We start from the raw sequence: 57,671 nt of genomic DNA, 5'->3' as shown, positions 1-57,671 counted from the left end.
AGACATCAAAGGAATTGCAGTTTCAAGAGGAAGTGCTTGTCAGAGTGGAAGTGTAAAGCCTTCTCATGTATTAGCTGAAATTTTAGCTGATGAAGATATTAAAAAACCTTCTTTGCGAATTTCTTTTTGTCATGATAATGTGAAAGAAGATATTGATGCTTTGGTTGATGGGTTGAAAGGGGTTTAAGTTTTGGTTTCAGGTTGTTTCAGGTTGTTTCAGTTTGTTTTTTAAGACGACTTCTCGATACAATTTTGTTTCCTTTACATTCCAACAAAATCACTCGAAGTGACGGTAAGAATTGTATTTTATATTAAATTAAATCATCTAGGTATAAAGTCAGTTTGAGTGATTTTTAAAAAATAAAACTTTAGTTTTAGTTGTTAAAAATAGTATCGAGAACTGTGTTACAATAAAAAAAGCACAGTGAATTTTTACTTTCTCTGTGCTTTTTCATATACATTCAGATATTATGGCTAAAAGGTTACTGAATGCTTTTTAAAATGTTTGTTGCAATTTCGTTTTGACCTGCTTCACTTGTTAGATAGTTTCTGTCGTTTTCGTCAGATAAAAAACCTAGTTCTAAAAGTACTATTGGGCAATTTGATTTTCTTAAAATTAAGAAATTGGCTTGTTTTACACCTCTTGATTTTAGGTTTTCATTTGAAACAGCTTCAAGAAGTTTTCTGGCTTCTTCTGTTGATTGCTGATGGTGTGAGTTGTTTTCTGACACATAAGCTTCAATGCCTGACTGGTTTTTATTAGAAGAATTAAAGTTTGCGTGTAATGAAACTACTAAATCTGGGTTTAATTCGTTTATTCTTTTGATTCTATCTGTTAATTCAATGTTGTTGTCTGTGTCTCTTAATAAAACAATTTCTACTTTTGAAGGATCGTGTTTTTCAAAAATCTTTTTTGAGATTTGCTCTACAACATCTTTTTCATATAGTTCATCTACTTTAGCACCGTGGTCAACACCACCATGACCAGCATCGATGACTATTAACTTTTTATTATTTAGTGATGTGAAAGATAGTAATACAACTACTGCACATAGGCTCAAAAGAGAAAGGATTTTTTTCATGTGGTTTGGTTTTTAGATTTGTGGTTTTATAGAATAACGAAAGATAGGGAAAAATATTTTATTTATTGTTTTTTCAAAGGTTTGGGGTTGTTAAATTTTGATATGCATTGTGATTGTTTAACGTTTCGCGGCTTTAAGAAGTGGCGATAAACCAAGACCAAGCCTTCACAAATATAAACAATACTTTAAATTAATTAACTTTTCCATTTTGGATTTTCCAGACACTTGCCATATTTTTAAACCGCTGTTAGCAACTGTTATTTTCTTTTCTCTATAGGTCTGAAATTAATAAATCTATCAAAAGCATCTGGAGAATCTTTAATGGTTTCAATTTCTTTCCATTTTCCATTCACATCAACAACTTCCGCAATAATTTTACCATCCCTTTGTTCAACACTAGCAAATTCTTTTAGACTATCATTTTCAATTTTTAAAAAGTATGTTGTTTGTCCTCCAGTTAGTACACAAGCGTCAATACAATTTAGTTTTTCATTAAACATTAAGTTTGGAAAACGTTCTGAATTTTTTATCCAATTTAATGATTTGTTTTTAGGAGAATATAGAATTAGAGTTTGGACAACGTTTCCACCTCTTGCTGCCATTCCAGTTGTAAAGATTATATCTTTGAAGCCATCATTGTTAAAATCTTTGATTTCGGTATCTAAATCATTAATTCTCTCAGCTTCTAAAATTAAGCTGTCTTTTAATTTCCAATATAATTGGTCTTTTTCATAAAGATAAACTTTGGCAATAGTATTTTCTCGCGTTCCAATTTTATAAACTTCTATTTTATTATTGTGTTTTTGACCAAAGCTTTTTGAATCAGAAAAAACTTCAAGTGTGTCAACAACTATTAATTCTTCAGTTTTATTTTCGGTAACAGTTTTTGGTTCTCCCTTTTTAGAACAACTAATAATTAAAAATATGGTTATTATGTAGATTAGGTTTTTCATAATAGTTGCTAACCGTTGGTATAAGAATAGTTGCGGGTTTACGTGCGAGGATTTTCCGAAGGAAAATTAGAAGCTAGCAAACGAGCAACTGACATTGGTTTAGGATAAAACTAGCAATTTTTTATATACTGTGTTGTGTGCTGGCTTTAATTTATTTTTTTATTCCAAATTGCTTCCATTCTCGATTTAACTTTAATGTCGTTGAAGAAAGCATTAATTCTTTTAATTCCTTTTGTGTCGATTGTGCCACTTAAATATTCTCCGTTTTCTATTTTAAATTTGGCATCTATTGTTCTGTCCCTAGATTTTACGTGAAAATGGGGTGGATTGTGGTCGTTAGAATAAATCATTATTTGCATATTTCCCAAGGTTCCAATCCGTTCTCTAGTTTCAATTCCCTGTAAAATATTTGGGTCGTCACTAAAATATCGTTCTAATATTGGAGTCAAAATTATTTCCTCAATGCTCGGTTTCACAATTAGATTTTTTTTGTTTTTAATAGTTTTTTTCTAAAAATAAAAAGTACGATAATTGCCAGTCCGCAAAGAATTGCTAAAATGTGAAAAGTTCTAATTGCGTTGCATAAGTCAATTCCGGAAACGATTGAGATGCAATCAGTCGGATTATTTGTTTCGTATTTTAAACTGACCATTGAATTTAATACCATAAATTCAAAAAATGGAATTCCGATTATTAGTAAAATCAGAGTAATTATGTAAGTCGTTTTTCTCAATTATTCTCGGTTTTCAGCTTGCACACAACGTTTCGCGGCTTCGAGAAGTGGCGATGAACCAAGACCAAGCCATCACAAATATAAACAAAACTTTAAATTAAAAACCTTTCCAATTTCAAATAAATCCCATGCCACGCCATTTCTTGAAACCGCTGTTAGGCAACGTTTATTATTGTATTTGTAACTTCTCTATAAAATTTATCAAATGATTTAGACTTTTCTCTAGCCACTATTGGATCAATACTTTTATATATTTTGACTCTATTTCTTCTGTTTTTTATATCAATATCTGTAGTCAGTTTTGATGTTAACCATTGGCTAGGATTCGGAATTTCAATGTCAACATTTTGAAATTCTTCGGTTATTAATTCTGAATTAAAATTTTCATTATTTTTTAAAGATATAAAATCGGCACATACCCATGATTCAAATGTTTTGTCTGCTATAACTACAACAATATTATTTGGCATATTTAAACTACCATTTAATTGACTCTCAACAAACTCTTGACATTTTTGAGTGACCATATTTTTCAATTCTATGCAATCTTGTACTAAATTTTCTTTTAGAGCATCTCTATAATCAAGTGTAATCACAATCTTTCTTGGAGAATGAATTTTTATCATTGCTAATAATTGCTCGTGAACATTTTTCATAATATTACCAATACCACCCGCATTAATAATGGGCACATAATGTGGAGTATTTGGAATTTTGCTTATTATTGAAGGAAAGGAGTCATACTCACAATGCCCTTCAACTATTAGTGCTAAATCAACCATTTAAATAGTTTTTGGTACTCCGTTTAACAATCCTTTTGTCCAAAGAGAACCAATTTCACCCATTGAAATATTTTCTACATTTATTATGTCACCGATTGTCATATAATGAGTACCATTTTCGTTTCTTTCTGTAATCAATAATTCTTCAGGTTTTAAACATTCTAGTACTTGTTGAGAATGTGTTGTAAGAATTACTTGTATGTTTTTTATTTCAATCGTTTTTCTGATATGACTCATCAGATCCTTAACTGCCCATGGATGTAAGCCGTGTTCAGGTTCCTCAATCAATACAGTTGAACCTTCAGAGTGTGATTCCAAACATAATAATATTGCCAATGCACGTAATGTACCATCAGAAGCTTCCCAAGACTCTATCGGTCTACCATCAAAAATTTCTTCAAAAACTAAATACTCTTTTCCAGCTCTTAGTGTTTCACAATATGCTTTAGTAAAGTAAGGGGATATATTAGACATTGTGTCAACAATTCTATTCCAAGCAGTTTTATTGTTTTTTATAAATTTTTTTACAACTGTAGGAATATTATCACCAGATGTTGAAACTTTATTTGAATTTGATATAGATTGTTCTTGTCTTAATTCATTGATAAACAAATCATATCTAGATATAGACTGTAATTCATTCACAATTTTTTTAAGATGTTGACTAAAATTAAATATAAGTCTGTCTGAAGAAAGAAAAACTTTTGAATTGTTATTTTTTACATTATTTAGAAGATTGTCAAATAAACTTTTTAAATTTTCGGAATCTAGATTATTACCTAATATTCCTCCAAGACCTATCCAATTCAACAATAATTGAATATTCTCTTTATTTAGTTGAAAATTTGTTTTATATGCAAATTTACCTTCAGAATCTCTATAAAAATTTATTGAAGAATCTCTATACTTTTTTAATGTCTTAATATCTAACTTTACAGGATTTTTGTTGTCGTTTACTTTTTTTATATGATTAGCTAATAAAAAAACAGAATCTATAAATAATTCTTCTTCTTCAATTTTTATTACATTGTTAGTGGCTTTCTTGAACGTTAAAGAATAAACTACTTTTAATTCTCCATACTCTTCAAACCAATTTTCTGGAGGGTCTATTTTGAATTCAACTTTAAACTTTATTTTTTTATTTAAGTCTTTATATTGTTTTGGCAATATTTCATTAATTCCACCACGATTATATATTGCATCTACTAATCCAAATTGAGTAACATCTGAAATAAAGTCAATTCCTTTGATTAAATTACTTTTCCCTGTTGAATTAGCTCCAACAATGACTGTCAAAGGGTTGAGTTTAACTTCACATCTTTGAATGCTTCTAAAATTTTCTATTTCAATTGAATTTATCATTTGTGAATTATTTATGTTTAAATGTTGCCTAACGTTTCGCGGCTTCAAGAAGTGGCGATGAACCAAGACCAAGCCTTTACAAATATAAATAAAACTTTAAATTAAAAACCTTTTCCATTTCAAATAAATCCCGTGCCTCGCCATTTCTTGAAACCGCTGTTAGTGGCAGTTTTTTATTTTTTCGTATTCTTCTGCTTTAATAACTTGTGTTTTTATTTTCAACTTCTCAAAAGTTTTTTCTGCTTTATATTTACAACGATCGTCATTTGTTATAAAAAAATCGCAATGAGAAGCATAAAATGTATGCAATGCATCATCAAACATATTATTAAAGTTACTATCTGTTTTGTAACCTTGCAAGTCATATTTATAAAACGTTTCAATAATTTTTGAGTATGCATTATTCTCACTTGTTTTTGATTTTGGCTCGTACAATTCAGAGATTTCGAATATATCTAAATGTTTAGGTAAGCCTTCAAAGTTTGATTTTATAGATTTAAGCATTTCTGGGTTATTTCTATGCTTAGTTAAACTTTGAACTAAATATGATTTAAAAGATTTATACAAACTATAATCAGATTTTAATCTACTTTGGAAATCAAAAACGTCTTCCATTAAAGCGAGTTGATTGTTTTCTATTCTTGATTTTGGATACATTATTCCAAACATTGGGTCAACTGAAAATGCTTTTTTAAATTCAGGAGGAAGTGGAATTAATTTATATAATTCCGCAAAATTTGGTGCGTTTGGTATTTCTTCAAATTTTAAAACTTCAAGAAATGAAGTTGGTTCAAATTCCCATTCATTTTTTTTCTCTTCAAAGAATTCTTCTATTTTTCTGAAATGCCAAGTTGTTTCGTTTTTCCCCCAATATTGACAGATGCACAAATCGTTTGTTAGTTTTTTTATATAGTTTAAGTGTCCATCAATATAATCTGGATTTTTTTGAAAACCTCTGAACAAATCGTTAAGATGAGCGTTGGAATAGGGAACAACAATTTTATTTTCAAGAATTAAGTTTTCTATTTCTGTATATATAGTTTTTTCAGAAATTTCTAATTTTTCTTTTTTTTCTATCCTGTCAAATATGTTTAAATCTATATATACATTCATTTTTATAAACTTATGTTATTCTTCTTTTGATAATATGAAAATATAACTGCTATAAGGATCTCTTGAATTAAATCCTTCGTGAGATTCAAAAAGTGTTTGTTCTAAATTCCAACCAAGTTTTATACAATAATTAAGAGCATCAACTTGAGAAATAAATTGAATAATTTTTCCTTCTTCATTTCGTATTAAATCAGCAACTGTATTGTCACTTTTTTTATGTGAAGAATTAAATTGACCTTCATTTAATCTTGCAGGTCCATTTTCGTCTGGAGCAGTTCCATTTGACATTCCTTTTGCCCAATATGTCAAGATTGCATATTTTTTCATAATTGTTTGGTGTTTTTAATTTTTTCTTGTTTTGTAAGATTCTGCGTCAAAATTGCCACTAACTTGTTTATACTCGCTACTTTATTACTAGTTTTATACCAAATTGGCAGGATAGTCGCAAGTTTTTGTGGTTGGTTTTTCAAATATAGCTAAAAACTGCATTGGTTTATTGTGGTCTTTTCTAATTTATTAAAATTTCTAAAAAAAAATCCTCAACAGCTAATGTTGAGGATTTTTAAAATTTTGTTTAAATGTACTTATTGTTTGTGTTTACTTTTGTTCTAGTACAATTTCTCCACATCCAATTCGGTCTCCAGCATTGCCACTAGGTTGTGATTTCATGTCGTCAGCATCTTTATGCACAACAATTGATTTTCCTATTATGTTTTTGGTTTCATCTTCACAACTGATACACCATAAATCGGTTTCTTTAGTAATGGTAGCAATTCCGTTTTCATCAGCGGTTAAGTTTCCAATATCTCCTTTATGAAACATTTTGTGTTCCCATTCTCCGTGTTCTTCTTTGGTTGGGTTCCAGTGTCCACCAGCCGATGAACCATCTTCTGCACTACAATCTCCGTTTTCATGAATATGAATAGCATGTTCTCCTGGTGTTAATCCCGTAAAATCAGCTTTCATATATACTTTTCCGTCATTTTCTGTGAAAGTAACGGTTCCAGAAACTGTACTATTGCTTTTAGCGGCAATTTGAGCAGTTGCTGTTGCTGTTTTTTCTACAACTTCTACTGTTTCTTCCTTATTTTCTTCTTCTTTTACTGTTTCTTTGCATCCTACAAGCGTAACACCAATTAGTGCTATAATTAAGTAATTTTTCATGATTAGTCTTTTTAGTTAATTATTGTTTTACTATCTAATTGCTAAATTACTTATTTAAAATGCTTTGCATGTTACAAAATCTCCATGTATGGACAATTATTTATGTTTGAATTTTATAAATTGTTTAGCATTATTTATTGCTAGTGTCATTTATTTTTTGATTGTAAACATAAGAAACCGATAGAATGGCTAAAAAAGCTAATGGCATAATCATGTAACCAATATTTTTATCCACACAAGAATGACTGATGAAAGCAAAAATTAAGGAAAAGGCAAGACCCGCATAAGCCCATTCTTTAATTTTACTTGGTATTGTAGGTATAAGAATTGCAATGACTCCTAACATTTTAGCGATTACTAAGGCATAGGCAAAATAATCTGGGTAGCCTAAGGCTTTTGTTCCAAAAGTCATGTATTCTGGTGCAGTTATCCATGTTATTAATGGCATAACACCTTCCATCAAAGCTATGATAATAGTTGTGGTCCAAAATATAATTTTATTTTTTTTCATCTTTTTGTTTTTAGTTATTTGAGTTGTAATTCAATATCCAATGGTTTCCAAATTTATCGGTAAGAGTACCAAATAAAGCTCCCCAAAAGGTAGTTTCTAGGTTATGGTTAATAGTTCCGTTTGCTGCCAATTTTGTAAAGCAAGACTTTAGTTTTTTTTTGCTTTTGCAATTCAGTGATAGTGCTAAAGTATTCCCTTTTTCTAATGGTTTTTCATCGACTATGTCTGTTGCCATAAGAATTAACTTTCCTTTTTTTAGTGTTGCATGAAGGATGTAGTTTTTCATTTTGGTTGGCATTTTTTTGGAAAGAGGTGAATCTCCAATAGTTTGAAAAGTGAGTTCACCTCCTAAACATTCTTGATAAAATGTCATTGCTTCTCTACAATTACCATTGAAAGTGAGGTATGAATTTATTTGCATTGTCGTGAATTTATCCTAAAGACAGTTACTGATTCATGACATTAAACATCCAACGTATGCCAAATTTATCTAGACAACAACCCCAATATCCCCAAAATTCGTCTCTCATAGGTTCTTTGTCTGTTCCATCTTCTGCTAACGATTTATAAAGTTTGTCTGCTTCTTCTTTTGTATCTAATTGAAGACTAATAGTGGTATTGTTGCCAATCACTAATTTATGACCCATTGATTCTAACATGTCTGTACCCATTAATTCTGTGCCTCCTATAATTGGAAGAGCTACATGCATGACACTGTTTAAATCAGATTCTGATAGTTTTGGCATATCAGGATTTGGAGGTAAATCTTTCATTCGCATTATAGGTGTTGAAAACTCTGTTCCAAAAACGGATTTGTAAAAATTGAAGGCTTCTGCTGTGTTGCCTTGAAAGTTTAGGTAAATAGCTACTTTGCTCATTTTATTGTTTTTTTAAAAGTTAGTATTTAAGCATCTGGAATGTTTGGTTCTACAAGTCTTTTTAATTTGTCTAATGATTCTTGCCAACCTAAATAACACATTTCAGTTGGAATAGCTTCTGGAATTCCTTCTTGAATAATGTTTAGTTCTGTTCCGCAAATAACTGTTTTCATTTCAATTGTAGTTATCATTTCTCCAGGTAAATTTGGATCATCAAATTTGTCGGTGTATTTAATGAATTCATTAGGTTTGATTTCTAGATACTCTCCACCAAATGAATGGCTACTTCCTGTTGAAAAATTAATAAAAGACATTTTATAACGACCTCCAACTTTTGCTTCCATACTATGTACTTTACAAACAAATCCATAAGGTGGTATCCATGATGCCATTGCATCAGCATCGGTAAATGCTTTAAACACTTTTTCTACTGGTGCTGCCAATACTCTGTGCAGCTTTACATTGTTACTTTTCATTTTTATATTTTTAGTTGGTTATTACTTATACAAAGATGCAACGACTATTTAAAATTAATAATGTGTAAAAATGACAACAAAAGGGTGTTTTACGACAAAATGTTTTTAACTTTGTTTATACTATAAATTTATAAAAATTATGAATGTAAGTATTCTTGTTCCTGAAAATTCGGTAATGCAAGCCGTTGCTGATCCACAGTATTTATTTTCTGCTGTTAATCAGTTTATGGCTGTGGCTGGGAAAAAACCTCTGTTTAATGTACAACTTGTGGGTTCTAAAAAGAAAGTAAAAATTAATGATGGTTCGTTTACTATAAATACTTCCCAATTACTCAGTGAAGTAAAGCAAACAGATTTAGTAATAATTCCTGCTTTGTTTGGAGATATGAAAACTGCTATTGCTTCAAATCAAAAAGCTTTGCCTTGGATTAATGAACAATACAAGAATGGGGCAGAAGTGGCTTCGTTGTGTGTTGGTGCTTTTTTATTAGCTTCCACGGGTTTGCTAGATGGTAAAAAATGTTCTACACATTGGGGTTTTCAAAATGAATTTAGAGAAATGTTTCCAAATGTGGAAGTTGTGGATGGAAGTATAGTTACCGAAGAAACCCGACTTTATTCGAGCGGTGGAGCGATGTCTTATTGGAATTTATTACTTTATTTGGTTGAAAAATATACGGATAGACAAACGGCAATTTTAGCTTCTAAATATTTTGCTATAGATATTGATAGAGAAAGTCAGTCTACTTTTGCTATGTTTCAGGGTCAGAAAAACCATAATGATGAAGCGGTAAAAATAGCTCAAGAGTACATTGACAATACTATTCAAGAAAAAATTACAATTGATGAATTAGCAGATTTGGTTTCATTAGGACGAAGAAGTTTTGAAAGACGTTTTAAATTGGCTACTAATAATTCTGTACTGGAATATATTAATAGAGTGAAAATTGAATTTGCCAAACGAAGTTTTGAAATGAGTAGAAAAAACATCAATGAAGTTATGTATGATGTTGGTTATACCGACACTAAAGCATTTAGGACTATTTTTAAAAAAATTACAGGTTTAACTCCTATTGAATATAGAAATAAATACAATAAGATGACTGTGTAATAGTTTTGGCTTTATAAATTTTTTTTTAGTTTCTTTCTTCTGATTCCAGTGTTGATTTTTCATTTGGCTTGATAATCATTCTAAAGTATTGATCTTTGTAAATGTAATAACCAATCCAGTTGACAAAGGTGCGAAGTCTATTTTTGAAGTTGACCAATCCCATGATGTGGACAAATAACCAGATTAACCAAGCTAAAAATCCTTTAATGAAGTATTTTTCTTTGGGTAAATCGAAAACAGCTTTGTTTCTTCCGATAATAGCTAATGAACCTTTGTTGTTATATTTGAAAGGTTTCCAATCTTTATTGTCTTTCTCTAAATTTGTGGCTAGGTTATAAGCTTGTTGAATGGCTGGTTGGGCCAATTGAGGATGTCCATCAGGATAATTTGCATCACCAGAAAGGAGAGCACAATCTCCAAGAGCATAAATATTTTCATAACCTTCTACTAAATTGAAAGCGTTTGCTTTCAGTCTTTTTCCTCTTCCAAAACTAGATGCTTCAAAACCTTCAAATGTTTTTGCGGAAACTCCAGCAGCCCAGATTAAGTTTCTTGATTCAATTTTACTTCCATCAGAAAGTTCCACAATATCTTTATTAAAATCTTTTACTAAACAATTCAGTTTGATTGTTACACCAAGTTCTTTTAGTTTTTTATAGGTATATTCTTGTGATTTTTTTGACATTACATTCAAAACAGATGGCAAACCATCAACCAAATAGATTTTTAGGATGTCTTTGTCTCCAAGTTCTGGGTAATCTTTTTTTATTATAGAGACATTCATTTCGGCTAATACTCCAGAAAGTTCAACACCTGTTGGACCAGCACCAGCAATTACAAAGGTTAACATTTTTTGTCTTTCAACTTCATCCGTTAATCTTGTGGCACGATCTAAACGCGTTAAAATTGTGTTTCTTAATGTCAATGCATCACTAATCGTTTTCATGGGTAAACTGTAAGCTTCTATATTTTTATTACCAAAATAATTGCTTTCGGTTCCTGTTGCCATGACTAAAATGTCATACTCTAACTCACCATTACTTAATATGATTTTATTTTCATTAGGAACTACTTTTTCAAGGCTTCCTAATCTGAATCTTGCGTTTTTACTATGTCTGAGTATTTTTCTAAAAGGATAACTTATGGCTGAAGGTTCCATAAGTCCTGTTGAAACTTGATATATTAAAGGAGGGAAGAAGTTATAGTTGTTGGCATCGACTAATATGATATTGTATTTTTCTGAATTTCCTAGTTTTCTAACAAATTCTAAACCTGCAAATCCACCACCTACTATTATTACTGTCTTTTTCATTGTAAAAAATTATATAGTAAAGTTACGTTTTTTTGAGATAATATTATTCTTGAGAGTCTTAAGGTTTTGTTAGAATTTTGAATAAATGAATATGTTTATCACATATAAATTTATTAAATTATTTTGCTTCAATAATTAAAAACACAGCAGTACTATCTCCAATATTTAGAACTTCATGCCAAGTAACTTCATCTTTAGAAAAGGTTGTTCCTGTTGGTACATCAATTTCTTTGGTTCCGTTTTGGTCAGTTATTCTAAATTTACTTCCTTGTAAAGTATAGCCAAAATGAGGGTTGTGGTAATGCTTTTCGTGTCCAACTCCAGGAGGGAAAGTACATTTTAGAATTCTCTGTTTTGCATTGTCTTCTAATACTTCGCAAACAGGTTTGTTGTTCCAACCAGCTTCTAATGGGTCTAGTAGGGTTTGTTTGGGTTTGCAGTTTGAGAAGAATATTAGTAGTAAAAGAAGTTTTAAAGGTTTTTTTAGTAGTTTCATTGGTTGATTTAACATTAATAATATTCAATTTCTCTTGTTCTTTTAGACTTTTCTTTTCCGTCAACAATTTTAATAATTTCTATCCAGTTGTTATTACTATCAAATTTGTATTTAAAATCAATTTTTTGAATATTAGTTTTGTCTTTCTCTTTTGAAATATATTGAAGTGAAATGATTTGATTTTTCTTGTACTTATATTTTTTAATTATTAATGAGTCTGAAATAGAATCACTACAACAATGATATTCTATTATTCGATTTTTTTTATCATAAATGTAAATAGAAGATGAAGAATTTCCTGATTCATATATTGTTTTTACTGTTGTTTTATTATCTTCATAATTGTATAAAAGTTGATGTAGTAAAATTGGTTTTTCATAATTATTTTTTGCTGAATAATCATAGTCTAATCTTTTTAAGAGTCTCTCCTTATCATCATATTCATAAATAGAACTTTTAAATACATTAGGAATAGTATCATGAACTCCATATGACCAATTTCCATTTTCATTTTTTTTCCAAGTTTCTGAATTTTTTAATGTAGTATATTTTAATTTTCCGTTTTGATTATAATCATTAATAAATTCTGTAATGTTTCCGTATTCATCAATTAGTTTTATTCTTATAACTTTATTGTCTTTATATTGCTTGATTTTATGATTAAAATAATTTGAATTTAAATTTAAAGAAATTATATTTTCATTGGTATAATTATCAAAATCCTCATAATAATGTTTATCATATGACACATAGTTACTTGAAGAGTCTATTTCTCTTATTACCCTATTTTTTTCATCATATTGATAAGATTTAGATTTATAAAAATCATCTTTTTTCACATACCAAATATGCTTTACTATTTTGCCATTTTCATTGTAGAATTGCTCATAATTTTCGTATCCACTATTACTTCCTGAAAATGAACTATCATAAATAGTTAGGTTTAAACTACTAGGAATTAAAATCATAGAGTCACTATACTCATCTATTTCTATCTGTCTTGGGTTTTCTTTATTACTTATATCAAATACTTTCTCACGAACATGTCTAATGTTACCATAAATTGAATCTATATTTGAAACTTGTGATTTTACAGTTGAAGTAATAATTAATAAAATTATTAAGAAATAGAGTTTCATATTTAATTTTTTAGAATAGCAAACATAAAAAAAATCCCCAACAAAACTGTTGAGGATTTCTATATATAATTTATTTTGTGTTTCTTACAAGTGAATCACTTCACCGTAAGCATCAGCAACAGCTTCCATAACAGCTTCACTCATTGTTGGGTGAGGGTGAACTGCTTTTAAGATTTCGTGTCCTGTTGTTTCTAGTTTACGCGCTACAACTGCTTCTGCAATCATATCGGTTACACCAGCACCAATCATATGACAACCTAACCATTCTCCGTATTTGGCATCAAAAATTACTTTTACAAAACCATCTTTTGTTCCAGCAGCACTTGCTTTTCCTGAAGCTGAGAATGGGAATTTTCCAATTTTTAATTCGTATCCTTTTTCTTTAGCTTGTTTTTCTGTCATACCTACAGAAGCAATTTCTGGAGTAGCATAAGTACAACCAGGAATGTTTCCGTAATCTAATGGTTCAACGTGCATTCCAGCTAATTTTTCTACACATAGAATTCCTTCAGCAGAAGCCACGTGAGCTAAAGCTTGTCCTGGAGTTACATCACCAATTGCGTAGTAACCAGGAATATTTGTTTGGTAAAAGTCGTTTACTAAGATTTTATCTCTATCTGTAGCAATTCCAACCTCTTCTAATCCGATGTTTTCGATGTTTGTTTTGATTCCAACTGCAGAAAGTACGATATCAGCTTCTAGAGTTTCTTCACCTTTTGCTGTTTTTACGGTAGCTTTAACTCCTTTTCCAGAAGTATCTACTTTTTCAACTGAAGAATTCAACATGATTTTAATTCCAGCTTTCTTTAAAGAACGCTCAAATTGTTTTGAAATATCTTCATCTTCAACCGGAACTACATTTGGCATAAATTCAACAATAGTTACATCAGTTCCCATTGAGTTATAGAAATGAGCAAACTCAACACCAATTGCACCTGAACCTACAACAATCATAGATTTTGGTTGTTCTGGTAAAGTCATTGCTTGTCTGTAACCAATTACTTTTTTACCATCTTGCGGTAAATTAGGTAACTCACGTGAACGAGCACCAGTTGCGATAATGATGTTATCTGCACTATATTCAGTAGTTTTTCCGTCTTTGTCAGTTACGTCAACTTTTTTTCCAGCTTTAAGCTTTCCAAAACCATCGATAACATCAATTTTATTTTTCTTCATCAAGAATTGAACACCTTTGCTCATTCCATCTGCTACATCTCTTGAACGTTTTACAACAGCTGTGAAGTCTTTATCAAAAGATTCTACTTTTAAACCGTAGTCTGAAGCATGTTTTAAATAATCAAATACTTGAGCCGATTTAAGTAGTGCTTTAGTTGGAATACATCCCCAGTTAAGGCAAATTCCACCTAAATTTTCTTTTTCAACAACAGCAACTTTAAAGCCTAATTGTGAAGCTCTAATGGCAGTTACATATCCACCAGGACCACTACCTAAAACTATAATATCGTATTTCATTTTTCTAAAATTTATTTATTGTAAGTGAAAAATGCAGTCGCAAAAGCTCGTGTCATTTTCTCGTGATTTATCTAAATTGAATAACGTTTGCGAAATTATGGAAATTATTTGTAACCAACAACTGTTATTTTTTGAGGTTAAATGTTTAAAAGGTTATGAGGTTATAAGGTTTTGGGTTTAGAAACTAAGTAATTTATAATTTAATAATTCTTTTTAATCTCAAAACCTTATACCCTTTTAAACTAATAACCTCTTAACCAATATTACGCTACTTTAGTATCAAACTGTGCTTCATACAAATTCTTGTAGAAACCAGCATCTTGCATCAATAATTCACTGTGTGTGCCTTGTTCTACTATTTTTCCTTTGTCCATTACTATGATTTTATCAGCATTTATAATAGTTGCCAATCGATGAGCAATCACTATTGATGTTCTTCCTTTTGTAATGGTTTCTGTTGCCGTTTGAATCAATTCTTCGGAATAGGTATCAATGGAAGAGGTTGCTTCATCTAAGATTAGAATACTTGGGTTGCTCACATAAGCTCTCAAAAATGCTATTAGTTGTCTTTGTCCTGAAGAAAGCATTACACCACGTTCCTTCACATCATAATCATAACCATTTGGCAAACTCATGATGAAATCGTGTACACCAATTTGTTTGGCAGAATTGATTACATATTCACGAGTAATTTCTGGATTATATAAGGTAATATTATGATAAACCGTGTCAGCAAATAAAAACACATCTTGAAGTACAACAGCAATTTGTTTTCTTAAACTTTCTAAGGTGAAATCTTTAATGTTTGTATTATCAATTTTGATGATTCCAGAATCAATTTCATAAAAACGGTTCAATAGATTAATGATTGTTGTTTTTCCAGCACCTGTACTTCCTACAATAGCTATAGTTTCACCGGGATTTATTTGCAAATTGACTCCTTTTAAAACTTCTTCTTTATCAATGTAACTGAAACGAACATTTTCTAAGTCGACTTTCCCATTGAAACTTGTTGCTTCTTTTGTTCCAATATTTTGAATTTGACTATCTGTTTCTAGAATTTCAAAAACTCTTTCTGCAGCAATAATTCCCATTTGCATCACATTAAATTTATCTGCAATTTGACGTAATGGGTTGAATAGCATCGTAATTAACATGGTGTAAGCAAACAAATCTCCAAAAGTAGTCATTCCATTTCCGTCTAAAATATTCATTCCACCATACCAAACAATTGCTCCTAAAGTTAAAGAGGAAACTATATCAGCAATAGGGAAGAAGATAGAGTTGTAAAGGATGTTCTTTTGCCATGCATTATTATGTTTTTCATTAATTGCTTTAAATTTTTCAAACTCAATGTCTTCACGGTTGAATAATTGAACAATTTTCATTCCTGTTAATCGTTCTTGCACAAAAGTATTTAGGTTGGAAACTTGAGTGCGAACTTCATTAAAAGCCACACGCATTTTCTTTTGAAAAATATTGGTTGCATACAATAAAATTGGCATCGCTAATAAAACGATTAATGTCAATTTCCAATTCATGTAAAACATAATTCCTAGAATGACAACCATTTTTAGAACATCACTCACAATCATAAACAAACCTTGGCTAAATATACTGGCAATAGATTCAATATCTGAAACAGAGCGAGTTACTAATTTTCCAACAGGTTCGTTGTCAAAATACTTCATTTTGAAAGAAGCAATGTGATTGAAAAGTTTATTACGAATGTCTTTTATTATATCTTGTCCTAACCAGTTTGCCCAATAAGTGAAATAAAATTGTGCTGCAACTTCTAAGAGCAATACAATTCCCATTAAAATAATATAATATAGTAATCCTGTTTTGTCGTTTAAACTGATGTAAGAATCTACAGTTTGTTTCAACAAATAGGGACGAGCTGCTGCAAATATTGATAAAAGTATTGCCCAAACAATAACCCAAATAAACCTTGATTTATAGGGTTTTGCGTATGCTAATACTTTTTTTAAAGATTTAGTTTGTACTTTACTTTTCATATTTTTTTCAACCTTTGGTTAGAGCCCAACGGCAATTTGTTATTAATTTTCTAAAAAAGGATAATCCACTTTCACTAAAAACAATCCATGAGCAGGAACTGAAAATCCAGCTTTTGAACGGTTTTTACTTTCTATAATTTCATTAAATTCTTCTAAATTTGTTTTTCCAGAGCCAATATTAATCATGGTTCCTACAATAGCTCTAACCATATTTCGCAAAAATCTGTCAGCTTTTATGGTGAAGATTAATTGATTCCCTTTTTGTTTCCAATTTGCCTCTGTAATAGTGCAATTAAATGTAAAAACTTCAGTGTGAACCTTTGAAAAACACTCAAAATCAATATGTTCAAATAATATCTGACAAGCTTTATTCATAAGCTCAACATCTAATTTTTGAATGCAATAGTAACTCGAATCTTCTAAAAAAGCGTCTTTAAATGTATGAACATAATATTCATAAGTCCTTGCAGAAGCATCAAAACGAGCATGAGCGTCTTCTTTGACTTCAAAAATATCATAAATTACAATATCTTTTGGCAAATATGAGTTAAGTTTTGGTAACCAATAGGAAGCATCAATTGTATTTTCAATATCAAAATGAGCAAACATTTGCTTGGCATGAACTCCAGAATCTGTTCTTCCAGCACCAACAATTTCAATGGATTTATCAACCAATAATTGCAGTGCTTTTGTCAATGTTTCTTGAACCGAAGCCACATTTGGTTGTGATTGAAAACCGTGATAATTTTTACCGTTGTATGCGAATTCTATGAAGTATCTCATTTTTGAGGTTAAAAGGTTATGTGTTTAAAAGTTTAAAATATTTTGCACATAGTTAGCAAAATTACAAAATTCAATAGCAATGACAATTTCAATTTCAATAATTAAGCTATTTTTGTGATATGATTAAGATATTACTACTTTCCGATACGCACAGTCACATTGATGATACCATTTTAAAATATGTTAATCAAGCTGATGAGGTTTGGCATGCTGGTGATATTGGAAATTTGGTTGTCACTGATACAATTAAAAAATTAAAACCATTACGAGCTGTTTATGGTAATATAGACGATGATAAAGCTCGAATGGAATATCCTTTAAACAATAGATTTATGTGTGAAGGAGTTGATGTTTTGATTACACATATTGGTGGTTATCCTGGAAAATACAATCAAGCTATTCGAGAAGAATTGCATTTAAATCCACCAAAACTATTTATTTGCGGACATTCTCATATCTTAAAAGTCATGTTTGATAAAAAATTAAATTTACTACACATGAATCCTGGAGCAGCTGGAATTTCGGGATTTCATCAGGTTAGAACCATGTTGCGTTTTGAAATTGAAGGTGATAAAATCCAGAAATTGGAAGTAATTGAAATAGGTAAAAAGTAATTTAAAATATTTAAAGTTTTATTAAAATCATTGCCTTTTTTATTCATTATTATTATATTAAGAGCATAATCTTAAAAAATTTATATGATGAAAAAGACACTAACAATTTTAGTTTTATGCTTAACATTTTTAGTTAATGCTCAAGAGAAAATTAAATTACCAGTAATTGTAGAATCTAATTTCAAGAAAGAATTTAAGGATATTGAAAATGTCAATTGGTCTATTTTTTACAGAGGAAAAAATAACAATGATCTTAGGTTTGAAGCTGAATTTTTAAAAGGAAATTCAAGATTTTTAATAAGTTATAGTGATGATGGAGTTATAAAAGCTATTCAAAAAAGTATAGCCATAAGCTCTTTAAATGACAAAATCAAGAAGTATTTAGTAGATAAATATCCAAGTTATCAAGTCAATGAAGCTTCTTTGATTGTAAAACAAGATCAAAAAACGTATTACAATGTGGGAGTTTCTGATGCAACAAATTATTTTATTTTGGTTTTTGATGAAGAAGGTAATTATATGTATTTAACACCACTTTATAATAGACTCTAGAGGAAATAAATAAAATAAAAACCACAAAAAAACCCGAAACTTTCGAATCGGGTTTTCTTCGCACTAATAAACTAAGATGATAGGTTTATCTTAATCGATCCACAGATTTTACGAGATCTTCGTCCTTTTTTATTGCCTTGTTTGCCAAGACTAATAAAACGATAGAAACCAAAGGAACAAACATCGCAATACCTTTCTCAGAAACCGAAGCTTCTCCAGATAAATTTAGCGTTCGATACACAAATAATCCTATTAAAATAAAGTTCAATATGATATTCAATCTGTTTAAAACAAATTGATTTTGTCTCTTTTTAAATAACAATATGCTAACTAAAGCCATAACTGCTGATAATCCAAACAATATAATGTATAAAATATCACTTGTAAAATAAACGGGCATTTGTTTAGCATCTGTCCACAATTCAAAAAACATTGGGACAACAGCCGATAACAAAGCACTAATAAATAAATATAAAGATTGTATTCTCTGAATCATTTCTAAATCATTATTTCGCCAAAATTAAGTTTTCTTTTTTTAAAAAACTATTGTTTTATTGTAAAAATATCGTATTATTGCATAACAAATTCGTAATCACTTCATTTACGAATCGTTACAAATCTTTACTTAAAAAGAAATCATAATATACATTCTGTATCAACCTAACTTTACAAAACATTCATGTTTGACATTGAAAAATTGAATGAGATGAAACTCTCAGATTTGCATGAAATTGCAAAAGCGGCTAAACTTAAGAAAGTAAGTGCCTTAAAAAAAGATGAATTAATTTATCAAATATTAGATCATCAAGCTTTAAATCCAATTCCTGTAGATGTTGTAAAAACTGAAGCTCCAAAAGAAAAAAGAGCTAGGACTACAACTCCAAAAGCAAAAAAAGCAGTTGCACCAAAAAGCACAAAACCTGTTGAAGAAAAAACAACTGCAGAGGTAAAACCTGTTGCAAAAACTCCAACAGCTAAACCTGCTCCAAAACCTAATTTTACAAAAGAAACTAAGACAACAGCTCCAAAACAAGAAGCTGCTAATAGTGAGCAAACTCCAAAACAAGAAAAAAAAGCTCCTCAGTTAACAGAAGAGCAAAGAAAGGCAATCATTGAGAAAGCCAATCAAAATAATCCCAATCACCCAAGTTATATTGGACCAAAAGTCAACAATGGTGATGCACAACCTAAAAAAGAAATTAAAAATACACCCCATAAAAAAAATAATTACAGAGAACCAGACTATGAGTTTGATGGAATTATAGAAAGTGAAGGAGTTTTAGAAATGATGCCAGACGGTTATGGTTTCTTACGTTCTTCAGATTACAATTATTTAGCTTCTCCAGACGATATTTACTTATCAACTTCTCAAATTCGATTATTCGGATTAAAAACAGGAGATACAGTAAAAGGAGTAGTTCGTCCTCCAAAAGAAGGAGAAAAATTCTTTCCATTAGTTAAAGTTTTAAAAATTAACGGTCACGATCCACAAGTAGTTAGAGATAGAATTTCATTTGAACATTTAACTCCAGTTTTTCCTAAAGAAAAATTCAATTTAGCAGAAAGAGGAAGCACAATTTCAACGCGTATTTTAGATTTATTTGCTCCAATTGGAAAAGGACAACGAGGAATGATTGTAGCTCAACCTAAGACAGGTAAGACTATGTTGTTGAAAGAAATTGCCAATGCAATTGCAACAAATCATCCAGAAGTTTATTTAATAGTTTTATTGATTGACGAGAGACCTGAAGAGGTTACCGATATGCAACGAAGTGTAAAAGGAGAAGTTATTGCTTCCACTTTTGACCGTGAACCACAAGAACATGTAAAAATTGCAAACATCGTTTTAGAAAAAGCAAAACGTTTAACCGAATGTGGTCATGATGTTGTAATTTTATTAGATTCAATTACACGATTGGCTAGAGCTTATAACACAGTGCAACCAGCTTCAGGAAAAGTATTGAGTGGTGGTGTTGATGCCAATGCTTTACAAAAACCAAAACGTTTCTTCGGAGCAGCTCGTAATGTTGAAAACGGAGGTTCATTGAGTATTATCGCTACAGCTTTAACGGATACAGGTTCTAAAATGGACGAAGTTATTTTTGAGGAATTCAAAGGAACAGGTAACATGGAACTTCAATTAGACAGAAGAATTGCTAATAAACGTATCTTCCCAGCTATTGATTTAGTGTCTTCAAGTACTCGTAGAGATGATTTATTGTTAGACGAACAAACGATTCAAAGAATGTGGATTATGCGTAAGTATTTAGCAGATATGAATCCTGTAGAAGCCATGGATTTTATCAACGATAGATTTAAGAAAACAAAAAATAATGAAGAATTCTTAATTTCGATGAATAACTAATTTTAGATATTCAGATTTTTAGATTTCAGATTTTCAGATATAAAACTCTCATTAATTTGGGAGTTTTTTTTTGTTTTCTAAAACGAATGCCTTATAAACTTTTAAACTCTTAAACTTTTAAACTAACTTTGCTCAAAATAAATATACAATGCTACAGTTAGGACAATACAATACCTTAAAAATACTTAGAGATACACAAGTCGGACTTTTTCTTGGAGATGGAGAAAACGAAGAACATGACGTTTTGCTTCCTAATAAATATGTACCTAAAGAATTTTCTATTGGTGATGAAATTACGGTTTTTGTGTATTTGGATCACGAAGAACGTCCTGTAGCAACAACAATTAAACCTTACATCAAATTAAATGAATTTGCTCATTTGAAAGTAAATTACATCAATAAATTTGGTGCTTTTATGAATTGGGGTTTAGAAAAAGATTTGTTCGTACCTTTTAAAGAACAAGCTCGTCCCATGGAAATAGACAAACGCTATTTGGTGTATTGTTATATGGATGAAAAAACAAATAGGTTAGTGGCAACAAGTCGTACTAATAAGTTTTTGTCCAATGAAAATGTAGAATTAGAAAACAACGAAGAAGTAGATTTAATTGTCTCTCATATTACTGAAGCTGGAATTAATGTTATCATTAATGAAAAACACAAAGGTTTAGCTTACGCGAATGAAACTTACGAAGATATCAAACCTGGAAAACGAATGAAAGGTTATATCAAACAAGTTCGTGAGGATGGAAAAATAGATGTGTATTTGAGAAAGGTTGGAGTAGAAGCTATTGAACCAACTTCACAAATAATCTTAGATGAATTAAAAGCAAACAGAGGTTTTCTAGGTTTAAATGATAATTCGCATCCAGAGGACATAAAAACCGTTTTGAAAATGAGTAAAAAATCATTTAAAAAAGCAGTTGGAAATTTATATCGTCAAAAATTAATTGAAATAAAAGAAAACGGAATTTATTTGGTTTAACCTAAAAACAGATTGATTTGCCTTACATAAAAGATTCAAAATACGATAAATCAATACCTTTTTGGCATAAAAACAAGCATTTTTCAACCATTTATGCTGCAAAAGTAAAGCGATTTTCATCACCTGATTACCAACGTGAAAAATTGGAATTACATGATGGTGATTTTTTGAATATTGATTATAAAATGCAGAGCAAAAATAAAGCTGTGGTTTTGTGTCACGGTTTGGAAGGAAATTCTCAAAGAACCTATATAAACAGTTGTGCAGATTATTTTTTAAAAGAAAATTTTTCTGTTTTTGCATGGAATAATCGTAGTTGTGGTGGAGAAATGAATCGTTTGCCTAGATTATATCATCATGCTACAATTGATGATTTAGATGCTGTTATTCAATTTGCATTATCCAAAGATATTCAAGAACTCTATTTAATTGGTTTTTCAATGGGTGGAGCACAGGTTTTAAATTATTTGGGAAGAACTCCTAATTTAAATCCAAAAGTTAAAGCTGGTGTTGCTGTTTCCGTTCCTATTGAAATTAAGGCAAGTGCAGATTCATTGAAAAAAGGGTTTAATCAGGTTTATATGAAGAATTTTGTATTGGATTTAACCAAAAAATTAAAAATTAAAGCTCAACAATTTCCAGATTTAATGGAATGGGAAAATATCAAAAAAGTCAAGAATTTTGACTATTTAGATGATAATTTTACGGCTCCAATGCATGGTTTTATTGATAAAAACGATTACTACTTTAAAGTTTCTCCTGCTAGAAGTAATGAAAAGATTGACAAACCAGTTTTGATACTAAATGCTTTTGATGACCCTTTTTTAGGAGAAGGTTGTTTTCCAACTGAAATGGCTACTAAAAACTCATACATTCATTTAGAAACTCCAAAATATGGTGGACATTGTGCATATCCTATGAAAAATTCGGTTTATTCGTATGCTGAAATTAGAGCTTTTGAATTTTTCAATTCCATTTAAAGATGAATAATAAAGAAAAATTATATTTGAGTTTAAGTGTTGTTGTATTTGTAGCAACACTTTTTAGTATTTTAACTAGTGAAGTTTCTAGTGGAAATTTAAATGATTCTGTTGCTATACATTGGATAATACTTTTTATCTTCACTTTATTGTTGCCAATTTTTAATTTAGCAGAAATTATTATAAATAGAGATGATTGGAATAAGTTTTATTGGATAGGTTTAATCTTGAACATAATAACCTTCTTCTTTATAGCAAGATATTTCAATATTGACATTAATATATTTACTGAATTATTTAATTAACAGTTTTTAATTCATTAATTGTGTTTAAAACAAGGTTGGCATCAAAGTTTTTTTTCCATTTTCCAATTTCAATTACTTCATTATTATAATGAAAGCTCAGAATATTTTTGTGATAATAATATTTTTTACTGCTTTCAGGAATATATTCATAATCACCAAAAGAATATTTTTTACTTGAAGTATAGATATTAGATTTTACATTTTTTTCTAAATGAATATTGCTAATTTTCTTAAGTTCATATTTTTTGTTGAATTGAATTCCAAATATGCTTTTGTTTAAAATCAAATAATACTTATCAACGATGATATTTTTTTTTTCATTTGATAAAAATAATCCAACCAATACAAGAATTGAACCTAATGTTATAAGTATTATAAATCCATTTTCTAACGTATCAGAATTTGCAATAGCGAAAGCACTCCCAAAAACTAAACCAATTCCAGATAATAAAAATATAAACCAAAGTGTATATTCAAACCGTTCATTTTTAATTTCGACTTCAATAATCCTTTTTGTGTTATTCACTTTAATTAAAAAATTGTGTTTATATTTTTACTCACTTCCTTCTTCGTCCAACTCAAAAGGATAATCTCCAAAAAGAGCAGACATTTTCATTGTCTGATATACTTTTCGAGTGTATTTGTTTGATAAAGCAATCATGGTAACGGTATCTTTTTTTAAAGTAATGTATGAAGTTGTATTTCCGTGCCACCAACCATTGTGATAAAATACTGTTTGACCAGTTTCCCATTCACGCAAGCGAATACCTAAACCATAATTTTTGATGCCTTTCTTTTCGTAACTATATCCTTTAAAAATTTCTTTTTTTAAGTCTTCAGAAATAAAATTATTTGAATAAGTTGCTAAATCAAATTTCAACAAATCTTGAGGAGTAGAGTAGATGTTTTTATCACCATAAATAGCATCCAATTGATCATAAGGAATTTTTTCTTTAGTGCTTTTATAAGTTTGACTAACTGTATCTTTTTGCTTTTCAAACTCAAAAACAAAAGTATTGTTCATTTGTAAAGGCTTAAAAACTAGGTTTTGCATTGCTTCAGGAAAAGATAAATTGGTTAATTTTTCTATTACTAAAGCTAAAATTGCATAATTGGTGTTACAATATGCAAATTTAGTATCAGGTCTAAAATTTAATGGTACATTATGTTTAACCATAAGATCTAAAATATCACTATTATGAAGTGTTTTTGATCTTCCCCAAACCTTTTCTGGTTCTGTGAAATTCCCATATTTTGCTAATCCACTTCTATGATTTAACAACATACGAACAGTTATTTTTCCATAAGGAAAAGTAGGCAAAATGCTTTGTACTTTATCATCTAAAGTCAGTTTTTTATCATCTACTAATCTGAAAATTGCTGAAGCTGTCAAAACTTTACTTATTGAAGCTAAATGCAAAGAAGTTTTCTCGGTTATAGGCTCATTGGTTTTAAAATTTGCCTCTCCTTGGTATTTTTCAAATATTATTTGACCATTTTTAGCCACTAAAAAGCCTCCATTAAAATCATCTCTGGTATTAATGTGTTTATTAAAAAAAGATTCCACAAGAATTTTCTTTTGCTCAATATATTTTTTGGGTAATTTATTGAAACCAATTGGTACAAATGAATCTTTTGAAATAAGATTTTCAGTGTCAGTATGTTGTGCTATTTTTTTTTCTTCTTTATTATTACAAGAAATTAAAATTAGTAAGAATAGTAGGTTTAATAAGTATTTCAAGGGATTGTTGTTTGCACAAATATAAAAAAATCAAATAAAAATTTAATTGAATTTAACTTTTTGTGAATATTTTAACCCAATTTTATAAAATTTCTATATTTGGATTTATGCTTAGTAATTCAGTAATGAAGTCACTCTCGTTTTGAGGTGAAATATAAATATCATCAAATTTATTATAGGTAATTATAAGTCCAATTTGACTTAAAGCAGGTTTCCAAACCGTTGGTACAAAAATACCATCATGATGTTGAATTTTTCGGATGGTTTTAATGTCTATTTTTCCAAAAAAAGGTCCAGATTGCCAATAAAGAAAATTATCTTTTATTTTATATTCTGTCTTTAATGCAATTGAAGCTAATAACAATAGAGAAAGTAAGTTAATTCCAATAACAATATAAAAACCACTATTTATTTCATGCAGTAACGCTGGAATTGTTGCAGCAATTATAATAGCAAATGTTATAATAAAAATTGCATTTAACCTTTTGCTTCTTTTGGATTTATAAGTAATCATTTTAGTCTTTTCTTATTAGGTTTTGAAGTCATGTAGAAAACAAGTTCACTACCTTCTTCAATGTCTTTATGGTCAATTGATAAGTCGGATAGAATTTTACCATTCAACTTTATTTTATCAACATACACATTTTTATCACTTTGATTAATAGTTTTTATCGTAAATTTTTTACCATTTTCTAATGAAACCACAGCTGAAACCACAGAAGGACTTCCAATTTCATAAACGGTAGAACCAGGATTTACGGGATAAAAACCTAAAGAACTAAATATATACCAAGCACTCATTTGTCCAGCATCATCATTACCACAAAGACCATCTTCTTTATTGCTATACATGGTATCTAAAATCATTCTAATTCTAGATTGTGCTTTCCATGGATCATTCGTGAAGTTATACAAATAAGCAATATGATGACCAGGTTCATTTCCATGTACATAATTACCGATTATTCCATCTCTAGTAATATCTTCATTATGTTCGATGTATTTATCTTCAATAGGTGTATTAAAAATTTTATCTAAATGAGTTGAAAAAGCATCTTTTCCACCCATCATGTTTATCATTTTATCGATTTCATGAGGAACATATAAACCATAATTCCATGCATTTCCTTCAATAAAACCTTGACCATGTGTATCCAAAGGATCAAATTCTTTTCTCCAATTTCCATCAGCTAATTTTGGTCGCATATATCCAATTGATTTATCATAAACATTCAGATAATTTTCAGAACGATTTATAAACTCATTGTAAGCTGAAGAATTATTTGCTTTTTTAGCTATTTGTGCAATACACCAATCATTGTATGCATATTCGAGTGTCTTTGAAACCGAAGAAGAACTTTTATCTTCAGGTACATAGCCTAACTTCATATAATACTCCAATCCATCAAAATAGGGAACTTTTGCTGTGTTTGAAGCTGCAGTTAAAGCATAATTTAAATCAACATCGGTTGTGTTTTTTGCTGTTGCATCTGCAATTACAGAAACAGCATGATAACCAACCATACACCAATTTTCATTGGCATAATGACTCCAAATGGGTAACATATGATGCACACTTTGATCGTGATGAGCCAACATGGATTTAATCATGTCATTATTTCTTTTAGGCTGAATAATGTTAAACAATGGATGCAATGCTCTATATGTATCCCAAAGTGAAAAAACAGTATGATTTACAAAACTATCAGATTTATGAATATTTTGGTCCAAACCTCTGTAACTTCCATCAACATCTTCATAAATAATCGGACTCAACATGCTATGATACATCGCAGTGTAAAAGGTTTCTTTTTGGGCTAATGTTTTGGTTTCAACTTCGATTTTTGATAGTTCTTTATTCCATTTTTCTTTAGTATCGTTTTTGGTTTTCTCAAAGTCCCAATGAGGTAATTCAGTTTTTAAGTTTAATAAAGCACCTTCAGTACTTACTGATGATAAAGCAAATTTGATTTTTATTTTTTCGTTTTCTGTAGTATCAAAATTGAAATAAGCTCTTATGTTTTTTCCAGCCATTTCAGGAAAATTGTGTTCTTCATCAAACTTTCTATAAAAACCATTGTACTTTACTTTATCATATTTTTTATGACCATAACTTTTGAATGGTTTCGAAAATTGCATGGCAAAATAAACCAGTTTTGTTCGTGCCCAACCGTTAGTTTGCTTATAACCTGTAATTAAAGAATCGTTTTCAACTCGAATAAAAGTCCAAGTATTTTTATCATCATACAAGTAAATATTCGAAATTAAATCTAAGATAATATGAGCATCTTCCGATTTTGGAAACGTATATTGATGAAAACCAACTCTATCAGTTGCTGTTAATTCAGCTTGAATATTATAATCGTCTAATTTGACACTATAAAAGCCAGGTGAAGCTTTTTCATTTTGATGCGAAAATTGCGAATGATAACCGCTTTTTGGTTCTTTAGCACTTCCAGGTTCTAAATTTAATTTGCCAGTTGTAGGCATAATCAAAAAATCACCTAAATCAGAATGACCTGTTCCACTCAAATGCGTATGGCTAAATCCAAAAATGGTATTATCAGCATATTGATAACCTGCACAATATTTATAAGCATCAGGATTGTATTTTCCTTCAGAATCAAATAAAGGTTGTTGATTCGTTTCTGGACTCAATTGTACCATTCCAAAAGGAGTTGTTGCTCCAGGGAAAGTGTGTCCCATGTTTTTAGTTCCAACAAATGGATTTACATATTGAGTGTAGTCTTTATCTTTAGTTTGGGAAAATGAAGTTGAACTACAAATAATAAACAATAATAAAAACCTAAAAGTAAATAGTTTCATAATTAAAATTATAGGTTTAATTTCTTTTTCGAATCTTTTGTCAAAGCATCTTTATGTACTAAAACAGAAATTGCTTTTAATCTCATATAAGGAACACTCATATAAACAAATCCACCATTAGTAACTCTTTTTTCATCGGTTCCCCAAGAGTTTTTAATTTTGTAATACACATTTCCTTTTTGGTCTTTTACGGTTCCTACAATTTGCATTAAATGATCGTCTGTAGTATCATAATTTTCAAATTCAGCTTGACGATATTCTTGAGAAACTGGCATTTCTTCAATAATTTCGGCTAAACCAGTCTTAGTATCTTCTTCGTTTTTTGGAATAAAAGCAACACCATATTTTGCTGAAAAAGTAGCTTCTGAAACATCACAATCTAACGATAAAGAATAACCTTTGGCTAAAGCATTGTCAATATTTTGTATGAATTCATCTAAAGGCAAATTATACATACTTCCATTAGAAAAATTATCAGGAATGTTTAAAATGAAGGATTTGTAAAAAGGTTGGTGCGAAAATGAAGTTAGCGTAATATAATTTTCAGGTTTAATTTTAGTAAATTCTGCAAAACTTTTTGGGGTGTATTTTTTTCCTTCAAATGTGAATTCTGTTGGATTTTTACCTAAATAAACATCTAAAACACCAGCAACAGCTTCTTTCCATTTTTGAGATAATTTCTTTCCTGGATTATCAATGTAAACTTTCAACATAGCATTCAAAACAGCTTCTAATTCACTATGGTTGTGTTTCTTTTCATCTTCAGTTAAACCTGAGTAAACGTTGGCAGGAACTAATCCAAAATCGGCAACACTATTAATCACATCATGAGCCAAACCACCTTGGCTGAATTGAGCTTTTCCTTGTCGCATCACAAAGTTTTCGGCTTTTTTAGGATATGTATTTCTTACTTGATACATTTCAGATAAATCGATTTGTTTTCCAGTTAACCTAATAATTTCAGATTCTAAAAAAGAAGAAGTTGAAAAACTCCAACAAGTTCCTGTAATATCTTGAGAAATAACAGGTGTCGTTTCAATATCTATAACCGATTGAAATTCATAGTTTTGAGCGTTTGATGATAAAAATCCAAATCCAAGTAATAATGCAATGTATGTTTTTTTCATAGTAGTAATTCATTTGAAGATGCAATATAATGCAAAAAATGATTTATTTTTACGTGAAATTTCATTTTAACTTTAACTTGATTTTTTTGAACACAGATTTAAGAAATTAGAATAATTGCTATAATCTTTTAATATGTGTTAAAAGTCATAACTAAAATTTTAAATACAACATGAGTAAAATCAATTGGAAAACCGCAAGAGAATTTGAAGATATAACTTATAAAAAATGCGATGGTGTTGCCAGAATTGCTTTCAATCGTCCTGATGTGAGAAATGCATTTCGACCAAAAACAACACGTGAATTAATTGATGCTTTTTATGATGCTCAAGAAGACACTTCAATAGGAGTAGTATTACTTTCAGCAGAAGGACCAAGTTCTAAAGATGGAGTTTATTCTTTTTGTTCTGGTGGTGATCAAAAAGCTCGTGGCCATCAAGGTTATGTTGGTGATGATGGTTATCATAGATTAAACATTTTGGAAGTACAACGAATGATTCGTTTCATGCCAAAAGCGGTGATTTGCGTAGTTCCTGGTTGGGCTGTTGGTGGTGGACATTCACTTCATGTGGTTTGTGACTTGACTTTAGCAAGTAAAGAACATGCTATTTTCAAACAAACAGATGCTGATGTTACAAGTTTTGATGGTGGTTACGGTTCAGCATATTTAGCTAAGATGGTCGGACAAAAGAAAGCTCGTGAGATTTTCTTTTTAGGTCGAAATTATTCCGCTCAAGAAGCATTTGAAATGGGAATGGTAAATGCAGTTATTCCTCATGCTGAATTAGAAGATACTGCTTATGAATGGGCACAAGAAATATTAGCTAAATCTCCAACATCCATCAAAATGTTAAAATTCGCAATGAATTTAACCGATGATGGAATGGTTGGACAACAGGTTTTTGCTGGTGAAGCAACACGTTTAGCATATATGACTGATGAAGCCAAAGAAGGAAGAGATGCTTTCTTGGAAAAACGTAAACCTAATTTTGAGAAGAAATATTTGCCTTAGAAATTTAGAATTTAGAAATCAGAATTTAGAAAAACAAAAACCATAAATGAGCGAATTTAAAAATCAAACCATAGATATTTCAACCTTACCCAAGTTTGAAGAAACATCGTTAAATCCTTTGCAAAAAAACTATTTTAAAGTGATGTTGATTCAATTTGGAATAGTTTATAGTATTCTTTTGATTGGAATAATAGCTCTTTATTTCATTTCTATAGAAGAACAAATTCAAGATAAAATTATCTATTTTGTTATTGGTTGGTTGGTTTTGTTGATTTTGAATTTTCTATATTTAAAAATAAGTTTTGCTAAAAAAGGTTTTGCATTGCGCGAACATGATGTGATTTTTAAATCAGGTGTAATTAGTGAAACTACCACAATTGTCACAAATAATAGAGTACAGCACGTAGCTTTGCATCAAGGAATGCTTTCTAGAATTTTTGGATTAGCTTCTATTGAACTATTTACAGCTGGAGGAAGTTCAAGTGATTTAAAAATCAATGGTTTGTTGTTAGAAGATGCTAAAAAAATTAAAGAAAGTGTTTCATTAAAAATTAATGAAATTGCGTCAGAAATCATTGAAGAAAATCCAATTGGAGAAAATCAAATTCAAATTATAGACGTGAACAATTCAAAAGAAGAATCAGATGAAATCTAATTTTGATTTTTCGATTCCACAACGACAATCCTTAATTGGAGTGATTGTTTTGTTCGCTAATACGTTGCAAAAATCGGTTAGAGCTTTTTGGCCATTTATTTTAATTATTTTCTTTAAAAAAGAGTCGTATAGTGCTATTCAGGTTTATGTTGCAATTGTTGGAGTCATTTTATTTGTTGCTATCATCGCTTTTTTAAGATATTGGTTTTTCAAATTTTATATCGATTATAAGTTGGAGGAATTTGTCATTGAAAACGGAATTTTTAATAAAACCAAAACAACAATTCCTTTTCATAAAATCCAAAAAGTTAACATTGATCAAAGTTTAATTCAGCGTATTTTTAATGTACACAAATTAGAATTAGACACAGCAGGAAGTGATAAAAAAGAAGCTTCAATTAGTGCAATTTCGCATGAAATGGCTACTGAACTTAAAAAACAACTACTTGAAAATACTGAAAAAAACAGTCATTTAATTGAAGAAATTACAGCAAACGAAGAACAACCTAAATCATTTATAACTATAGGAATTCCAAGCCTTTTAAAAATTGGAATTACAGCGAATTACATCAGAAGTTTTGCTTATATCTTTCTAATTTTCACTACGGTTTCTGATAATTTAAGGCAAATAGGACGAGAAGATTTAATAGATGATAACATTAATCAATTAGAACAAATTCCGATTGTGAGTTTAGTTTTGGGATTTTTAGTTTTTATTTTCACGGCAATTATAGTGGTAAATTTATTTTTGACGGTTGTTAAATATTTCAATTTTACGATAAAAAAAGATAAAAAATCACTTGTATTAACTTATGGATTATTAAACATCAAAAGCACAATTATTAATCCAGAAAAGGTTCAAATCATCAAGCTTACACAGAATTTCTTTCAGAAAAAACTCGATGTAAACACAATTGAAATTTTTCAAGCATCTAGTGATATGAAACGAGCTAGTGCAAAAGATAAAACTAAAATTCCTGGTTGTAATAAATCTGAAAAAGAACAAATTGTTAAATTACTAATAGGAAAACAGCCGAATCATCAAAAAACGTTAGTGCCAAACATTAGAAAATTACTTTTGAATTGTTTCTTTTTGATTTTAATTCCAATTGCTATTGGGTTAACCATAAATTATAATTTAGAGAAAATTTCATGGAATGAAGTGTTACTTGTTGTAGCTTTTTATGTTTTATTCATGGGAACGATTTTATATTTTTCTTACAGAAATTATCGATTATTCATTTCAGATGAATTTATTGTAAAGCAAAGTGGTGCTTGGGATATTGATCACGAAATTATGATGCCTTATAAAATTCAAGCGATTGAAACCCAACAATTCTTTTGGCAAAAATATACAGATATTGGTTCAGTTGTTTTGTACACAGCTGGTGGAAGAGTTTCGTTTTCAACAGGCAATTATACAGAAATTAAAGAGCAAGTGAATAAATGGTTGTATCAGGTTGAGGTTTCTAAAGAGAATTGGATGTAGTTATAGGGTTTCAGATTGTTTCAAGTTGTTTCAGATTGTTTTGTTTCATTTGTTTCGGTTAAGTTTAAAATTATATTTATATGGCTACAATTAATAGATTTGAAGATTTAGATATTTGGCAAGAAGCTAGAAGGTTGGCCAAAGAGATTCATATTCTAAGTAAGGAAACTGATTTAAAAACGGAGTTTAAGCTAAAAAATCAGATAAAAGTATCATCGGGTTCTGTTATGGATAATATTGCTGAAGGATTTGAAAGAGATGGAAATTTAGAATTCAGACAATTTTTATCAATTGCTAAAGGTTCAGCTGGAGAATCTCGATCACAAATTTATAGGCTCTATGATTATGAAATTATAGATGAAGAAAAATGTAATCAATTAAAAAACGATTATCTGAATTTAAGTGTAAAGATTAAAAACTTCATAACTTATCTAAACAAACAAGACTTCAAAGGAAACAAATTCAAGTAATAACAAATTTTTGAAACAACCTGAAACAACTTGAAAACATTTGAAACAAAACAAACTAAAAATTAAAATGAAAAACTGGATACAAGCCGCAAGATTACGAACATTACCTTTATCACTTTCTGGAATAATTGTGGGAAGTGCTTACGCTTATCATCAAGGATTTTATGATTATAGAATTCTTGGATTAGCACTTTTGACTACGTTAGGGCTACAAATTCTGTCTAATTATGCTAATGATTATGGTGATGGAGTAAAAGGTACAGACGTTAATAGAATAGGAGAAAAACGAATGGTTGCAGCTGGAGTTATCACGGCTTCTCAAATGAAAAAAGCGGTTATTATAACGGCAATTATCACTTTGACTTTAGCCTTAACCTTAATTTACGTAGCTTTTGGTAAAGAAAATTTTGCTTTAAGTCTGATTTTTATTCTTTTGGGAATAGGTTCAATCGGTGCAGCCATAAAATATACTGTAGGAAGTAATGCTTATGGTTACAACGGTTTAGGTGATTTATTTGTTTTTATTTTTTTCGGGTTGGTTTCTGTAATTGGATCGAACTTTTTATACACTCATTTTTTTGATTGGAAATTATTTTTACCAGCTACAGCGATTGGTTTATTGAGCGTAGCAGTTTTAAACCTAAACAATATGAGAGACATAGAAAATGACAGACAAGCAGGAAAACGAACTTTAGTTGTCAAAATGGGTTTGGAAAATGCAAAAAAATATCATATATTTCTCTTGATTACAGCTATGCTATTATTTTTAGTCTTCTCAGTTTTAATAGAAGCTTCTATAATTCCAATTATAATCATCTGTATTCCAATATTTTTTCACATTAGAACGGTTTTAAACGCAACTTCATACGAAGATTTTGATCCAGAACTAAAAAAAGTAGCTTTAAGTACTTTTGCTCTAAGTTTGTTTTTTACAATTGGTTTGATATTTTTCAACTACTAATCACTAATTACTAAATTATGAAAATCACATTTTACGGTCACGCTTGTTTAGGAATCCAAATTGAAGATATAAATATTTTAGTGGATCCATTTATCACCGGAAACCCAAAAGCTTCGCATATCGATATTAATACGTTAAAAGCAGATTATATTTTGCTGACTCATGCTCATCAAGATCATGTTTTGGATGTAGAAGCGATTGCAAAACGAACTGATGCTGTTATCGTTTCTAACTACGAAATAGCAAATTATTATGGAGACAAAGGATTTCAATTTCATCCAATGAATCACGGTGGAAGTTGGGATTTTGAATTTGGAGTTGTTAAATACGTTAATGCAATTCACACTTCACAATTTCCTGATGGAACTTATGGTGGTCAACCTGGTGGATTTGTTATCGAAGGAGAACGAAAAAACATTTACATAGCTGGTGATACAGCTTTAACAATGGATATGAAGTTAATTCCAATGCGAACAAAACTTGATTTAGCTATTTTACCAATCGGAAGCAACTTCACTATGGATGTAGAAGATGCCATTTTTGCTTCAGATTTTGTAGAATGTGACAAAGTTTTAGGGTATCACTATGATACTTTTGGTTATATAGAAATCGACCATGAAGAAGCCAAACGCAAATTCTTTGAAAAAGGAAAAGATTTAATGCTATTGGAAATAGGAGAGTTTATTGAACTTTAATAATAAATTACGAATTACGAATTACGAATTTTCAATTAGGAATTATGAAAGAGAATGTTATACAAAATAAGACTTATGCTTTTTCCTTGAAAATTGTTAAATTGTATAAACGTTTAGTGGATGAAAAAAGAGAATATGTGCTTTCTAAACAATTGCTTAGATTTGGAACGTCAATTGGAGCTGATATAGAAGAAGCAATTGGAGGACAATCTCAAAAAGATTTCTATGCTAAATTAACTATTTCGTATAAAGAAGCTAGAGAAACCAAATATTGGTTGAGATTACTAAAAGATTCAGATTATTTAGAAGAAGATACTGCAAATAATCTATTAAATGATGTAGAAGAAATTCTAAGAATAATTGGAAGTATCCAAAAGACAATTAAAAACAAAAATTTCTAATTATGAAATTCAGCATTCGTAATTCGTAATTGAAAATTCGTAATTCCCAATTAATGAAAGCGACTTATAAAAAACACATTCTAAACTTCAAACGACCAAGCGGAACTTCTCGAGGTATTTTAACAGAGAAAGAAACTTGGTTTATCATCTTGGAAGAAAACGGAAAAATTGGAATAGGAGAGTGCGGAATTTTGAGAACCTTATCTGTTGATGATCGTCCAGATTATGAAGCAAAATTGCAATGGGTTTGTGAGAACATTCATTTAGGAAAAGATACACTTTGGGAAGTACTTTTGGAATTTCCTTCTATTCAATTTGGACTGGAAATGGCTTTCCTTTCTTTGGCTTCCAAAACACCTTTTGAGTTGTTTGAATCTGACTTTACTTCTGGACAAAAAAGCATGCTAATTAATGGCTTAGTTTGGATGGGTGAAGAGTCTTTTATGAAGCAACAAATTGAAGAAAAATTAGCACAAGGATTTACTTGTATAAAATTGAAAATTGGAGCCATAGATTTCGAAAAAGAATTGGGTTTATTGCACTTTATCAGAGAACATTTTGATGAAAAAACCATCGAAATTAGAGTAGATGCTAATGGTGCTTTTTATTCTACTGATGCTTTAGATAAATTAAAACAATTGGCTGGTTATAAATTACATAGTATAGAACAACCTATTCCAAAAAACAATACTGACAGGATGTCAGAGCTATGTAAAATCACACCTTTGCCTATTGCTTTGGACGAGGAATTGATTGGTGTGTTTTTACCTTCAGAAAAAGAAACATTACTACAAAAAATTAAACCTCAATATATCATTTTGAAGCCTAGTTTAATAGGTGGTTTTAGAGGAACTTTAGAGTGGATTTCCACAGCTGAAAAGTTTGAAATTCAATGGTGGATTACTTCTGCTTTGGAGAGTAATATTGGCTTAAATGCTATTGCACAATTTACCTATACTTTACATAATTTATTACCTCAAGGATTAGGAACTGGAGGATTATATACCAATAATTTTGACTGTCCTTTAGAAGTTTCAAACGGGCAACTTTGGTATAGAAATGAGAAAAATTGGGATGTGAATTTTGAGGATTTTAAATAAAAAAAACCGACAAATCTGCCGGTTTTAATCTTTTTCTTTTTCAATTTTTTTCTATAGCTTATTTTTCAACTTCAACTGAACCTGAACCATCTTTTACTTCAACTTCTGTTTTTTTGTCTCCATCTTTTGTAGAGAATTCAACACCATCAGAGTTAACGCTAATTGATGTTCCGTCATTTTCTTCTTCAGCTGGTGCTGGTTCTTCAACAACTACTGTTTCTTTTTCAACTACTGTTGCTTCTTCTTTGTCTTTACAGCTAACTGTTGCAAAAATTGCTAAACTAGCTATCAATAGGGTTACTTTTTTCATCTTTTTTTGTTTTTATTATTATAGTTGCAAGATATAACGATAAACAGTTAGTTAAATTATAATACTTTTATTTTATGTTATAGAATTTCCATTTTACATTAGTGAAACAATATTTGGAACTATTATTAAACATTCCCTATTTTTTTAATAATTCTTTAAACATTCCAGAATCTACAGCTACAAAAATATTACTACTTAAATTTTCAATTTCATCATTTGATAATTTTGTTTTTTTTAAAAAGTAGTTTATCATTTTTCTTTTGGTTCTATTGTTTTTGTAACCAATTCTAGGTGAAATTACTTCTTCTCCTTTAGTGAAAATTATTATCGGAATATTTTTTTCTTTCAATTTATTTCCAATTAATTCCCACCAAATATTATCTGTATCACCTAGTGATGAACCAAAAATACAAATTATGTCAGCTTGTTTAATTTTTGTTTTGAATTGATTATCTATTGTGTGCCCATATGCCATATTGCACTTTTCTTTTACTATAGCTTCCAATATATCGACATTCTCATGGAATTCTTTGTTTTTTATTTGTGAAATATCATTTACTCCTAACACCATCCTATTGTCAACATATCCATGAATATGTTCAACATTTCTTAAAGTAACTGAAAGAGTACTTTTAAGATGGTTTCCAATCCTAATGTTTTTTTTATCTTCAATTATTTTTTCAATAATTGTTGTATAGTTGAAAGTATAAATGTCAACTACCCAAGCGCTATTTGCAAAATTATTTTTAAATGTATTTATTTTGTTTGTATCAGCTACTGGGAGATAAATTTCAGGTTTTACTAGATTTTCAAAAAAAACTTCTTTATCTATTTCTGTAAAATTAAATTTAGATTCTTCTAACTTTAAATATTCAGCAAGTTGCTCTCCAATATCTTCTATAACTTCATCAAACTCATCAACTGAATTAAATTCCTCTGTATATTGACCTAGTGCAAGTTCTAAATCTGACCAGTTTTTATAATTATTAGAAATATTTTTTTTTAAATTGTTTATACTAATTTTTGTTGATTCTTGAACTTTATAAAAATCATAAAAATCCTTGTAGCTTGTTTTTAAGCCGAGATTTAAATCAAAACCATTTCCAATTATGTGTAGGATTTTCAATATTAAGTTTTTTTAAAACGTTTTTAATAAATGATATAGATCTATAATTATTATATATAATTATTGAAATACTTATAATCGTTTATAATCAATCGTAAATATAAATAAAAACCCACAAAAAAAATCCAAAAGCAGAAACTTTTGGATTTTAATATTATTATCAGATAAAAGGTAAGTTGAAAAGATTCCCAAATTCTTGGGAATTTTGCTAACGCAAAGTCGCACCAACTTCTTTTTCAAAGTTAGCTTGCAGTTTTTGCATTACTTTTTCAATTTGTTTTTCTTCTAAGGTTTTCTTCTCATCGTTCATTATAAAGCTCACAGCGTATGATTTTTTGTTTTCTGGTAAATTCTTACCTTCATACACATCAAATAGGCTTATTTCTTTGATAAGTGTTTTGTCTGTTTGTTTGGCTATTTTGTAAATCGTTTCAAACGTTACATCTTTATTAACTAACAAAGCTAAATCTCTACGAACTTCTGGGAATTTTGAGATTTCGGTTAATTTCAATTTGTTGGAAACGTATTTTTGAATAGCTGCCCAATTCAAATCAGCATAAACTACTTCTTGTTTAATGTCAAAAGCTTTTAAAATGGATTTTTTTACGATTCCAAATTCAGCAATCGTTTCTCTTCCAATCGCTAAAGCTAATCCTTCAGAAAAAACATCATTTTCTATTGGTAATGAACTCACTTTTTGGTCTAATCCCATTCGCATAAGCATAGCCATAACATAACCTTTCATCAAAAAGAAGTCAGATTTTGTAGCTGGTGCGTTCCAGTTTTCAGCAGCTTTGTTTCCGGTAAGGTATAAACACAAGTGCTTTCTTTCGTCATACCCATTTTCTACTTTGTGATAGGTTTTTCCAAATTCAAACAAACGTAAATTTGATTTTCTACGGTTAATGTTGAACAAAATAGCTTCTAAACCTGAGAACAACAACGATTGTCTCATAGCAGAAAGTTCAGTACTCAATGGATTTATGATATGAACCGTTTCATTTTCAGTCAGCTGCTCCGATAATTTGATGTATTCTGGAGAAGTTAACGAATTGGCCATCATTTCATTAAAACCTTGCGAACACAATTGGTTTGAAATAATGTTTTGTACTTTATATTCTTCTGTTCTTGGAGAATTGGCAATCGTAGCACTTACTTTGGCATTAAAACCAATGCTATTATAACCATATACACGAAGAATTTCTTCGATAACATCAATTTCTCTTTGAACATCAACTCTGTAAGAAGGAATAGTTAAACCTAAACCAGATTCAGTAATACTGTTGATTTTAATTTCTAATGAAGTTAAAATGGTTTTGATGGTTTCTTTTTTCAGTTCTTCACCAATTACTTTGTTGATTCTGTCAAAAGTTACGAAAACACTAAAGTCTTCAATTTTCTTAGGATAAACATCAGTAATATCAGAAGTTATTTCTCCACCAGCTACTTCTTGAATCAACAAAGCAGCACGTTTTAAAGCATATTCGGTAATTGTTGGATCAATTCCTCTTTCAAAACGGAAAGAAGCATCTGTATTTAAACCGTGTCTTTTAGCTGTTTTACGAACCGAAACTGGATTGAAATAAGCACTTTCTAAAAATATATTTTGAGTGTTTTCTGTTACACCAGATTCAATACCTCCAAAAACTCCAGCAATACACATTGGACTTTCAGCATTGCAAATCATTACGTCTTCTTTGTCCAAAGTACGTTCAACTCCATCTAAAGTGGTGAATTTAGTTCCAGCTTTTACCGTTTTAACAATTACTTTATTTCCTTTGATTTTGTTGGCATCAAAAGCGTGAGTAGGTTGTCCTAATTCGTGCATTACATAATTTGTAACGTCAACAATATTGTTTTTTGGGGTTAACCCAATTGATTTTAAACGATTTTGTAACCAAGTAGGTGAAGTTTTTACAGAAACACCAGAAATAGTAACTCCACAATAACGAGGAACTAACTCTTTGTTTTCAACTTCGATGTCAATTTTTAAGGTTCTTTTGTCAATTCTAAAACTACTAACAGAAGGTGTCATTAATTCACTAGTAACATTACTTTGAATTAATCCAGCTTTCAAATCACGGGCAACACCCCAATGACTCATGGCATCAGCACGGTTTGGTGTTAAACCAATTTCAAAAACTTCGTCTGTTTCAATATTGAAAACATCTTTTCCTAAAGTTCCTGGTTTTAAATCTTCATTTAAGATTAAAATTCCGTCATGACTTTCTCCAAGACCTAATTCGTCTTCGGCACAAATCATTCCGTGACTTTCTTGTCCACGAATTTTACCTTTTTTGATTTCAAATGAGTTCCCTTCTTTGTCGTATAATTTTGTTCCAATTGTTGCAACAGGTACTTTTTGACCAGCAGCTACATTAGGAGCACCACAAACAATTTGAACAGGAGCATTTCCGTCACCTAAATCAACTGTAGTGATTTTTAATTTATCAGCATCAGGATGTTTTTCACAAGTCAAAACATGACCTACAACAATTCCTTCTAAACCACCTTTTAGGCTTTCAAATTTATCTACACCTTCAACTTCTAAACCTAAATCAGTTAGTAAAGCTGCTGTTTCTTCTGACTTCCAGTCGATTTTGATAAATTGTTTTAACCAATTGTATGAAATACGCATTTTTATTCGAATTTTTAAGGGTGCAAATATAGTTTAAAAAGTTTAATTGTTGAACTGTTTAATCGTTTAACTATTCCACTTTTTTAGTGTTTATTTTCTAAAAACTTATAATTTAAAAATTCGAAAATTGACTTTTATATAATTTCTTCAACATGCTTTTTGATATTGCTGGCTAATTTAACTGTAGGTAAATCATTAGCATCATCACCAAATGGATCTTCAATTTCTTCGGCAATTAATTCCAAACTTGCTAAAACATAAAAGGTAAAAACCACAACTGGAATTACATAATAACCTAAACTGAAAACATATCCAAAAGGCAATGTCATGATATAAAAGAAAATGAATTTCTTGATGAATGAACTGTAAGAGTAGGGAATAGGTGTGTTTTTGATTCGCTCACAAGCTCCACAAATATCTGTAAAAGATTGAATTTCAGTATTAATAATGATTAATTGGTCTCCAGAAATTTTTCCACTGACATGTAAATCGTGTATTTTTTGAAACATCATTTTTGCTATCTGGTTAGGTCTATGATTTTTATGATTGATATCCAAGTCTAAATCTTCAAAAAGCATTTTGGCTGTTTCTTCATCATTCAAATGTTTTTGCAAAATGGAAGCATAACCAGGAATGACTTTTCTAAAGAAATGTTTGTCGTGTTCGTCTTTCAAGATTACAGAAAGTTTGATAGCTAAATTTCGACTATTATTCACTAATGCTCCCCAATGTTTTCGTCCTTCCCACCAACGATCATAAGCTGTATTGGTTCTAAAAACTAACAATAATGAAATCACAAAACCTAACATTCCGTGCATTATGGTAATGTTTTTAACGTGACTTTCTTCTGATAATTTCCAGTATTCTATTTCTAAATAAGCTACAGCATAGGAATACAAACCAATCGTAATCATCATTGGAATTAATTGACGAAAAGTGTCTGATTTATGGAATCTGAAGATAAAAGTAATCCAGTCTTTTGGGTTGTATTGAACCATATAATTTAGAATTTAGAAGTCAGAATTTAGAATTTAGAAATAACGGTAAATTTAACAAATTAATCCAAACTTAAAGTCCCAGCTAATTCTTTTAAGTTAATTTCAGAAATTTTAGTTTGGTATTGAGCAGTTGCATAGCGAACAGAAGCTTCAATAAAATTTTGTTGAGCTGTTCTAACTTCAATTGTTGTGATAGTTCCAATTCTGAATTTGGCTAAAGTTATATCCAGATTTTGCCTTGCAATTTCTACATTTTCTGCTTCAATTTTAATCAACTCTAAATTGGTTTGATAACTTTGATAAAAAGATGCCAATTGCGACTCTAAAGCCACTTTTTGTTGGTTTAAAACGAGTGAAGCATTTTCAATTTCATATTGAGCTGTTTTTTCTCTTTTATTTTGCAGAAAACCATCAAAAATGGGCACACTTGCATTAATTCCATATACAAAACCTTGTCCAGATGATTGTGTAATGAATCCTAAAGAAGCTTCTGAGCGTGTAAAATTATACCCAGAAGTCAAGCGAACTGTAGGATAGCGATTTCCTTTGATTTGTTTTAAATTAAGTTCAGCAATTTTTTTGTTTAATATTTGAGCTTGTAATTGAGGGTTTTGCTTATTGGCTAAATCTTTTAATTCATCATAATTTAAGTTTTCTTCAAAAGTAATCATATCAACAACTTTAAAATCAATTTGAAGATCTCTTGCTAAAAGTTCATTCAATTTAATTTTAGTGTTTTTATATACTTCTTGTTGGTTTAATAATAAACTTTTATCAGTATTTAAATCAACTTTGGCATTTAATAATTCAAGTTTTGAAGCTTTTCCAATTGAAAAACGATTGTCAGCAGTTGTTACACGTTGGTTTGATACTACAATAGCACTGTCAATGGAAGCCATAATTTGTTGTTGTTGTACTAAATCATAATATGTTAGATAAACATCACTAATTCGGTTTAAAATGGTAGCTTGTAATTCTGATTTTCCTTGTGCTTCTAAAGTCGCTAATTGTTCTTTTCGAGCAAACATACTCAACCCATCAAAAACAGTCCAGTCTAAACCAACACCATACGAAAGATTGAAGTTTTTAGCATTATTTAACTCTCTAACTGAACCATCAGCTTGTGTTTGTTTGGTGTTTAATTGACTATTGTTATTGGTTAAATTGGCACTTAATGTTGGTAAAATTCCAGCATTTCCAAGATTGTTATTGGTTGCATCAATTTTTAAATTGTTTTGGGCAATTTTAATTTCGAAATTGTTTTCCAAAGCTATTTTTAAGGCATCTTCAAGTGATAAAACTTCTTGAGCTTGCAATTGAAAGCCAAAAAACAAAAAGGTAATATATGTTATAATCTTTGACATGATTTATTTTTCTAAAGCTTCAATATTATCAAATTCTGGACGGTGTTTTTTATTTCTTGACCATAATAAGTAAATGGTTGGAATTACAAAAAGAGTCAGTATTAATGAGAATAATGTTCCACCAACAATAACAACACCCATTCCCATTCTACTAGCTGAAGCAGCTCCGAGAGATAATGCAATTGGTAATGCTCCTAAAGCAATTGCTAAACTAGTCATCAAGATAGGACGTAAACGTGATTCAGAAGCTTCAATAATGGCATCGTATTTTGATTTTCCTTGTTCTCGCAATTGATTGGCAAATTCGACAATAAGAATTCCATTTTTGGTAACTAATCCAATTAGCATAATGGTTCCAATTTGACTGAAAATATTCCATGTTTGATCAAACAACCACAATGAAAATAATGCTCCAGCAATTGCCATTGGAACTGTTAAAATAATAATGAATGGATCAATAAAACTTTCAAATTGAGCCGCTAATATTAAGTAAATCAATAATAAAGCTAATCCAAAGGCAAAAGAAGTATTGGAACTACTTTCCACAAAATCTCTTGATTCTCCACCTAAATCAGTTGTAAAAGTGTCATCTAAGACTTTAGCTTTGATAGCATCCATAGCTTCAATTCCGTCATTGATGCTTTTGCCTGGAGCTAATCCTGCACTTACAGTAGCTGACATGTATCGATTATTATGATACAATTGTGGTGGATTACTTTGTTCTTCAACCGAAACTACATTGTCCATTTGAATTAATTCTCCTTTGTCATTTTTAATAAATATTGAAGTTAAATCTAATGGTGTTGCTCTGTCTTGTTGTAAAAATTGTCCAATTACTTGATATTGTTTTCCGTTTTTGGTAAAATATCCAAAACGTTGTCCACTCAATGACAATTGTAAAGTTTGTGCAATGTCAATTACAGAGATTCCTAAACTTTTTGCTTTTTCTCTATCTATTGTGACATTTATTTCTGGTTTGTTAAATTTTAAATTTACATCAACCATTGAAAATGTTTCATCTTTAGAAGCTTCTTCCATAAAAACAGGAATTTTTTCTTGTAATTTCTCAAAATTTTGAGCTTGAATAATGTATTGAATTGGTAAACCTCCACGACGACTAACCGAAATAGTAGGTTGTTGAATTACAGAAGTTTTAGCATCAGGATAACGTTTTACCCATTGTGATAAATCATCTGCAATTTCCATTTGTGACTTTTCTCTTTCACTTGGATCTTTTAAGGCAATTCTAATAAAACCACTATTCACAGAACCACCACCACCAAAACCAGGTGATGAAATTACCAAACTCACTTTTTTACCAGGAATTGAATCATCCACGAGTTGAGACATTTCTTGCATGAATCGATCAGTGTATTCATAAGTAGCTCCTTCAGGAGTTGACATTCGCATTACAAATCCACTTCTGTCATCTAATGGAGCTGTTTCTTTTTGAAGAATACTAAAAAATAAATAAATTAACCCAAAACAAGCGATTAAAATTCCAAAACTAATCCATTTGTGTTTTACAAAACGTTCCAAATAAGAAGCATATCCTTTGTTAAGTTTTATAAAATAAGGTTCGGTTAAATCATAAAATTTAGTTCTTTTTTGTTCACCACCTTTCATCAAATAAGCATTTAACATAGGTGTTAAGGTTAATGAGACAAATGCTGAAATTAAAACTGCTGAACCTATGACAACTCCAAATTCTCGGAATAATCGTCCCACAAAACCTTCTAGAAAAATTACAGGTAAAAATACAGCAGCTAATGTGATAGAGATTGAAATTACAGCAAAAAAGATTTCATTCGAACCTTTTATGGCAGCTTCAATAGGAGACATGCCTTCTTCAACTTTTTTGAATATGTTTTCGGTGACTACAATTCCGTCATCCACTACTAATCCTGTGGCTAAAACAATAGCTAATAGGGTTAATACATTTATAGAAAACCCAAATAACCACATGATAAAGAAAGTAGCAATTAATGAAACAGGAATATCAATTAGAGGTCTAAAAGCAATAGCCCAATTTCTAAAAAACAAATAAATAATTAAAATTACTAATAGTATAGAAATTAGTAATGTTTCAGCTACTTCGGTTACGGAGCGTTTTACGAAAACCGTTGTATCAATAGCAATGTTTAATTGGATATCTTTGGGTAAATCCTTTTTTAATTTTTCATATTCTTTATAAAATTCATCTGAAATATCAATATAATTTGCTCCAGGTAAAGGAACAATGGCAACAGCAACCATTGGTTTTCCTGATTGTGTCAATTGAGTTTCAATATTTTCAGGTCCTAAAGTAGCTGAACCAATATCACTCAAACGAATTATTTTTTCACCATCTGCTTTTATGATGATGTTATTGAATTCTTCAGCCGTTGTTAGGTTTCCAACCGTTTTCACTGTTAATTCAGTATTATTACCCGTAATTTTACCTGAAGGTAATTCGACATTTTGATCATTTAAAGCTTGTCTAACATCGGAAACTGTTAATCCATATGATGCTAATTTGTAAGGATCAATCCACAAACGCATGGCATATCTTTTTTCACCCCAAATTTGAACACCACTTACACCAGGAATAGTTTCTAATCGTTGACCTATTACGTTTTCAGCATAATCACTTAGTTCTAGAGCATTTCTAGTTTCACTTTGAACCGTCATTGAAATAATAGCTTCACTATCAGCATCTGCTTTTGAAACTATAGGTTGTGAATCAATATCTTCAGGCAAACTTCGAATAGCTTGTGATACTTTATCTCTAACATCATTGGCAGCTTCTTCTAAATCTTTTTCAAGGTTAAATTCAATTGTGATGGAACTTCTTCCTTGATTACTTGATGAAGTTATATTTCGAATTCCATCAATAGAATTAATAGCTTTTTCTAAAGGTTCTGTAATTTGCGATTCAATAATATCAGCATTTGCACCTGTATAATTGGTACGAATAGAAATTTGAGCAGGATCAATTGAAGGATATTCTCGAACACCCAAAAATTTATAACCAATAAATCCAAATAAAATAATGGCAAGATTTAGTACAATAGTAAGAACAGGTCTTTTAATACTTAATGTAGATAAATTCATACTTATTTTTTAAGAGTTACTTGCACAGCAGTTTCTGGTTTTAGACTCATAATTGCACTGGTAATTACGGTATCACCCAATTTTAAGCCTTCTAAAACTAAAATTAAGTCTTCTGTTCTTGTTCCAGTTTCAATTTTAACTTCTTTGGCTTTTCCATTTTCAGCAATAAATACTTTTTTACCATTTTGAATAGGTATAATCGCTTCTGAAGGAATTAAAATAGCATCTTTTATTTCTGTTAAAGGCAATTTCACATTAGCATAAGTTCCAGGGAATAATTTGCCTTCTTTATTATTTGCTTTAGCTCTAACTAAAAGTGTTCTTGTAGTTACATCAACACTAGGTTCGATTGCATAAATGGAAGCTTTAAATGTTTCATTTGAACCTGAAACCGTAAATTCAATTTCATTATTTAACTTCACTTCATTGGCATATTTTTCTGGAATTGAAAAGGTAATTTTTACTTCATTTGAACTTACTAAATTAGTTACAATGGTAGTAGGAGTAAGGTAAGTTCCTGGAGAAATGTTTCGCAATCCAATTTTTCCTGAAAATGGAGCTTTTATGGCCGTTTTTGCAATTTGAGCTTGTATTAATTGCGCTTGTGATTGTAAACTTCTATATTCTGCACTAGCAATTTCGTACTCCTCTTGACTGATAGCTTCTTTTTCTAATAAAAGTTTGGCTCTTCTTTCATTTTCACCAGCTAAATTTTTTCTTGTATTGGCTTGTGCTAATTGAGCTCTTAATTCAATATCATTGACTTTAAAAAGAGTTTGTCCTTTAGTTACATTTGTTCCTTCTTTGAAATAAATATTTTCTACGATACCAGAAACTTCACTTCTTATTTCAACCTGTTCGTTAGCTTCAATTGAACCAGAAACAGAAATGACATTAGAAAAGTTTTCTTCAGTAACGACAATTCCATTAACTTTAGTAGAAGGTTTTTTATTTCCAACTGGTTTATTGGTTTGATCAGAAGATTTATCTAAATTACTTTTTATGCGATAGCCAATAAAGCCAATAAAAAGGATGATAATAAGGGTTAAAAGTAATGTTCTGAGCTTCATTGTATGACTTTAAAGTATAATAACAACAAATCTACTTTTTCAAAGTTTAGAAAGCCAATTCCTTATAATTTATTTAACAATTGTGAAGATTTATTTTCGAAAATATCTTTAACTAATGTAATTCCAAATATTTTTCTTTTTGCTCATTTCAATGAATACTTCACGTAGTTTTTTGTGTTCAGGTTTTTCCATTGGAGCATCTGTTTTCAGTAATTTTACTGCTTCATGTCGAGCAAGTTGTAGAATGTCTCTATCTTTTACTAAATCAGCAATTTGAAGATTTAAAACACCACTTTGTTGTTTTCCCATTAAATCACCTGGACCACGAAGTTTTAAATCTACTTCAGCAATTTCAAAACCATCATTAGTACGAACCATTGTTTCCATTCGAACTTTACTATCTTCACTTAATTTGTGACTGGTCATTAAAATACAATAACTTTGCTCGGCTCCACGACCAACTCTTCCGCGTAATTGATGCAATTGCGATAAACCAAAACGCTCTGCACTTTCAATTATCATTACAGAAGCATTGGGAACATTCACACCAACTTCAATTACAGTAGTAGCAACCATTATATTGGTTTTTCCAGCGGCAAATCTTTGCATTTCTTCATCTTTATCGGCTGGTTTCATTTGTCCATGAAGAATTGAAATGGAATAATCTGGTAAAGGAAAATCGCGTGAAATACTTTCATAACCATCCATCAAATCTTTGTAATCCATTTTTTCAGATTCTTGAATCAATGGATAAACGATATAAATTTGTCTGCCTTTTGCGATTTCGTCTTTGATAAATTTCCAGACTTTTAAACGATTGCTGTCAAAACGATGTACTGTTTGAATGGGTTTTCTTCCAGGAGGCAATTCATCAATCACTGAAATATCTAAATCACCATATAAACTCATGGCTAAAGTTCTTGGAATTGGAGTTGCAGTCATGACCAAAACATGTGGTGGAATATCATTTTTCTTCCACAATTTACTACGTTGTTCTACACCAAAACGATGTTGCTCATCAATAATAGCTAATCCTAAATTTTGGAATTTTACTTTATCTTCAAGTAAAGCATGTGTTCCAATTAAGATGTCTAAAGTTCCGTTTTCTAGAGCTTCATGAATGAGTTTTCGTTCTTTCGTTTTACTTGAACCAGTGAGAATTTGTATGTTGATATTTAAATCTTTAGCTAATTCGGTTAAACCAATAAAATGTTGATTAGCTAAAATTTCTGTTGGAGCCATCAAGCAACTTTGAAAACCATTGTCTTTTGCCATTAGCATACACATCAAAGCCACAATTGTTTTTCCTGAACCCACATCACCTTGCAATAAACGATTCATTTGAGCATTACTTCCCATGTCATTTCGAATTTCTTTGAGTACTCTTTTTTGAGCATTTGTCAATTCGAAAGGCAAATGGTTTTGATAGAAATTATTGAAATTATCTCCAACAGTTTCAAAAGGATGACCTTTGATTTTATGTTTTCGAATTAGGTTTTTTGTGATGAGTTGTAACTGAATGAAAAATAATTCTTCAAACTTTAATCGAAATTGTGCTTTGGCTAATAAATCTTGACTTTTTGGAAAATGAATATTCAATAAAGCCTCTTTTTTGGGAATCAACTTTAAGTTTTCTAGTAAATAATCAGGTAAAGTTTCGGAAAATAAAGCATGCGTTTCAATAAATAATTGCTGCATTAATTTATTGACGACTTTATTCGTAATTCCTTTATTATTGAGTTTTTCTGTACTTGGATAAACAGGTTGCATAGCTGAACGAATATTAGCTTTGTGTTCTGTTAGCAATTCCATTTCTGGATGAGCCATGTTGAAAGTTCCTCCAAATTGAGATACTTTTCCAAAAATAACGTAGACTTCATTAATTTTTAGACTTTCTCTAATCCATTTTTGACCACGGAACCAAACCAATTCCATTTGTCCAGTATCATCAATAAAAGTAGCTACTAAACGTGATTTTCCTTTGCCAGCTTCAACCGTTTTTATATTGATAATCTTTCCAATAATTTGAAATTCTGAATTGGTATTTTGTAGTTGATTTATTTTAAAATAATTGGTTTTATCGATGTATCTATTGGGAAATAAATTGATCAAGTCAGCGTATTTATGAACATTTAATTCTTTTCGAAACAACTCTCCACGCTGTGGACCGACACCTTTTAGGTATTCTATGGGAGTTTCTAATAGATTATTCATATGCTTTTTGCCTGTTTATAAGTTTGATTTTTTTACTAAAAAACTATAAAGCGAAGATAAGTTTAAATTAGTAAATTTGATAATCAATCCATACAATTTTGAATGAATAAGAGGATTTCTTCACTAAAATATTTAAAATTATGAAATATATAGTACTCTTTTTAATAAGCAGTATTTGTTTTGGTCAACAAACATTAAAAGTTGATTTTAAAGAGTTAACTGCTGATTTAACTCTAAATGTAAATTCAAAATCAATTTCAGGAAAAGTAACCTATGAATTTGAAGTACTTTCTGATATTGATAACATCAAAATTGATGCTGTTGATATGAAATTTGATAAGTTAACCATCAATAAAAAAGAAGTCGAGTTTATTGCCACAGAAAAACAATTGGTTTTAACCGAAGGTTACAAAAAAGGGAAAAACATTTTATATTTTGAATATGAAGCAACTCCAAAACAAGCTTTGTATTTTACAGGAAATGGTGACGATTTACAAATATGGACACAAGGACAAGGTAAATATACAAGTAATTGGTTACCTAGTTTTGATGATGTGAATGAAAAATTGATATTTAATCTTTCATGTACTTATGATAAATCTTTTTATGTACTTACTAATGGAGAACTAATTAATAAAGATTTTCAAACCAATGAAACAAAATGGACTTATGAAATGAAAGATCCAATGAGTTCTTATTTGGTAGCTCTGGTAGTCAGTAAATTTGAAAAGCAAATTGTAACTTCCCATTCAAAAGTTCCAATAGAGTTATATTTAGCTAAAAAAGATGAAGATAAATTTGAATCCACTTACAAGTATACCAAAGATATTTTTGATTTTTTAGAAAAGAAAATAGGAATTGATTATCCTTGGCAAGTATATCGACAAGCTCCAATAAGAGATTTTTTATATGCAGGAATGGAGAACACTACTTTTACTATTTTTTCAGAAGATTTTGTAGTTGATAATGTTGGTTTCAATGATAAAAATTATGTGAATGTAAATGCTCATGAGTTAGCTCATCAATGGTTTGGTAATTTGATAACAGCCAAAGAAAGTAAACATCATTGGTTACAAGAAGGTTTTGCAACTTATTATGCTTTGTTAGCCGAGAGAGAAGTTTTTGGAGATGATTACTTTAACAACGAATTGTTAAAAATGGCCGAGGAATTAAGAGCTGCTTCTTTGCATGATGACAATCCTATTTTAAGTGAAAAAGCTAGTTCATTGACTTTGTATAAAAAAGGAGCTTGGGCATTGTTTGTTATACAAGCCAATATTGGTGAAGATAAATTTGATAAAGCCATTAAAAATTATCTAAAAAAATACCAATACAAAACTGTGGAAACAGATGACTTTTTAGCTGAAATTAATAATGTATCAGATTATGACGTTTCAGCTTTTAAAAAGAAATGGTTAGAAAATGCCTTTTTTGATTGGAATGAAGCCGTAAATTATATTAAAGATAGTAAGTTTATGAAAGAATATCTTGCTGTTAGACAATTGGAAACCGTTTATTTTAATAATAAAAAAGCCAACTTTAATACTATTTTGGAAGAAAAACATTTTTATCCTATTTATCAAGAAATTGTATATCAACTAAAAGATGTTGCTTATTTAGACAAAAGAGAATTGGTTTTTAAAATTTTTGATTTAAAAGATATTGAAGCCAAACGCACATTAGCAGAATCTTTTCAGTCTATTCCTCTTGAGCTAAAACCGCAATATGAAAAAATGTTTGCAGATCATTCTTATATCAATAGAGAAATAGCTTTATACAAACTATGGACTACTTTTAAAGATCTTAGGACAAAATATGTTGATATTAGTAGGTCTTGGATTGGACAAGATTATAATTTAAGATTTGCACATTTAATTTTAAAAGCGATTACTTACAAAAATGATCCTGTAATTTATGAAAGTGCTATTACTGAATTAGAGCAAATGACAAAAGAAGGTTATAACATAACTGTCAGACAAAAAGCCATTGAAAATTTAATACAATTAAATCAAGTGACTGATACGGTTTTAAAATCTCTTGTTGATTTATCACTTCATCAAAAATGGCAAGCCGTAAAATTTGCAAAAGATACATTGAGAGAGTTACTAAAATCTCAAGAAATTAAATCACAGTTAGAAAGTTTGAAAAGCGGATCTTCAATAGAAATTAGTAATAGAATAGATTACTTTTTAAACGAATAATAATACATTTTTTTATACCTTTAAGAAAATAAACAAGAATGAATGCATTGGTAATTTCAGGTGGTGGAAGTAAAGGAGCTTTTGCTGGTGGTGTAGCACAATATTTAATAGAAGACCTAAATAAAGAATATGACATGTATTATGGAACTTCAACCGGAAGTTTGTTAGTCTCTCATTTAGCATTAAGAAAAGTAGAAAAAATAAAAGAAGTTTATACTTCTGTAAATCAGAAAAGCATATTTAGCAATTGCCCTTTTATGATTAAAAAGAAGTTTGGTGAAGACGTAATTGAAATCAGTCACTTTAATGTTTTGAAAAATTTTTGGAGAGGTTCAAAAACCTTTGGTGAAAGTAAAAATTTAAAGAAATTACTAAAGAAAGTTTTTACAGAAGAAGAATTTATTTTTTTAAAAAATAGCAACAAAAATATTGTTGTTACTGTTTCTAATTTATCATTAAATACAGTGGAATATAAATCTATTAACGATTGCTCTTACGAAGATTTTTGCGATTGGATTTGGATTTCTTGTAATTATATTCCTTTTATGTCTTTGGTCAAAAAAGACGGTTGTGAATATGCAGATGGTGGTTTTGCAAGTATGATTCCTATTGAAGAAGCTATAAAAAATGGAGCAACTCACGTTGATGCTATCATTCTACAAACGGAAACTCCATTGTATAATCGTTTACCAGCAAGAAGTGCTTTTACAGCTTTGACAAATCTATTTGCTTTTATGATGGATAGAATTGAATATCAAAACATCAAAATAGGAAAATATGAAGCCAAATTCAAAGGTGCAACCATCAATTTTTATTACACACCTACAGTTTTGACGACAAATTCTTTGATTTTTAACAAAGAAAAAATGAAAGAATGGTGGCAAATTGGTTATGATTATGCCAAATCTAAAGATGTAGATACACAAGAAATTCCTGTGGAAGAATAATTAAAGTATACTTTTCAATTCTTCTTTAATAAAACTAATTGCAACACTAGTTGGTGCTTCCATCTGGGTTAATTCTCTTAAAACAGCTTCTCTTAATTGACTAGCAGTAGCAATTTCAGGATTGATTGAAGTTTTGCGAATCAATTGAACGGTTGTAGTTTTTGATTTGTTAATCACATCCCAACATTCATTAGTAATATAAATTTGTTGCGATAAGTTATGTTCAAATTCTGTTTGAATAGCATGAATTAATAAGGTAGCATAATCATTTTTGTCTTCTGTTGGAGGTGCAATTCTTAATAATAATTGTGCAGGATGAATTCTTTCTAAAAATAAAACCATTCGCTCATAGGCTTGTAAGCGTAATGGTAATGATTCTTTTTGATTTTCTTTAAGTAATAACCAACGTCTAGTGTTTTGCTGGTCTTTAAAATAAGAGGTAAAAAAGAAATAAGCAACTCCACCAGTTATTAAAGAAGGTAAAGTGTATGAAACAATTTCTATTATTTTTGAAGTATCCATTATTTTGATTTTTTGTGTCACAAAGAAAACATTTATATAATAAAATTCCAATATTTTAAATTCCAAATTCCAAAAATAAATTATTTAAATTTCTCAAATTTCTTAAATCTGTGTTCCAAAAAAGCTATTTTAAAATTGTCATTGATTTTTGAAATTACTATTGTTATTGAACTTGCAAACACCTATTTTTGTACATTACTTTAATTCCTATGATTCAAGACCACATTAATAAATTAAACGAAGCCCAAAGAGCTCCAGTTATTCAGAAAGATGGACCAATGATTGTTATTGCTGGTGCTGGTTCAGGAAAGACACGAGTTCTTACAGTTCGTATAGCTAACTTAATGAGTCAAGGAGTGGATTCGTTTAATATTTTAGCTTTAACGTTTACCAATAAAGCAGCACGTGAAATGAAAAAGCGTATTGCTGATATTGTTGGTACAAACGAAGCCAAAAACCTTTGGATGGGAACTTTTCACTCTGTTTTTGCTCGAATTTTGCGTTCAGAAGCTGATAAATTAGGATATCCTTCCAATTTTACGATTTATGATACTCAAGATAGTGTTCGATTAATTTCTGCGATTATCAAAGAAATGCAATTGGACAGAGATGTTTATAAACCCAAACAAGTTTTAGGTAGAATTTCATCGTATAAGAATTCATTAATCACAGTAAAAGCTTATTTTAACAATCAAGAATTGCAAGAAGCTGATGCCATGAGTAAAAAACCTCGTTTGGGAGATATTTATCAAAATTATGTAGATAGATGTTTCAAAAGTGGTGCCATGGATTTTGATGATTTATTATTAAAAACCAATGAATTATTAAATCGTTTTCCCGAAGTTTTAGCTAAATATCAAGATAGATTTCGATATATTTTAGTAGATGAGTACCAAGATACAAATCACTCACAATATTTAATTGTTAGAGCTTTATCGGATAGATTTCAAAATATTTGTGTTGTGGGTGATGATGCACAGAGTATTTATGCCTTTAGAGGTGCAAACATCAACAATATTCTGAATTTCCAGAAAGATTATGACAATGTGCAAATGTACCGTTTGGAACAAAATTATCGTTCATCAAAAAATATAGTGGAAGCGGCAAATAATATCATCGACAAGAATAAAACAAAATTAGATAAGATTGTTTGGACAGCTAACGATGATGGAGAAAAAATAAAAGTCCACAGAAGTATCACTGATGGTGAAGAAGGTCGTTTTGTGGCTGCAACGATTTTTGAACAAAAAATGAATAAGCAATTGAATAACGGTCAATTTGCTATTTTATATAGAACCAATGCACAATCGCGTGCCATGGAAGATGCTTTGCGTAAACGCGATATCCCTTATCGAATTTATGGAGGTTTATCTTTCTATCAAAGAAAAGAGATTAAAGACGTTTTATGCTATTTGCGATTAGTGATTAATCCAAAAGATGAAGAAGCTTTAATTCGTGTTATAAACTATCCAGCAAGAGGAATTGGAAATACAACAATAGAAAAATTAACTGTTGCTGCTAATCATTTTAAACGTTCCATTTTTGAAGTTATGGAACATATTGATAAAATTGATTTAAAGCTAAACGCTGGCACAAAAAATAAGTTGCAAGATTTTGTAACGATGATTAAGAGTTTTCAGGTGATTAATGAAAACCAAGATGCTTTTTATTTGGCAGATCATGTTACCAAAAAAACAGGTTTGGTTCAAGAACTTAAAAAAGACGCTACACCTGAAGGAATTGCTCGTATCGAAAATATTGAAGAACTTCTAAATGGTATAAAAGATTTTATTGAAGGTCAAAAAGAAATTGATGGAGCAAGAGGAGCATTATCTGAATTTTTAGAAGATGTAGCCTTAGCAACTGATTTAGATAAAGATACTGGTGATGATGATAGAGTAGCCTTAATGACCATTCACTTGGCAAAAGGATTAGAATTTCCTTATGTTTTTATTGTAGGTTTAGAAGAAGATTTATTTCCAAGTGCCATGAGCTTAAGTACTCGAAGTGATTTAGAAGAAGAAAGACGTTTGTTTTATGTGGCTTTAACTCGTGCAGAACATCAAGCTTATCTAACTTATGCACAATCAAGATATCGTTGGGGAAAACTTGTCGATAGTGAACCTTCTCGATTTATTGAAGAAATTGATGATGTTTTTCTCGAATATTTAAATCCTTCTGAGACATCTAACTATAGATATAAACCGATGATGGATATTGATATTTTTGGAGATATTGATAAATCTAAACTGCGTTTATCAAAACCAACAGCAGGAACACCACCCAAACATTTAAGTTATGATGAAAAGCCTAGTGTAAACATTCGTAAATTAAAACCTGTTTCAAGTAACTCTCCTTCCAATGCTAACTTATTTGATAGTAAATTATCAGTTGGTAATATTGTAATGCACGAACGTTTTGGAAAAGGAGAAATCCTAAACATAGAAGGAGTAGGTGGTGACAAAAAAGCCGAAATTCGCTTTGATGTGGGTGGAATCAAAAAACTATTACTTCGTTTTGCTAAATTGCAGATTTTAGGCTAAAATTTATTTTGGATAAAAGCTATTAGTTTGGTGTAAGCATCTAAAGTATCTGTTTGCGACCAATCACCATGACCACCATTATAAAGGTTAAATTCATTGTAAACTCCCAATTGATCTAGTTTTGCATGCAAATCAACACCTTGTGAAGTTGGAATTAATGGATCAGCATTTCCATAAAACAAAATAGTAGGTACAGAAGAAGTTGTTGCTCTGAACAATGGACTTAATTGTTCATAATAAGTTGGATTATCAGCATAATTTACACCAGTTAAATTAAAATATAAATCCAACCAAGCTTGATTATTAGTGTAATTTGGATCCGTAAAGTTCGTTGGTCCAACAATACTACAAACCATTTTTATATCATTATTGGAATTGTAACCATAACTATACAACATCGATAAATGGCCACCAGCACTTGTTCCAATAAACCCAAAATCATCTGAAATTCCGTAGTTTTCATTTTTTAATTTTTGGACAATAGCATCTATATCATCAATTTGCATAGGAAAAGCATAATTTCCAGCTGAAGCCAATCGATAATTTACATTAGCAATAGCATATTCAGGTAAAAACTGTTTCACAATATCAACAGCATAATTCATATCAGTTTTATCTCCTTCAACCCATCCACCACCATGAACAAGAATTAAGGTTTTTGTAGAAGATGAATTACTATTTGCAGGAAGATATAAATCAAAAACTTGTTGAGCATTTGAACCATAACTTACATTCAACATTGTTTTTGCTACAGTTAAATCTTCTTCAACATTTTCGTCACTTTTAGAGCAAGAATGTAAAGGAATTATTAAAAAAAGCAATAAACCAAAAAATAAATTGTTTGTTTTCATGGTGAATCTTTATCTTTGACTAAGTTATTAATATAACGATATTTAGGTTCAAAAAGTATCAAAATTGATACCAATTAAAAATTATGGCAGAATTTATTAGAATATACGAAGACAAACCAAGTGAAGCTTCAATCAAAAAAGTCGTTGAGGTTTTGAGAAATGGTGGTTTAATCATTTATCCAACAGATACTGTTTATGGATTAGGTTGTGATATTACCAATTCAAAAGCATTAGAACGAATTGCAAAAATCAAAGGAATTAAGCTTGATAAAGCCAATTTTTCATTCATTTGTAACGATTTAAGCCATATTTCCGATTATGTGAAGCAAATTGACACAGCCACTTTTAAAATCCTTAAAAGAGCTTTACCTGGACCTTATACCTTTATTTTGCCTGGAAATAATGATTTGCCAAAAGAATTCAGAAAGAAAAAAACAGTGGGTATTCGTGTTCCTGATAATAATATTGCTTTGCAAATTGTTCAAATGTTAGGAAATCCAATTGTTTCAACATCAATCCATGATGAAGATGAGGTAATCGAATATTCTACCGATCCAGAATTGATTTTTGAAAAATGGCAAAATAAAGTAGAGCTAGTCATTGATGGTGGTTATGGTGATAATATAGCTTCAACAATTATAGATTTATCAGGTTATGAGCCAGAAGTGATTCGTGAAGGAAAAGGAAGTTTAGATATTTTGTAAGTATGAAAAGAGTCTTTACAATTATTTTTTTATTTAGTATTTCAATTTTGTTTTCACAAACTATTACTGGTATTGTTGTGGATCAGAATGATGAACCTTTAGCAGGAGCAACCGTTTATTTTGATGGTTCTTCCTTTGGAACATCTACAAACATGGATGGTGAATTTAAAATTTCACTTCCTTCTGAGATTAGTTCATCATTAGTCATCAGTTTTGTGGGTTTTGATAAAGTTTATTTAAATAATTTAAATTTTGAAAAACGCTATAAAATAATACTTAAAGAATCTGTGGAAGACTTGAAAGAAGTTATTCTTATGGATAATAAGTTTACAAGAAAACAAATGCTGACAATTTTTAGAAATCAATTTTTAGGAAGAACCAAAGCAGGAAATAAATGCAAAATTTTAAATGAAGATGAAATTTATTTTTCTTATGATAATGATCAATTTCTTTTGACTGCTTATGCTGATAAACCTTTAATCATTGAAAATCCATATTTGGGATATAAAGTTTATTTTGACCTCACTAGATTTGATACCAAATTTTCTAGTTATAGTATTGACCAAGAAAAAATGTACTCTAGTATTTATGTGGGAACATCTCGTTTTGAAGAGGTTGATAACAGTAAAAGCAAGTTGAAAAATAGAGAAAAAGTGTTTAACGGTTCTTTTTTACAACTCTTTAGAAACATAGCTAATAAAGAATGGAGTAAAGACAAATTCACTTTATTTAAAGGAAAATTTAAAGCTAATGCTGATGAATATTTATATGTTAAAGATACTTTAGGATTAAAACAAATATTTATTAAAAAACAAGAAAGAGGTTTTCATCCCAAAGATTTTGTTGCAGAATTTAGTTTATTATACAACAGAAGAGAACAATCTAAAATCATTTTTCATACTGATAATTTTGTAATTGACAGGTATGGATTGTTTTCTAACTACGATAAAATTTATTTTTCAGGAGATTTGTCAGAAAAGAAAGTTGGGGACTTATTGCCTTCTAATTATGGGATTGAGTAAAGTTTGGCAGCTTTGCATCAGTAGTTTGTGATTCAAGACTGACCATAATAAATATAGATAAAATCATGATAAAGAGAGGTTTTTCCCAAGGAAAATCAAGCCTAAACCATTTTATAAAATCATTTTAATAACAACTCTTATCGATAACTTATTTGTTTGTTAAGACTTTTATTATTGGTTCTCTGTATTCTTGGTCTTTTTCATGTATTTCAATTTCTCCTTTGTCTGTGTTTATATTTAGATAGATTTCAGAATATAAATTTTCGTCTTCTTCTTCAAAAAACAATTTCAGTTTGTAATAATCACTTTTGTCAAGATTAACAGATTTTTCATTTAATGAAAACGATGTTGCAGTTATGATTTGAGATGTGAAATTTTTGTCTGCTGGTTTTTCATATAATTCTGC

56 protein-coding genes (2 of these 56 cut by a window edge) are annotated in these 57,671 nt (G+C 30.0%); 21 read left to right on the top strand and 35 right to left on the bottom strand.

Annotation, left to right across the window (positions count from 1 at the left end):
- Nucleotides 1-187, top strand: partial view of a cysteine desulfurase family protein gene (locus tag ACFO3U_RS10225; RefSeq protein ID WP_379741603.1) — the 3' portion only. 938 nt of this gene lie to the left of the window's left edge; the window shows 187 of its 1,125 coding nt (coding positions 939-1,125); its start codon lies beyond the left edge, outside the window; the stop codon is at nt 185-187.
- Nucleotides 188-482: 295 nt separating this feature from the next.
- Here the strand turns inward: ACFO3U_RS10225 and ACFO3U_RS10220 are convergent, their stop codons facing one another.
- From ACFO3U_RS10220 to ACFO3U_RS10165, 12 genes are all read right to left on the bottom strand, one after another.
- Entirely contained in the window at nt 483-1,082 is a 600-nt protein-coding gene (locus ACFO3U_RS10220) for an N-acetylmuramoyl-L-alanine amidase family protein (protein WP_379741600.1), read from the bottom strand.
- 257 nt (nt 1,083-1,339) lie between these two features.
- Nucleotides 1,340-2,035 (bottom strand): hypothetical protein, encoded by a 696-nt coding sequence (locus ACFO3U_RS10215; RefSeq protein ID WP_379741597.1) that lies wholly within the window; start codon nt 2,033-2,035, stop codon nt 1,340-1,342.
- Nucleotides 2,036-2,181: 146 nt separating this feature from the next.
- Entirely contained in the window at nt 2,182-2,511 is a 330-nt protein-coding gene (locus ACFO3U_RS10210) for a DUF4160 domain-containing protein (protein WP_379741594.1), read from the bottom strand.
- Between the two features lie 412 nt (nt 2,512-2,923).
- Nucleotides 2,924-3,550: a DUF4276 family protein gene (locus ACFO3U_RS10205; protein WP_379741591.1), complete on the bottom strand. Its 627-nt coding sequence runs from the start codon at nt 3,548-3,550 to the stop codon at nt 2,924-2,926.
- Nucleotides 3,551-4,912, bottom strand: a complete 1,362-nt coding sequence (locus tag ACFO3U_RS10200) for an AAA family ATPase (protein ID WP_379741588.1) — start codon at nt 4,910-4,912, stop codon at nt 3,551-3,553.
- A gap of 159 nt (nt 4,913-5,071) precedes the next feature.
- Entirely contained in the window at nt 5,072-6,025 is a 954-nt protein-coding gene (locus tag ACFO3U_RS10195) for a hypothetical protein (RefSeq protein WP_379741585.1), read from the bottom strand.
- A gap of 15 nt (nt 6,026-6,040) precedes the next feature.
- Complete coding sequence (locus ACFO3U_RS10190; RefSeq protein ID WP_379741582.1) at nt 6,041-6,352, bottom strand: hypothetical protein; 312 nt, start codon at nt 6,350-6,352, stop codon at nt 6,041-6,043.
- A 270-nt stretch (nt 6,353-6,622) separates the two neighbouring features.
- A complete protein-coding gene (locus ACFO3U_RS10185; protein ID WP_379741578.1) occupies nt 6,623-7,189 on the bottom strand; it encodes a superoxide dismutase family protein in 567 nt (188 codons plus the stop codon).
- 130 nt (nt 7,190-7,319) lie between these two features.
- Nucleotides 7,320-7,700 (bottom strand): DoxX family protein, encoded by a 381-nt coding sequence (locus tag ACFO3U_RS10180; protein ID WP_379741575.1) that lies wholly within the window; start codon nt 7,698-7,700, stop codon nt 7,320-7,322.
- A 10-nt stretch (nt 7,701-7,710) separates the two neighbouring features.
- A complete protein-coding gene (locus tag ACFO3U_RS10175) occupies nt 7,711-8,121 on the bottom strand; it encodes a VOC family protein (protein WP_379741572.1) in 411 nt (136 codons plus the stop codon).
- Between the two features lie 25 nt (nt 8,122-8,146).
- The gene (locus tag ACFO3U_RS10170) at nt 8,147-8,578 is read right to left on the bottom strand and encodes a VOC family protein (protein ID WP_379741569.1); all 432 of its coding nucleotides are present in this window, start codon (nt 8,576-8,578) and stop codon (nt 8,147-8,149) included.
- A 26-nt stretch (nt 8,579-8,604) separates the two neighbouring features.
- A complete protein-coding gene (locus tag ACFO3U_RS10165; protein WP_379741566.1) occupies nt 8,605-9,054 on the bottom strand; it encodes an SRPBCC family protein in 450 nt (149 codons plus the stop codon).
- 139 nt (nt 9,055-9,193) lie between these two features.
- Between ACFO3U_RS10165 and ACFO3U_RS10160 the strand changes: the two genes are divergently transcribed.
- Nucleotides 9,194-10,165: a GlxA family transcriptional regulator gene (locus ACFO3U_RS10160; protein ID WP_379741563.1), complete on the top strand. Its 972-nt coding sequence runs from the start codon at nt 9,194-9,196 to the stop codon at nt 10,163-10,165.
- A gap of 25 nt (nt 10,166-10,190) precedes the next feature.
- Here ACFO3U_RS10160 and ACFO3U_RS10155 read toward each other — a convergent pair whose 3' ends face one another.
- The 6 genes from ACFO3U_RS10155 to truA form a co-directional block, all read right to left on the bottom strand.
- Nucleotides 10,191-11,477: an NAD(P)/FAD-dependent oxidoreductase gene (locus ACFO3U_RS10155; protein WP_379741560.1), complete on the bottom strand. Its 1,287-nt coding sequence runs from the start codon at nt 11,475-11,477 to the stop codon at nt 10,191-10,193.
- A gap of 118 nt (nt 11,478-11,595) precedes the next feature.
- Nucleotides 11,596-11,973 (bottom strand): cupin domain-containing protein, encoded by a 378-nt coding sequence (locus tag ACFO3U_RS10150; RefSeq protein WP_379741557.1) that lies wholly within the window; start codon nt 11,971-11,973, stop codon nt 11,596-11,598.
- Between the two features lie 14 nt (nt 11,974-11,987).
- On the bottom strand, nt 11,988-13,112 hold the full coding sequence (locus ACFO3U_RS10145) for a hypothetical protein (protein ID WP_379741554.1): 1,125 nt from the start codon (nt 13,110-13,112) through the stop codon (nt 11,988-11,990).
- Between the two features lie 84 nt (nt 13,113-13,196).
- Entirely contained in the window at nt 13,197-14,585 is a 1,389-nt protein-coding gene (gene lpdA / locus ACFO3U_RS10140; protein ID WP_379741551.1) for a dihydrolipoyl dehydrogenase, read from the bottom strand.
- Nucleotides 14,586-14,848: 263 nt separating this feature from the next.
- The gene (locus ACFO3U_RS10135) at nt 14,849-16,603 is read right to left on the bottom strand and encodes an ABC transporter ATP-binding protein (RefSeq protein WP_379741548.1); all 1,755 of its coding nucleotides are present in this window, start codon (nt 16,601-16,603) and stop codon (nt 14,849-14,851) included.
- Between the two features lie 42 nt (nt 16,604-16,645).
- Nucleotides 16,646-17,386 carry a tRNA pseudouridine(38-40) synthase TruA gene (gene truA, locus ACFO3U_RS10130; protein ID WP_379741545.1) on the bottom strand — a complete coding sequence of 247 codons (741 nt, stop codon included), beginning with the start codon at nt 17,384-17,386 and terminating at the stop codon, nt 16,646-16,648.
- Nucleotides 17,387-17,505: 119 nt separating this feature from the next.
- Here truA and ACFO3U_RS10125 point away from each other — a divergent pair, with 119 nt between their 5' ends.
- The gene (locus ACFO3U_RS10125; protein ID WP_379741542.1) at nt 17,506-18,000 is read left to right on the top strand and encodes a metallophosphoesterase family protein; all 495 of its coding nucleotides are present in this window, start codon (nt 17,506-17,508) and stop codon (nt 17,998-18,000) included.
- A gap of 87 nt (nt 18,001-18,087) precedes the next feature.
- Complete coding sequence (locus ACFO3U_RS10120; protein WP_379741539.1) at nt 18,088-18,552, top strand: hypothetical protein; 465 nt, start codon at nt 18,088-18,090, stop codon at nt 18,550-18,552.
- A gap of 85 nt (nt 18,553-18,637) precedes the next feature.
- Here the strand turns inward: ACFO3U_RS10120 and ACFO3U_RS10115 are convergent, their stop codons facing one another.
- Nucleotides 18,638-19,048 carry a DUF4293 domain-containing protein gene (locus ACFO3U_RS10115; RefSeq protein ID WP_379741535.1) on the bottom strand — a complete coding sequence of 137 codons (411 nt, stop codon included), beginning with the start codon at nt 19,046-19,048 and terminating at the stop codon, nt 18,638-18,640.
- A gap of 183 nt (nt 19,049-19,231) precedes the next feature.
- Between ACFO3U_RS10115 and rho the strand changes: the two genes are divergently transcribed.
- The 4 genes from rho (at nt 19,232) to ACFO3U_RS10095 (ending at nt 23,187) form a co-directional block, all read left to right on the top strand.
- Nucleotides 19,232-20,917, top strand: coding sequence for a transcription termination factor Rho (gene rho / locus ACFO3U_RS10110; protein ID WP_379741532.1), 1,686 nt, complete (start codon nt 19,232-19,234; stop codon nt 20,915-20,917).
- 148 nt (nt 20,918-21,065) lie between these two features.
- Nucleotides 21,066-21,902, top strand: a complete 837-nt coding sequence (locus tag ACFO3U_RS10105; RefSeq protein ID WP_379741529.1) for a CvfB family protein — start codon at nt 21,066-21,068, stop codon at nt 21,900-21,902.
- A gap of 17 nt (nt 21,903-21,919) precedes the next feature.
- Nucleotides 21,920-22,882: a YheT family hydrolase gene (locus ACFO3U_RS10100; RefSeq protein ID WP_379741526.1), complete on the top strand. Its 963-nt coding sequence runs from the start codon at nt 21,920-21,922 to the stop codon at nt 22,880-22,882.
- 2 nt (nt 22,883-22,884) lie between these two features.
- A complete protein-coding gene (locus ACFO3U_RS10095; protein WP_379741523.1) occupies nt 22,885-23,187 on the top strand; it encodes a hypothetical protein in 303 nt (100 codons plus the stop codon).
- Here the strand turns inward: ACFO3U_RS10095 and ACFO3U_RS10090 are convergent.
- The 5 genes from ACFO3U_RS10090 to ACFO3U_RS10070 form a co-directional block, all read right to left on the bottom strand.
- The gene (locus tag ACFO3U_RS10090; RefSeq protein WP_379741520.1) at nt 23,180-23,713 is read right to left on the bottom strand and encodes a hypothetical protein; all 534 of its coding nucleotides are present in this window, start codon (nt 23,711-23,713) and stop codon (nt 23,180-23,182) included. The two genes, ACFO3U_RS10095 and ACFO3U_RS10090, sit on opposite strands and share 8 nt — an antisense overlap.
- 27 nt (nt 23,714-23,740) lie before the next feature.
- A complete protein-coding gene (locus tag ACFO3U_RS10085; RefSeq protein WP_379741517.1) occupies nt 23,741-24,928 on the bottom strand; it encodes a serine hydrolase domain-containing protein in 1,188 nt (395 codons plus the stop codon).
- 82 nt (nt 24,929-25,010) lie between these two features.
- A complete protein-coding gene (locus ACFO3U_RS10080) occupies nt 25,011-25,442 on the bottom strand; it encodes a PH domain-containing protein (protein WP_379741514.1) in 432 nt (143 codons plus the stop codon).
- Nucleotides 25,439-27,754: a GH92 family glycosyl hydrolase gene (locus tag ACFO3U_RS10075; RefSeq protein ID WP_379741511.1), complete on the bottom strand. Its 2,316-nt coding sequence runs from the start codon at nt 27,752-27,754 to the stop codon at nt 25,439-25,441. The genes ACFO3U_RS10080 and ACFO3U_RS10075 overlap by 4 nt, the downstream gene beginning before the upstream one ends.
- Before the next feature lie 8 nt (nt 27,755-27,762).
- Nucleotides 27,763-28,881: a C1 family peptidase gene (locus tag ACFO3U_RS10070; RefSeq protein ID WP_379741509.1), complete on the bottom strand. Its 1,119-nt coding sequence runs from the start codon at nt 28,879-28,881 to the stop codon at nt 27,763-27,765.
- A gap of 170 nt (nt 28,882-29,051) precedes the next feature.
- Between ACFO3U_RS10070 and ACFO3U_RS10065 the strand changes: the two genes are divergently transcribed.
- From ACFO3U_RS10065 to ACFO3U_RS10030, 8 genes are all read left to right on the top strand, one after another.
- Nucleotides 29,052-29,891, top strand: coding sequence for a 1,4-dihydroxy-2-naphthoyl-CoA synthase (locus ACFO3U_RS10065; protein WP_379741506.1), 840 nt, complete (start codon nt 29,052-29,054; stop codon nt 29,889-29,891).
- A gap of 46 nt (nt 29,892-29,937) precedes the next feature.
- Nucleotides 29,938-30,546, top strand: coding sequence for a PH domain-containing protein (locus ACFO3U_RS10060; protein WP_379741503.1), 609 nt, complete (start codon nt 29,938-29,940; stop codon nt 30,544-30,546).
- Nucleotides 30,536-32,035 (top strand): PH domain-containing protein, encoded by a 1,500-nt coding sequence (locus ACFO3U_RS10055; protein ID WP_379741500.1) that lies wholly within the window; start codon nt 30,536-30,538, stop codon nt 32,033-32,035. The genes ACFO3U_RS10060 and ACFO3U_RS10055 overlap by 11 nt, the downstream gene beginning before the upstream one ends.
- Nucleotides 32,036-32,115: 80 nt before the next feature.
- Entirely contained in the window at nt 32,116-32,505 is a 390-nt protein-coding gene (locus tag ACFO3U_RS10050) for a four helix bundle protein (RefSeq protein WP_379741497.1), read from the top strand.
- Between the two features lie 67 nt (nt 32,506-32,572).
- Complete coding sequence (gene menA / locus ACFO3U_RS10045; protein WP_379741494.1) at nt 32,573-33,466, top strand: 1,4-dihydroxy-2-naphthoate octaprenyltransferase; 894 nt, start codon at nt 32,573-32,575, stop codon at nt 33,464-33,466.
- Between the two features lie 17 nt (nt 33,467-33,483).
- Complete coding sequence (locus ACFO3U_RS10040) at nt 33,484-34,161, top strand: metal-dependent hydrolase (protein WP_379741491.1); 678 nt, start codon at nt 33,484-33,486, stop codon at nt 34,159-34,161.
- A gap of 44 nt (nt 34,162-34,205) precedes the next feature.
- Nucleotides 34,206-34,562, top strand: a complete 357-nt coding sequence (locus tag ACFO3U_RS10035; RefSeq protein ID WP_379741488.1) for a four helix bundle protein — start codon at nt 34,206-34,208, stop codon at nt 34,560-34,562.
- Between the two features lie 53 nt (nt 34,563-34,615).
- Nucleotides 34,616-35,662, top strand: a complete 1,047-nt coding sequence (locus ACFO3U_RS10030; RefSeq protein WP_379741485.1) for an o-succinylbenzoate synthase — start codon at nt 34,616-34,618, stop codon at nt 35,660-35,662.
- A 58-nt stretch (nt 35,663-35,720) separates the two neighbouring features.
- Here the strand turns inward: ACFO3U_RS10030 and ACFO3U_RS10025 are convergent, their stop codons facing one another.
- The 8 genes from ACFO3U_RS10025 to recG form a co-directional block, all read right to left on the bottom strand.
- Nucleotides 35,721-35,972, bottom strand: a complete 252-nt coding sequence (locus ACFO3U_RS10025) for a hypothetical protein (RefSeq protein ID WP_379741482.1) — start codon at nt 35,970-35,972, stop codon at nt 35,721-35,723.
- A gap of 136 nt (nt 35,973-36,108) precedes the next feature.
- A complete protein-coding gene (locus ACFO3U_RS10020) occupies nt 36,109-37,098 on the bottom strand; it encodes an AbiH family protein (RefSeq protein WP_379741479.1) in 990 nt (329 codons plus the stop codon).
- A 208-nt stretch (nt 37,099-37,306) separates the two neighbouring features.
- Nucleotides 37,307-39,736 carry a phenylalanine--tRNA ligase subunit beta gene (gene pheT, locus ACFO3U_RS10015; RefSeq protein WP_379741476.1) on the bottom strand — a complete coding sequence of 810 codons (2,430 nt, stop codon included), beginning with the start codon at nt 39,734-39,736 and terminating at the stop codon, nt 37,307-37,309.
- Between the two features lie 134 nt (nt 39,737-39,870).
- Nucleotides 39,871-40,734: a bestrophin family protein gene (locus ACFO3U_RS10010; RefSeq protein WP_379741473.1), complete on the bottom strand. Its 864-nt coding sequence runs from the start codon at nt 40,732-40,734 to the stop codon at nt 39,871-39,873.
- Between the two features lie 59 nt (nt 40,735-40,793).
- On the bottom strand, nt 40,794-42,098 hold the full coding sequence (locus tag ACFO3U_RS10005) for a TolC family protein (RefSeq protein ID WP_379741470.1): 1,305 nt from the start codon (nt 42,096-42,098) through the stop codon (nt 40,794-40,796).
- A gap of 3 nt (nt 42,099-42,101) precedes the next feature.
- Nucleotides 42,102-45,191 (bottom strand): efflux RND transporter permease subunit, encoded by a 3,090-nt coding sequence (locus ACFO3U_RS10000; RefSeq protein WP_379741467.1) that lies wholly within the window; start codon nt 45,189-45,191, stop codon nt 42,102-42,104.
- 2 nt (nt 45,192-45,193) lie between these two features.
- Nucleotides 45,194-46,261, bottom strand: a complete 1,068-nt coding sequence (locus ACFO3U_RS09995) for an efflux RND transporter periplasmic adaptor subunit (RefSeq protein WP_379741464.1) — start codon at nt 46,259-46,261, stop codon at nt 45,194-45,196.
- A 108-nt stretch (nt 46,262-46,369) separates the two neighbouring features.
- Nucleotides 46,370-48,475 carry an ATP-dependent DNA helicase RecG gene (recG, locus tag ACFO3U_RS09990; RefSeq protein WP_379741461.1) on the bottom strand — a complete coding sequence of 702 codons (2,106 nt, stop codon included), beginning with the start codon at nt 48,473-48,475 and terminating at the stop codon, nt 46,370-46,372.
- Between the two features lie 140 nt (nt 48,476-48,615).
- On the opposite strand from recG, the gene ACFO3U_RS09985 reads away from it, so the two are divergent.
- Nucleotides 48,616-50,676, top strand: a complete 2,061-nt coding sequence (locus ACFO3U_RS09985; protein ID WP_379741458.1) for a M1 family metallopeptidase — start codon at nt 48,616-48,618, stop codon at nt 50,674-50,676.
- 38 nt (nt 50,677-50,714) lie between these two features.
- A complete protein-coding gene (locus ACFO3U_RS09980) occupies nt 50,715-51,623 on the top strand; it encodes a patatin-like phospholipase family protein (RefSeq protein ID WP_379741455.1) in 909 nt (302 codons plus the stop codon).
- Here the strand turns inward: ACFO3U_RS09980 and ACFO3U_RS09975 are convergent, their stop codons facing one another.
- Nucleotides 51,624-52,145 (bottom strand): DUF7935 family protein, encoded by a 522-nt coding sequence (locus ACFO3U_RS09975; RefSeq protein WP_379741452.1) that lies wholly within the window; start codon nt 52,143-52,145, stop codon nt 51,624-51,626.
- Between the two features lie 209 nt (nt 52,146-52,354).
- Between ACFO3U_RS09975 and ACFO3U_RS09970 the strand changes: the two genes are divergently transcribed.
- Nucleotides 52,355-54,688: an ATP-dependent helicase gene (locus ACFO3U_RS09970; protein ID WP_379742076.1), complete on the top strand. Its 2,334-nt coding sequence runs from the start codon at nt 52,355-52,357 to the stop codon at nt 54,686-54,688.
- Here the strand turns inward: ACFO3U_RS09970 and ACFO3U_RS09965 are convergent.
- Nucleotides 54,685-55,539 carry an alpha/beta hydrolase fold domain-containing protein gene (locus tag ACFO3U_RS09965; RefSeq protein WP_379741448.1) on the bottom strand — a complete coding sequence of 285 codons (855 nt, stop codon included), beginning with the start codon at nt 55,537-55,539 and terminating at the stop codon, nt 54,685-54,687. The two genes, ACFO3U_RS09970 and ACFO3U_RS09965, sit on opposite strands and share 4 nt — an antisense overlap.
- Nucleotides 55,540-55,622: 83 nt before the next feature.
- Between ACFO3U_RS09965 and ACFO3U_RS09960 the strand changes: the two genes are divergently transcribed.
- Both ACFO3U_RS09960 and ACFO3U_RS09955 read left to right on the top strand, forming a co-directional pair.
- Entirely contained in the window at nt 55,623-56,243 is a 621-nt protein-coding gene (locus tag ACFO3U_RS09960) for an L-threonylcarbamoyladenylate synthase (protein WP_379741445.1), read from the top strand.
- A gap of 2 nt (nt 56,244-56,245) precedes the next feature.
- A complete protein-coding gene (locus tag ACFO3U_RS09955) occupies nt 56,246-57,265 on the top strand; it encodes a carboxypeptidase-like regulatory domain-containing protein (RefSeq protein ID WP_379741442.1) in 1,020 nt (339 codons plus the stop codon).
- A gap of 148 nt (nt 57,266-57,413) precedes the next feature.
- Here the strand turns inward: ACFO3U_RS09955 and ACFO3U_RS09950 are convergent, their stop codons facing one another.
- On the bottom strand, nt 57,414-57,671 hold the 3' portion of the coding sequence (locus ACFO3U_RS09950) for a hypothetical protein (protein WP_379741439.1). It continues 366 nt past the right edge of the window; only the last 258 of its 624 coding nucleotides appear in the window; its start codon lies off the right edge, out of view — the gene reads right to left on this strand; it ends in the stop codon at nt 57,414-57,416.

It is taken from the genome of Flavobacterium ponti, assembly GCF_042652765.1.
GTDB classification, from domain to species: Bacteria; Bacteroidota; Bacteroidia; order Flavobacteriales; family Flavobacteriaceae; genus Flavobacterium; species Flavobacterium ponti.
This window is presented reverse-complemented; position numbering and strand designations above follow the sequence as displayed.

What these genes read in the sequence shown, in the direction of transcription:
- ACFO3U_RS10220 (WP_379741600.1), bottom strand. Translation starts at nt 1,082, where the DNA reads ATGAAAAAAATCCTTTCTCTTTTGAGCCTATGTGCAGTAGTTGTATTA.
- ACFO3U_RS10215 (WP_379741597.1), bottom strand. Translation starts at nt 2,035, where the DNA reads ATGAAAAACCTAATCTACATAATAACCATATTTTTAATTATTAGTTGT.
- ACFO3U_RS10205 (WP_379741591.1), bottom strand. Translation starts at nt 3,550, where the DNA reads ATGGTTGATTTAGCACTAATAGTTGAAGGGCATTGTGAGTATGACTCC.
- ACFO3U_RS10200 (WP_379741588.1), bottom strand. Translation starts at nt 4,912, where the DNA reads ATGATAAATTCAATTGAAATAGAAAATTTTAGAAGCATTCAAAGATGT.
- ACFO3U_RS10195 (WP_379741585.1), bottom strand. Translation starts at nt 6,025, where the DNA reads ATGAATGTATATATAGATTTAAACATATTTGACAGGATAGAAAAAAAA.
- ACFO3U_RS10190 (WP_379741582.1), bottom strand. Translation starts at nt 6,352, where the DNA reads ATGAAAAAATATGCAATCTTGACATATTGGGCAAAAGGAATGTCAAAT.
- ACFO3U_RS10185 (WP_379741578.1), bottom strand. Translation starts at nt 7,189, where the DNA reads ATGAAAAATTACTTAATTATAGCACTAATTGGTGTTACGCTTGTAGGA.
- ACFO3U_RS10180 (WP_379741575.1), bottom strand. Translation starts at nt 7,700, where the DNA reads ATGAAAAAAAATAAAATTATATTTTGGACCACAACTATTATCATAGCT.
- ACFO3U_RS10175 (WP_379741572.1), bottom strand. Translation starts at nt 8,121, where the DNA reads ATGCAAATAAATTCATACCTCACTTTCAATGGTAATTGTAGAGAAGCA.
- ACFO3U_RS10170 (WP_379741569.1), bottom strand. Translation starts at nt 8,578, where the DNA reads ATGAGCAAAGTAGCTATTTACCTAAACTTTCAAGGCAACACAGCAGAA.
- ACFO3U_RS10165 (WP_379741566.1), bottom strand. Translation starts at nt 9,054, where the DNA reads ATGAAAAGTAACAATGTAAAGCTGCACAGAGTATTGGCAGCACCAGTA.
- ACFO3U_RS10160 (WP_379741563.1), top strand. Translation starts at nt 9,194, where the DNA reads ATGAATGTAAGTATTCTTGTTCCTGAAAATTCGGTAATGCAAGCCGTT.
- ACFO3U_RS10155 (WP_379741560.1), bottom strand. Translation starts at nt 11,477, where the DNA reads ATGAAAAAGACAGTAATAATAGTAGGTGGTGGATTTGCAGGTTTAGAA.
- ACFO3U_RS10150 (WP_379741557.1), bottom strand. Translation starts at nt 11,973, where the DNA reads ATGAAACTACTAAAAAAACCTTTAAAACTTCTTTTACTACTAATATTC.
- ACFO3U_RS10145 (WP_379741554.1), bottom strand. Translation starts at nt 13,112, where the DNA reads ATGAAACTCTATTTCTTAATAATTTTATTAATTATTACTTCAACTGTA.
- lpdA (WP_379741551.1), bottom strand. Translation starts at nt 14,585, where the DNA reads ATGAAATACGATATTATAGTTTTAGGTAGTGGTCCTGGTGGATATGTA.
- ACFO3U_RS10135 (WP_379741548.1), bottom strand. Translation starts at nt 16,603, where the DNA reads ATGAAAAGTAAAGTACAAACTAAATCTTTAAAAAAAGTATTAGCATAC.
- truA (WP_379741545.1), bottom strand. Translation starts at nt 17,386, where the DNA reads ATGAGATACTTCATAGAATTCGCATACAACGGTAAAAATTATCACGGT.
- ACFO3U_RS10125 (WP_379741542.1), top strand. Translation starts at nt 17,506, where the DNA reads ATGATTAAGATATTACTACTTTCCGATACGCACAGTCACATTGATGAT.
- ACFO3U_RS10120 (WP_379741539.1), top strand. Translation starts at nt 18,088, where the DNA reads ATGAAAAAGACACTAACAATTTTAGTTTTATGCTTAACATTTTTAGTT.
- ACFO3U_RS10115 (WP_379741535.1), bottom strand. Translation starts at nt 19,048, where the DNA reads ATGATTCAGAGAATACAATCTTTATATTTATTTATTAGTGCTTTGTTA.
- rho (WP_379741532.1), top strand. Translation starts at nt 19,232, where the DNA reads ATGTTTGACATTGAAAAATTGAATGAGATGAAACTCTCAGATTTGCAT.
- ACFO3U_RS10105 (WP_379741529.1), top strand. Translation starts at nt 21,066, where the DNA reads ATGCTACAGTTAGGACAATACAATACCTTAAAAATACTTAGAGATACA.
- ACFO3U_RS10095 (WP_379741523.1), top strand. Translation starts at nt 22,885, where the DNA reads ATGAATAATAAAGAAAAATTATATTTGAGTTTAAGTGTTGTTGTATTT.
- ACFO3U_RS10080 (WP_379741514.1), bottom strand. Translation starts at nt 25,442, where the DNA reads ATGATTACTTATAAATCCAAAAGAAGCAAAAGGTTAAATGCAATTTTT.
- ACFO3U_RS10075 (WP_379741511.1), bottom strand. Translation starts at nt 27,754, where the DNA reads ATGAAACTATTTACTTTTAGGTTTTTATTATTGTTTATTATTTGTAGT.
- ACFO3U_RS10070 (WP_379741509.1), bottom strand. Translation starts at nt 28,881, where the DNA reads ATGAAAAAAACATACATTGCATTATTACTTGGATTTGGATTTTTATCA.
- ACFO3U_RS10065 (WP_379741506.1), top strand. Translation starts at nt 29,052, where the DNA reads ATGAGTAAAATCAATTGGAAAACCGCAAGAGAATTTGAAGATATAACT.
- ACFO3U_RS10060 (WP_379741503.1), top strand. Translation starts at nt 29,938, where the DNA reads ATGAGCGAATTTAAAAATCAAACCATAGATATTTCAACCTTACCCAAG.
- ACFO3U_RS10055 (WP_379741500.1), top strand. Translation starts at nt 30,536, where the DNA reads ATGAAATCTAATTTTGATTTTTCGATTCCACAACGACAATCCTTAATT.
- ACFO3U_RS10050 (WP_379741497.1), top strand. Translation starts at nt 32,116, where the DNA reads ATGGCTACAATTAATAGATTTGAAGATTTAGATATTTGGCAAGAAGCT.
- menA (WP_379741494.1), top strand. Translation starts at nt 32,573, where the DNA reads ATGAAAAACTGGATACAAGCCGCAAGATTACGAACATTACCTTTATCA.
- ACFO3U_RS10040 (WP_379741491.1), top strand. Translation starts at nt 33,484, where the DNA reads ATGAAAATCACATTTTACGGTCACGCTTGTTTAGGAATCCAAATTGAA.
- ACFO3U_RS10035 (WP_379741488.1), top strand. Translation starts at nt 34,206, where the DNA reads ATGAAAGAGAATGTTATACAAAATAAGACTTATGCTTTTTCCTTGAAA.
- ACFO3U_RS10030 (WP_379741485.1), top strand. Translation starts at nt 34,616, where the DNA reads ATGAAAGCGACTTATAAAAAACACATTCTAAACTTCAAACGACCAAGC.
- ACFO3U_RS10025 (WP_379741482.1), bottom strand. Translation starts at nt 35,972, where the DNA reads ATGAAAAAAGTAACCCTATTGATAGCTAGTTTAGCAATTTTTGCAACA.
- pheT (WP_379741476.1), bottom strand. Translation starts at nt 39,736, where the DNA reads ATGCGTATTTCATACAATTGGTTAAAACAATTTATCAAAATCGACTGG.
- ACFO3U_RS10010 (WP_379741473.1), bottom strand. Translation starts at nt 40,734, where the DNA reads ATGGTTCAATACAACCCAAAAGACTGGATTACTTTTATCTTCAGATTC.
- ACFO3U_RS10005 (WP_379741470.1), bottom strand. Translation starts at nt 42,098, where the DNA reads ATGTCAAAGATTATAACATATATTACCTTTTTGTTTTTTGGCTTTCAA.
- ACFO3U_RS10000 (WP_379741467.1), bottom strand. Translation starts at nt 45,191, where the DNA reads ATGAATTTATCTACATTAAGTATTAAAAGACCTGTTCTTACTATTGTA.
- ACFO3U_RS09995 (WP_379741464.1), bottom strand. Translation starts at nt 46,261, where the DNA reads ATGAAGCTCAGAACATTACTTTTAACCCTTATTATCATCCTTTTTATT.
- recG (WP_379741461.1), bottom strand. Translation starts at nt 48,475, where the DNA reads ATGAATAATCTATTAGAAACTCCCATAGAATACCTAAAAGGTGTCGGT.
- ACFO3U_RS09985 (WP_379741458.1), top strand. Translation starts at nt 48,616, where the DNA reads ATGAAATATATAGTACTCTTTTTAATAAGCAGTATTTGTTTTGGTCAA.
- ACFO3U_RS09980 (WP_379741455.1), top strand. Translation starts at nt 50,715, where the DNA reads ATGAATGCATTGGTAATTTCAGGTGGTGGAAGTAAAGGAGCTTTTGCT.
- ACFO3U_RS09975 (WP_379741452.1), bottom strand. Translation starts at nt 52,145, where the DNA reads ATGGATACTTCAAAAATAATAGAAATTGTTTCATACACTTTACCTTCT.
- ACFO3U_RS09970 (WP_379742076.1), top strand. Translation starts at nt 52,355, where the DNA reads ATGATTCAAGACCACATTAATAAATTAAACGAAGCCCAAAGAGCTCCA.
- ACFO3U_RS09965 (WP_379741448.1), bottom strand. Translation starts at nt 55,539, where the DNA reads ATGAAAACAAACAATTTATTTTTTGGTTTATTGCTTTTTTTAATAATT.
- ACFO3U_RS09960 (WP_379741445.1), top strand. Translation starts at nt 55,623, where the DNA reads ATGGCAGAATTTATTAGAATATACGAAGACAAACCAAGTGAAGCTTCA.
- ACFO3U_RS09955 (WP_379741442.1), top strand. Translation starts at nt 56,246, where the DNA reads ATGAAAAGAGTCTTTACAATTATTTTTTTATTTAGTATTTCAATTTTG.